Here is a 54,277-nt window from a genome sequence, read left to right as displayed (position 1 = left end):
CGAGATTGCCCAGGCCGCCGTAGTGGAGGATCGCGCCGACGGTGGTGAGCGAGATCGTGGAGACCGTGGTGATCCGCAGACCCGCCATCAGGGCCGGGAGCGCCAGGGGCAGTTCCACCCCGAAGAGCAGGCGCACCGGGCCGTAGCCCATGCCGCGGGCCGCCTCCCGCGTCTCCTCCGGGACCGCGGCGAGCCCGGCGAGGATGTTGCGCACGAGGATCGTGAGCGAATACAGCACGAGGCCCGTGATCACGACGGCCGGTGACAGCCCGAAGAACGGCACCAGGAGCGAGAACATCGCCAGCGACGGCACCGTGTACAGCACGGTGGTCAGGCCGAGGACCGGGCCGGCCACCGCGCGCCACCTGCGGGCCAGCAGCGCCAGCGGGAAGGCCACGAGCAGCCCGGCGGCGACCGAGGCGAGCGTGATCCCGATGTGCTGGAGCGTGGCGTCCGCCAACTCCTGGCCGCGCGTGCGCAGATACTCGCCGCAGATCCAGTCATTGCTGATCAGGCAGTCCTGACCGGCCATGCGCTCCCTCCTCCCCCAGGCCGTCGACCGTCGGTTTTCCGGTTACCAGCGACCCTAACCCGGGGCACTGACATTCGAGCCGGCCGCCACACAACGGCCACAATGTCCGCAGGGAGTACGGCCAGAATGGGGAACCATGATCCGCTTCGAGCACGTCACCAAGCACTACGCCGACGGCACGACCGCCGTGGACGACCTGTCCTTCGAAGTGGCGGAGGGCGAGCTGGTCACGCTCGTGGGGCCGTCCGGCTGCGGCAAGACCACCACGATGAAGATGGTCAACCGGCTCATCGAGCCCACGGCTGGGCGGATTCTCCTCGACGGCGAGGACATCGCCGGCGTCGACCCCGTCGAGCTGCGGCGCCGCATCGGCTACGTCATCCAGCAGGTCGGGCTCTTCCCCCACAAGACCGTGCTGGAGAACACCGCGACCGTCCCCCACCTGCTGGGCTGGCAGCGGAAGAAGGCCCGGGAGCGGGCCGCCGAACTGCTCGACCTCGTCGGCCTCGACCCGGCCGTCCACGGCGCCCGCTACCCCCACCAGCTCTCGGGCGGGCAGCGGCAGCGGGTCGGGGTGGCCCGGGCGCTCGCCGCGGACCCGCCCGTCCTCCTGATGGACGAACCCTTCGGGGCGGTCGACCCGGTCGTCCGCGAGCGGCTGCAGAACGAGTTCCTGCGTCTGCAGTCGCAGGTCCGCAAGACCGTCCTGTTCGTCACGCACGACATCGAGGAGGCCGTCCGCCTCGGCGACCGCATCGCCGTCTACGGCCACGGCCGCATCGAACAGTTCGACGCCCCGGCTACGGTGCTGGGCGCGCCCGCCACGCCGTACGTCGCCGACTTCGTCGGCGCCGACCGGGGCCTGAAGCGGCTCTCGGTCACCCCGATCGAAGCGGGTGACCTCGAACAGCCGCCGATCGTCCACCTGGACGACACCGTGGCCGCCGCCGGCGCCGCACTGGCCGTGGACGACGCCCGGTGGGCCGTCGTCCTCGACGATGCCGACCGGCTGCACGGCTGGATCTCGGCCGAAGCGCTCGCCGGGGGCGGGGGCACGGTGCGGGAACGGGCGCGCCGCATGGACGCCTGGCTCCCGGTGGGAGCCTCGCTCAAGCAGGCTTTCAGCACGATGCTCCAGCACGACGCAGGCTGGATCGCCGTCCTCGACGGCGCCGCGGCGGACCGCTTCGTAGGCGTCCTGACCCCTGCCAGGCTGCACGAGGCGCTGCGCCGCTCGATCGACGCGGACGCGAGGGGCGCTGCGCGCAGCGAGGTCGATCTCGAGAGCATCCCCGGGGCATAGCCCGGGGACGCTCTCGGGCGAGCCCGGGCACTCGCCTCCACCGTCGTGGCAAAACGCCGGGGCCCGCCCCACCCCTCCGCCGCAACGGCGAACAGCCACAGCGACGGAATCCGGCGGCGCCGAGCCCACCTGAGATCCGCACGGCACCGCCGGACTCCACCGTCGTGGTCTCGCGCCGTCGCGGCGGGTCCAAGGGTGCAGGCAGCACAAACAGACGAGGCCCGCCCCACCCCTCCGCCGCAACGGCGAACAGCCACAGCGACGGAATCCGGCGGTGCCGAGCCCAGCTGAGGTCCGTACGGCACCGCCGGACTCCACCGTCGTGGTCACGCGCCGTCGCGGCGGGTTCAAGGGTGCGCAGCGCTCTTGGCCTGCGGCCGTCGCGAAGCCCGTGCGGCGCCGCCGGGCTTCGCCGTCGTGGTCACGCGTCGGCGCGGCGGGTTCAAGGGTGCTGCGTACCCTTGGCCCGGGGCTAGCCCCGGGCCGTGCCCGGGCCGCCCGGGCCCTCGTCTTCGTCCTCGGGGAGTTTGCAGACGCGCTCCAGGAAGAACGCCGCGGCGATCACGGCCATGCCCGCGACGACCGACGCGCCCGCGTAGATCACCTGTTCGCGGCGGACGGCGACGTCCAGGCCGTCGAGGCCGAGGAAGACGCCGACGCCGCCGTACATGCCGGCGACGAGCGCCGCGACCAGCGCGCTGGCCTGGCCGAAGACGACCGCGCGGGCGGCGAGCAGCGGATCGACCCCCTTCGCCCCGGGGCGCCGCTCGCGCTGCGCGCGCAGCCGGGCGCGGAGGGAGAGCGCCGTGGCGGCGAGGACGACGGCGATGACCGCGAGCACGATGGGCGCGGCCACCGGCACCCGCGGCAGCGTGCCGACCGCGTCCCACAGCCGGGCACCCGCCCAGGAGAGCACCCCGGCCACGGCGAACAGCCCGGCCAGGACACCGATCCGCAGTTGCTTCACCGAGCCGTCGCTCCTCTTCTCGATCACGTCTTCTCGATCACGTCCCCGCAACCGGGGGCCCACTCAAGGCAAACGCCTACTCGGGCAGCCGGAGTTCCAGGTCGACCCGCGGCTGCACGCCGTCGAGCCCGACGGCGGCGAGGAGCTCGACCACCGCGCCGCGGCCCGGAACAACGGCCTCGGGGTCAACATCGTGCCAGGGAGCGAGGACGAAGGCGCGCTCGTGGGCGCGCGGGTGCGGCAGGGTGAGCACGGGGTCGGCGGAGACCACGTCCTGGTAGGCGACGATGTCGACGTCCAGGGTGCGCGGGCCCCAGCGCTCGTCCCGCACGCGCTCGAAGGCCTCCTCGATGGCGTGGCCGCGCTCGAGCAGGGAGTCCGGCGGGAGGGTGGTCTTCACAAGGACGACGGCGTTGAAGTAAGAGGGCTGGGTGCCGGGCTCGACGCCCCACGGCTCCGTCTCGTAGACCGGGGAGACGGCCTTGACCCGCAGGCCGGGCGTGTCCTCGAGGGCGTCGATCGCTCCCTGGAGGGTCTCCAGGCGGTTGCCGAGGTTGCTGCCCAGGGAGATCACGGCTCGTTTGGGATTGCTCAGGGTCACGTCCGCCGCGTCCACCTGCTCCACCACGGAGGCGGGCACCGGCTGCACGGTCGGGTCGCTGCTGCTCATACTCGGCTCCGCGTAATAGTGATCGTCACATCGTCAAAGGGCACGGTGATGGGGGCGTCCGGCTTGTGGACGACGACCTCCACTTCGCGTACCGCATCGTGCTTGAGGCAGTTCTGGGCGATCCGCTCGGCCAGGGTCTCGATGAGGTCGACGGGCTCACCCTGGACGATGCCGACCACTTCCTCCGCCACGACGCCGTAGTGCACGGTCTTCGCGAGGTCGTCGGAGGCGGCCGCGGGCCGGGTGTCCAGGCTCAGGACGAGGTCCACGATGAAGGTCTGCCCCTCTTCGCGCTCCCGGGGGAACACGCCGTGGTGCCCACGGGCCTTCAGGCCGCGCAGCGCGACACGATCCACACGAATCACTCCTGCTGGTCGTCGGACGGGGGCACCTCTGATGCCCGGTACCCACGTCGAATCTACCTGCGGGCGCCGACAGCGCTCGCACATGGAGGCTAGGGGTTGGTGCACATATCTGCGGATACTTCCGGACCTTTCGGGGCCTTTCGGACGGCCGACGCATCCGGCCGCGCCCGGCCGCTCCCGACTCGCGCCGCGCTTACCCGGCGACCCCGTCCCCCACCCCTACCCGCCCATCCAGCAGCCCGAACGAGTGGCGGGCATTCCACCGCGCTGACGTGGATCACATCTCGTGGGGCGGGCGTGACGCGAGATACGTCACGCTCCCGGAATGCCGTCCGCGCCGTCCGAGCTGTCCGTTTCGTCCTCCTCGTCGTCGCGCCCGGCGAGCACCGGCGAGCCGTGGTGCGACCACACCTTCCACTCCTCGCCGGCCCGCCGGAAGGCGTTCGTCGCCACGACGAGCTGCCCCACCAGGGGCCCGAGCTCGCCCTCCTCCTCGGCCGGGCCGCCGCTCAGGATGTTCTCCGTGCAGGTGACGAGGGCCGTGTCGCCGGCGACCGAGACCTCGACGTCGGTGAGGAAGAACTGGATGTAGTCCGTACTCGCCATGATCAGCGCATACGAGCGGAGCACCTCCTTCCGCCCGCGCAGCACCGGCCACCCGGGGTGGACGCACGACACCTCGGTGTCGGAGTCGTCCAGCCACAGCCGGCCCATCGCGTCCGTGTCGCCGCGCTCCACCGCCTCGTACAGCGCGGTGTTCGCCAGCTCGACCAGCTCGGCGTCCGTACGGGCGGTGCTCACACGGCCTCCCCGGCGCCTGCCGCGCCCGCCGCAGCCGCCACGTCCACCGCAGCCGCCGCGCCCGCCGCCGCTTCCTGCACCGCCTGCACCACGCGCACCGCATCCGCACTGGCCCGCACCTCGTGCACCCGCACCGCCCAGGCGCCCTCGCGCGCCGAGAGCGCCGAGACCGCGGCCGTCGCGGCGTCCCGCTCCCGGGCCGGCGGCGGCTCGCCCCCGGGGCCGGCCAGCACCCGGCCGAGGAAGCGCTTGCGGGAGGCGGCCACCAGCAACGGCAGCCCCAGCTCCCGACGCAGCCGCGCCAGGCCCGCCACCAGCGCGAGGTCGTGATCGGCGTTCTTGGCGAAGCCCAGGCCCGGGTCCACGACGAGCCGCTCGGGGTCGACGCCCGCGGCGATCACGGCGTCCAGCCGCTGCTGCAGCTCGGCGAGCACCTCGCCGACCACGTCCCCGTAGACCGCCCGGCTGTTCATGTCGGCGCTGAAGCCGCGCCAGTGCATCACGACGAAGGGCACCCGGGCCGTGGCCACCACGGGCACCATCGCCGGATCGGCGAGCCCGCCGCTCACATCGTTGACCAGGGCCGCTCCGGCCTCGACGGCCGCCTCCGCGACCGAGGCCCGCATGGTGTCCACCGACACCACGGCGCCCTCGGCCACCAGCTCGCGGACCACCGGGACCACCCGGCGCAGCTCCTCGCCCTCGTCCACCCGCGATGCGCCGGGGCGGGTGGACTCGCCGCCCACGTCGACCAGGTCCGCACCGCCGGCGATGAGGTCGAGACCGCGCTTGACCGCGAGTTCGGTGTCGAACCAGCGCCCGCCGTCGGAGAACGAGTCCGGCGTGACGTTGACGACGCCCATCACCGCACAGCGATTCCACTCCGGCAGACCGACGGGCCCGTGACGACCGCGCAAGGTACTCATGGGACCAGCCTAGGGCGTGCCGCATAGAGGAGTGCCCCCGACCGGAAGCCGGTCGGGGGCACTGCCGCACACGCTTTCCGCGGGGTCACCACGGCGCGAGCACTCACGCCGCGCGCGTGACCTCCGCGGCCGAGACCTGCGCGTCGGCGTCGTCCAGGACGTCCTTCGGCGGCGCCGGGCGGCGGCGCAGCAGGCGCGGCAGCTCCAGGAAGCCCTCCGCCTGCATCATCGCGAAGCCGATGCGGGGCAGGTCGCGGCTGTTCGGGAAGACGATGAAGCGCGGCTCCCAGCGCGGCCGGAACTTCTCGTTGAACTTGTACAGCGACTCGATCTGGAACCAGCGCGAGAGGAAGACCAGCACCGAGCGCTGGATGCGCACGACCGGGCCGGCGCCCAGCTTGCCGCCGCGCTCCAGGGCGGAGCGGAAGAACGCGAAGTTCAGCGACAGGCGCTTGATCTTGAGCTCGGGCGCGGCCTGCAGGAAGGCGACGATCAGGAGCTCGTTCATGCCCGGGTCCGCGCTGCGGTCGCGGCGCATGAGCTCCAGCGAGCTGCCGTCCGGGCCCCACGGCACGTAGTGCTGCATGGCGCGGAGGTCGCCGAACGGGCAGTCCTCGCCCTCCTCCGGGTCCTTGTGGGCGGTGGCGATGATGGCGTCCAGGTCCTTCGGGTCGCCGATGCGGCCCAGGGCCATGGAGAACCCGCGCTCGTCCTCGGTGTCGCGCCAGGCACCCGCGGCCTTCTGGACGGCCTCGAGCTCCTCGGGGCCCAGGTCGCCGACGCGGCGCACCTTGGTGCTGTAGCCGTTGCGCTCGATGCGCTTGACCATCTGGCGGACGTTGCGCATGGAACGGCCGGTCAGGGAGAAGTCGGCCACCTCGACGATGGCCTCGTCACCCATCTCCAGGGCGTCCAGGCCGGTCTCGCGGGTCCACACCTCGCCGCCGGTCTCGCTGCAGCCCGCGACGGCGGGCGTCCAGGAGTGGCGCTTGGCCAGCGCCATGAACTGCTCGATCGCGCCGGGCCAGGCCTCGACGTCACCGATGGGGTCACCGCTCGCGAGCATCACGCCGGAGACGACGCGGTAGGAGACCGCGGCCTTGCCGGAGGGCGAGAAGACCGCGCTCTTGTCACGGCGCAGCGCGAAGTGGCCCAGCGAGTCGCGGGCACCGTGCTTGGCGAGCAGCTCGCGCAGCTTGTCCTCGTCCTCCTCGGTGAGGACGGCGGCCGGGTACGCGGGCATGAAGGCCAGGTACGCGGTGGTGGCGACGGTCAGCAGACCGAGGGCGCCGAGCGAGTAGCCGACGGTGTAGTCGACGTGCTCGGTGTAGCGGATCGAGCCCTCGAAGCCGAAGAGGCCCCAGAGCACGTGCTGGATCTGCTCGCTGACCGGCGGGTCGCCGATCATCTGGTCCGGGTGCGAGCCGACGATCACCCAGCCGAGGCCGAAGCTGGCCGCGCCCATCAGGACGAAGTTGGCCGCGACCTTCCAGCGGCTGCGCGGGTCCGGCAGCGCGTAGAAGGAGCTCTTGTGCCACACGAGGTAGATGAAGAGCAGCAGGGAGAGGATCGCGCCGATGTAGGAGTGGCGGTAGACCAGCTGCGCGGCGGCGCCTATCGGCAGCAGCACGACGGCGGCGAGCCAGGCGCGCTGCTTGGCCCGCTTGAGCCCGTGGGCGAGCATCAGCAGCAGGATGCCGACGATGATCGAGCCGGCCGCGGCCAGCTGGGTCACGGAGCCGGGCAGCACCTCGGCGAGACTGTGGACCTTGCTCCAGCGGAACCGAGGAACGACACCGGCAAGGACGTCCACCAGGCCGATGAGGGCAGCGACCGTTCCCACGACGGCAGGCACGTTCTCGGGCTTGGGCCCTCTGACGATACGCGCAAGCCTCGACAGTCGCTTGGTTCCCTCGGGAACCCCATCGGACTTTTTGCCATCTACCCTGACAGACATCTCTTCCCGTCGTCCTGTCGAGTGGACCTGCGCCATCTGGCGGCAGCGCCCGGACAATGTGCGCCCTGTAGGACGACGGTTTCGGGGTTGAGGTTCCGCGGGGGGCCGAGCCCGGAAAGAAGTAACCATTCCGCGACTCGGCGCCGGGTCGCTCGGCAGAAAGCACCTCATGGGTCTCACCAGCATGGCAGTTCTGCTGCTTGCCATCGCGGCTGCGGTAGTGCTCTTCGCGTTGACCATTTGGCTCTGGCCCCGCCTGGGCAAACGGAGCGTGGGCTCCATACTCGGCAGGGTGGGCATGATGCTGGCCACACAGCTCACCCTGTTCGCCGCGATCGGTCTCTGGGCCAACCAGTCCTTCGGCTTCTACGGCTCCTGGGCCGACCTCTTCGGCCAGGTCAAGGAAGAGGGCGTGATCGTCGACCACAGCGCCGGCGGCAAGCGGGTGCAGGTCGTGAACACCCAGGCCGTGAAGGTGCCGCGGGGCAACGTCCCGCGCGTCGGCGGAAAGATCGAGAAGATCCAGGTCGCCGGCGTCGAGTCGAAGATCAACGGCCCGGCCTACGTCTATCTGCCGCCGGAGTACTTCCAGCCGGAGTACGCGAACCGCAAATTCCCCGCATCCGTCGTCCTGACCGGATATCCGGGCACCGCCGAGGCGCTCATCAAAGGGCTCGACTACCCGGTCCGCGCTCACAAGCTGAGCAAGGACAAGAAGATGCAGCCCACCGTTCTGGTGATGATGCGTCCGTCCATCGTCGGCCAGCGCGACACCGAGTGCATCAACATACCGAACGGCCCGCAGGCCGAGACGTTCTTCGCCAAGGACCTGCGCAAGGCCATCACCGAGCAGTACCGGGTCGGCGACAAGGCCGCCAACTGGGGCATCATCGGCAACTCGACCGGCGGCTACTGCGCACTGAAGATCGCCATGCGCAACCCGGACTCCTACAGCGCCGCGGCCTCCCTCTCGGGCTACTACAAGGCCCTCCAGGACCCCACGACCGGTTCCCTCTTCGGCGGCAGCAAGAAGCTGGAGAACGAGAACGACGTGATGTGGCGCCTCAAGCACGAGAAGACGCCGCCGATCTCGGTCCTGGTGACCAGCAGCAAGCAGGGCGAGCACAACTACAAGGACACGCTGAAGTTCATCGAGATGGCCAAGGGCTCGGCCCGGGTTTCCTCGATCATCCTGGACAGCGGCGGCCACAACTTCAACACGTGGCGTCGCGAGCTGAACCCGACCCTGAAGTGGATGGGCAGCCGTCTGAGCGCGTAGCGCCTCCGGCGGTTCCCGCACCCCTGCCGGTTCCGCCGTCCGCATTCCGCCGAACACCCGCCGTCGTGGCTTCGCGCCGCCGCGGCGGGCATTCTTTTGCGGCAAATCCCGGTACGGCTACCGAGCCATGATCAGGCTCATCGCCTCGGCCCGCGTGGCCGGGTCACGCAGCTGACCGCGCACCGCCGAGGTCAGCGTCTTCGCGCCCGGCTTGCGGATGCCCCGCATGGACATGCACATGTGCTCGCACTCGATGACCACGACCACGCCGCGCGGCTCCAGGATCTCCATCAGCGAGTCCGCGATCTGCGTGGTCAGCCGCTCCTGGACCTGCGGCCGGCGGGCGTAGACGTCCACCAGGCGGGCCAGCTTCGACAGCCCGGTGATCTTCCCGCTGGTCGACGGGATGTAGCCGACGTGCGCCACGCCGTGGAACGGCACCAGGTGGTGCTCACAGGTGCTGTAGACCTCGATGTCGCGCACGAGCACCATCTCGTCGTGCCCGAGGTCGAACGTCGTGGTCAGCACGTCCTCCGGCTCCTGCCAGAGACCCGCGAATATCTCCTTGTACGCGCGTGCCACCCGGGCCGGCGTCTCCCGCAGGCCCTCCCGGTCCGGATCCTCGCCCACGGCGAGGAGCAGCTCACGCACCGCGTTCTCGGCGCGCTTCTCGTCGAATGCGCCGATGTTCCGCTCGGCGTCCAGCGTCACCGGGTCGGTCATGGAGTGCCTCGTTCTCTCGTGCGTTCGTAGCAACCGGCACGGCCGGATAAACGGGATGCCGCGTCCCCAGGCTAAAACCTGGGTGACGCGGCATCCATTCCGGGCCCTGTGGTGCAGGGCCCGGCAGGGCCTGTGCGGCGGCTCAGTTCTCCGGGCGGGCCTCGTCCGGGAGGTCGAGCGACTCCATGGTCTGGCCGCCGTTGCTCGGGGCGAGCTCCTTGGGGGAGAGCACCGGCGGGCGGGTGGAGGGGGTGCGGCGCGAGGAGCCGGTCCACGCCGGGCGGGCGGGGCGCCGGACCACGTGCTTGAAGATCTCGGCGATCTCCTCCTTGTTCAGCGTCTCCTTCTCCAGGAGGGCCAGAACCAGGTTGTCGAGGATGTCGCGGTTCTCGACGAGGATCTCCCACGCCTCGTTGTGCGCGGTCTCGATGAGCTTCTTGACCTCTTCGTCGACCAGCGCGGCGACCTCTTCGGAGTAGTCACGCTGGTGCGACATCTCGCGGCCCAGGAACGGCTCGGAATTGTCGGAGCCGAACTTGATCGCGCCGAGGCGCTCGGTCATGCCGTACTGCGTGACCATCGCGCGGGCCGTGGCGGTGGCCTTCTCGATGTCGTTGGCGGCACCGGTGGTCGGGTCGTGGAAGACGAGCTCCTCCGCCGCGCGGCCGCCCAGCATGTACGCCAGCTGGTCGAGCATCTCGTTGCGGGTGGTGGAGTACTTGTCCTCGTCGGGCAGGACCATGGTGTAGCCGAGGGCACGGCCGCGGGACAGGATCGTGATCTTGTGCACCGGGTCGGAGTTGGGGGAAGCCGCCGCGACCAGGGCGTGACCGCCCTCGTGGTACGCGGTGATCTTCTTCTCCTTGTCGCTCATGATCCGGGTCCGCTTCTGCGGGCCGGCCACGACGCGGTCGATCGCCTCGTCCAGGAAGTGGTTGTCGATCAGCTTCTTGTCGCTGCGGGCCGTAAGGAGCGCGGCCTCGTTCAGCACGTTGGAGAGATCGGCACCGGTGAAGCCGGGGGTGCGGCGGGCGACGGCCGACAGGTCGACGTCCGGGGCGACCGGCTTGCCCTTCTGGTGGACCTTGAGGATCTCCAGACGGCCCTGCATGTCCGGGCGGTCGACGGCGATCTGCCGGTCGAAACGGCCGGGGCGCAGCAGCGCCGGGTCGAGGATGTCGGGACGGTTGGTGGCGGCGATCAGGATGACGCCGCCCTTGACGTCGAAGCCGTCCATCTCGACGAGGAGCTGGTTCAGGGTCTGCTCGCGCTCGTCGTGACCGCCGCCGAGGCCCGCGCCGCGGTGCCGGCCGACGGCGTCGATCTCGTCGACGAAGACGATGGCCGGGGCGTTGGCCTTGGCCTGCTCGAAGAGGTCACGGACCCGGGAGGCACCGACACCCACGAACATCTCGACGAAGTCGGAGCCGGAGATCGAGTAGAACGGCACGCCCGCCTCGCCGGCGACGGCGCGCGCGAGCAGCGTCTTGCCCGTACCGGGCGGGCCGTAGAGCAGCACACCCTTGGGGATCTTGGCGCCGACGGCCTGGAACTTCGCCGGCTCCTGCAGGAACTCCTTGATCTCGTGGAGCTCCTCGACGGCCTCGTCGGCGCCGGCGACGTCGGAGAACGTCGTCTTGGGGGTGTCCTTGGTGATCAGCTTGGCCTTGGACTTCCCGAAGTTCATCACCCGGGAGCCGCCGCCCTGCATCTGATTCATCAGGAACAGGAAGACCACGACGATGAGGACGAACGGCAGCAACGACAGCAGGACGCCGATGAACGGGTTCTGCTTGGACGTCGAGACGTTGTATCCCTCCGGGATCATGTTCTTCTCGGCGTTGGCCTGCAGGGACTTCGCGATGTCGACGCCCTGCTCGCCGATGTAGTTCGCCTGGATCTTGCTCGAGCCCTTGACCTTCTGGCCGTCCTTGAGCTCAACCTTGATCTTGTTCTCGTCGCCGGTCGTCAGCTCGGCCGATTTCACCAGGTCCTTGTTGATCGCGTTGACGACCTGGCTGGTGTCCACCGACTTGTAGCCGCCGCCGGAGCCGACGACCTGCATCAACACGACCACGGCGAGGACGGCCAGCACGATCCACATGACCGGCCCACGGAAGTAGCGCTTCACGTCCATCCATACGGGGCGCGAGCGCCCCGTCCCTCCTGCCACAGTGAGGCACGGCCAGCCCCTGGACGGGGTGCCTGTGCGTACGGTGTCCTGCTCGACCTTGAAAGCTTGACTTGAAAGCCTGAAAAAGACTGACCTTCGGACGGTACCCCAGCATTGTCTCCCGACGCCGCTGCAGACGGTCAACCAACCCGCCTTACCCTGCTCCAACGGCGGGAACCCTCATTCGGTTCCCGCGCGCCGGTGGGGGGCCGCCGACCAGGCCCGGAAGCTCAGCCGCCGTAGACGTGCGGCGCGAGCGTGCCCACGAAGGGCAGGTTGCGGTACTTCTCGGCGAAGTCGAGACCATAGCCGACGACGAACTCGTTGGGGATGTCGAAGCCGACCCACTTGACGTCGATCGCGACCTTGGCCGCCTCCGGCTTGCGCAGGAGGGTGACGACGTTGAGCGAGGCGGGCTCGCGCGAGCCCAGGTTCGACAGCAGCCACGACAGGGTCAGGCCGGAGTCGATGATGTCCTCGACGATCAGGACGTCCTTGCCCTTGATGTCGGTGTCGAGGTCCTTGAGGATGCGGACCACACCGGAGGACTGGGTGCCCGCGCCGTACGAGGACACGGCCATCCAGTCCATCGTCACGGGGTTGGAGAGCGCACGCGCCAGGTCCGCCATCACCATCACGGCGCCCTTGAGGACACCGACGATCAGCAGGTCCTTGCCCGCGTACTCCGCGTCGATCTTCGCAGCCAGCTCCGCCAGCTTCGCGTCGATCTCTTCCTTGGTGATGAGCACCGACTTGAGGTCGGTGCCCATGTCCTTGTCGTCCACCCGCGCCACTCTCGCTTGTCTACGGATCGTCCGGCATTTCCGCGGCGAGCTGAGGCCCGTTCGTGACGTTCGTGCCCGTTCGAATCAGCCCTGCCGGAGGACCAGTCTGCCACCCTGCCTGCGGACCGCGACCCGCCCGGGCAGATTGATGGCTCCCTGGCCTCGCCATCCGGTGATCAGCCGGTCGACTTCCTCGATGTGCCGGGCGAAGAGCGAACCGGCCGGGGACCCCGCCGAGATGGCCGCCCGGCGCAGCACCCGGCGGCGGACCGCGGGCGGCAGGGCGTAGAGCTTGGCGGTCTCCAGGGCGCCGCTGTCGTCCCGGACGGAGGGCTCGACGGTGGCGGCCCAGTCGTCCAGGGCGTCGGCGTCGTCCCGGGAGAGCTGGGCGGTGCGGGCGAGGGCCTCGATCACGCCCTTGCCGAGGGCCTTCTCCAGGACGGGGAGGGCTTCGTGGCGGACCCGGGAGCGGGTGTAGGCCGGGTCCGCGTTGTGCGGGTCGTCCCAGACGGGCAGGGACTGGACCATGCAGGCCTTGCGCGCGGTCTGCCGGTCGAGGCCGAGGAAGGGACGGCGGTAGCGGCCGCCGACGCCGGAGGTGACGGCCATGCCGGCGAGGGAGCGGGTGCCGGAGCCGCGGGCGAGGCCGAGCAGCACCGTCTCCGCCTGGTCGTCCCGGGTGTGGCCGAGGAGGACGGCCACGGCGCCGTGCCGCTCGGCGGCGGCGTCGAGGGCGGCGTAGCGCGCGTCACGGGCGGCGGCTTCGGGGCCGCCGTCCCTGCCGACAGTGACGGTCAGGGCCTCGACGGGATCGAGGTCGAAGGCGGCGAGGCGGCTCGCCACCTCTGCGGCGCGCAGGTCGGAGCCGTGCTGGAGGCCGTGGTCGACGGTGACTCCGCCGGCCCGGATGCCGAGCCGGGGGGCCTCGAAGGCCAGGGCGGAGGCGAGGGCCATGGAGTCCGCGCCGCCGGAGCAGGCGACGAGGACGAGCGGCTCACGGCCGCCGGGGGGGACGGATTCGGTGGGGGTGAGGACGTCGTGAAGTACGCGGCGGACCGCCAGGCGTATCGCGGCGACCGCGGGATGTGGACCCATGTCCGTGTGTCCAATCGTTCCATATGGAGATCGTTCGGAGCTGCGGGAGCTTCGAGGCCTTCAGTCACGCTGTGTGCGTCGATGGTGACAGAAGCGAGCCATTACCCGAGCATCGCACGCCCACCCCTGACCCACGGTCCCTCGGACGGGTGATTACGGAGGCGTTCTACCCGGAGGAGGAGCTTCCGGTTCACGGCTCGTTCTTGCGGTGCACCCTTGCGACCCAGTCCGCCGGTTTGGCGATCTCCGCCTTGGTGGGCAGGGTGTTCGGGGATGTCCACACCCTGTTGAAGCCGTCCATGCCGACCTCGTCGACGACGGCCCGCACGAAGCGCTCACCATCACGGTACTGGCGCAGCTTCGCGTCCAGGCCCAGCAGCCGGCGCAGCGCCGCGTCCAGCCGCCCCGCGCCCTTGGCCCGCCGCTGCTGGAACTTCTCCCGGATCTCCGCCACCGACGGCACGACCTGCGGCCCGACGCCGTCCATCACATAGTCCGCATGGCCCTCCAGCAGCGACATCACCGCCGTCAGCCGGGCCAGGATCTCCCGCTGCGCGGGCGTCTGCACCAGGTCCACGATGCTGCGCCCGCCCTCCTCCGCGCCCTCCTCCTCCGGAGGACGGCCGCCCGCCAGCGACTGGGCGGCCTCCCGGATCCGCTCCAGCAGCGTCGCGGGGTCGACCTCGGTCTCCCCCAGGAACGACTGGATCTCGCCCTCGATGTGGTCGCGCAGCCAGGGCACGGCCGTGAACTGCGTCCGGTGCGTCTCCTCGTGCAGGCACACCCACAGGCGGAAGTCGTGCGGGTCCACGTCCAGCTCGCGCTCTACGTGGACGATGTTCGGCGCCACCAGCAGCAGGCGGCCGCCGCCCGTCGCCGAGCCCGGCAGGTCCCTGCTCGCCGGGGCGAACGTCTCGTACTGGCCCAGCACCCGCGACGCCAGGAACGACAGCAGCATCCCCAGCTCCACGCCGGTCACCTTGCCGCCGACCGCGCCGAGCACCGCGCCGCCGGGCACGTTCGCCCGGCGGTCCTGCATCTTCTCCAGCAGCGGGCCCAGGATCGCGCGGAACCCGGCCACGTTCGCCTTGATCCAGCCCGCCCTGTCCACCACGAGGACCGGGGTGTCGCTCCCGGCGCCGTCCTCCCCCGGGCCGGGCACCATCCGGGTGAACGCCCTGACGTGCTCCTCCGACGTCGCCGCGTGCCGCCGCAGCTCCGCGACGACCGCCCGCGCCTCCTCCCGGCTCACCTCCGGCCCGGGCCGTACGAACCGGACCGCGGTCGCCACCGCGAGCTTCCAGTCGACCATCTCCGCACCACCGATGCTCGTCATGGCTTCACCGTACGTGGGCCGCTCCGCTCGGGGTAGCGAAGTGTCTTTGACCGAAACCCATGCCCGGGGCCGTCGGCGCATTCCGCCGGACCCTCGCCGTGGGGGTGCCTCGCCGTGGCGGCGGGAGATTTTCAAGAGGCCCGGCCTCGCGAATCCGCCGCCACGGCGGCCAGCCACCGCGCCACGGCCCGGCGGTGCCGCACAACCCGGCCACGGCCGGGAATGCCGCCGGACCCTCGCCGTGGGGGTGCCTCAGCGTTGCGGCGGGAGATCCCTGCGGGCTTGTCGGAGGGCGGATCGCGCCCCGTAAGGGGCGCGGGGAACTGCGCGACCGGCCGCGGACGGCCCGCAGCCGACGGCCCGTGCCTGCAGCGCAGCGCTCAGCGGCACCCGCAGCCCGCGACCGCCGTCGCCAGGCGGTCCAGCGCCCCCTGGGCGCCCTCGCCGGACGCCGCGCCCGTCGTCATGAAGGCGAACGACAGCAACCGCCCGTCCGCGTCCACGACCGTGCCGGACAGCGTGTTCACGCCCGTGAGCGTGCCGGTCTTGGCCCGGACGACGCCGCGCCCCGCCGCGTCCGCCCCGTACCGCCCGCTCAGCGTCCCGCTGAAGCCCGCCACGGGCAGCCCCGTCAGGACCGGCCGCAGCTCCGGGCGGGCCGGATCGGCCGCCCGGGCGAGGAGGGAGGCCAGGAAGGCCGCCGAGACGTGGTCCGCGCGGTCGAGCCCGCTGCCGTCGGCGATGCGCGCCCCGGACAGCGGCAGGCCGAGCTTCTCCAGACGGCCGGTCACCGCCCTGGCCGCACCCTCGAAGTCGGCCGGCTGCCCGGACGCCAGCGCCGTCTGCCGGGCCAGCGCCTCGGCGATGTCGTTGTCGCTGTTGGTGAGGGTGCGCTCGACGAGCGCGGACAGCGGCGGCGAGGAGACCGAGGCGAGACGTTCCGCCTTCTCGCCCGCGCGCCCCGCCGCCGGGTCGCCGTCGACGTCGACGCCCGCCTCGCGCAGCATCCCGGCGAACTTCCGCCCCGCGTCACCGGCCGGGTCCGCGGTGCGCTCGGCGGGGCCGTGGTCGGAGTCGTCCAGCCGGCCCTCGTCGACCGTCAGGGCGCTGACGGGCGCGATGTTCTCGTTGGGCCCTATGGGGTGGACGGCGGGACCGGAGTAGCGGGAGGCGTCGTAGGCGACCTTCACCCGGCCCTTGCCGCGCGCCTTGAGGCCGCGCGCGGTGGCGTCCGCCAGCTCCTTCAGGCTCGCGGCGGGCGGCGCCCCCTCCTTGGCGGGGCGGGCCGTGAGCGTGGGGTCTCCCCCGCCGACGAGCACGACGGTGTCGCCGTCGGCCACGGCCGTGGTCTCGATGCGGTGCGCGGGCCCCAGCGCGGCCAGCGCCGCCGCGGCCGTGGCCGTCTTGATCGTGGAGGCCGGGGTGTACGGCGTGTCCTGGTCGGACCCGAACAGCTGCTGCCCGGTGGCGACGTCCACGACCGCCGCCGAGGTCTGCGCGCCCAGCGCGGAGTCCTTCAGCAGGCCGTCGAGGGCCCCGCCGAGCCCGTCCCGGGTCGGCTGCGGGGCCGTCGCCCGGCCTCCGAGGGCCGCGAGCACGGGCGGCGCGTCCGGGCGTACGGGCTGCGCGGGGCGGCCGCCGCCGGCCGCCGTGTCCGCGGCCGCCCGCGCGCGCTCGGCCTTGCGCTGGCCGCCCTCCCAGGGCCCGGCCGCGCCCACCGCCGTGCCCGCCACGACGAGCCCCGCCACGGCGGACACCGCGGCGAACCGTGCGGTCCGCGCCCGGGGCGAGCCCCGCCACGGCGGCAGCGGCGGCCGCAGCCGCAGCCGCCACGACCTGGTCTCCGACATCCCGGACCAGCCCCTTTCGCCAGCACACTCCCACGTGAGAGACACTTAACCACCAGACGTATGTGTTGATCATGGAGGAGCCACCCGTGGAGTTCGACGTCACCATCGAGATCCCGAAGGGTTCGCGGAACAAGTACGAGGTGGACCACGAGACCGGTCGCATCCGCCTGGACCGCCGCCTCTTCACCTCGACCAGCTACCCGGCGGACTACGGCTTCGTCGAGAACACCCTCGGTGAGGACGGCGACCCGCTGGACGCCCTCGTCATCCTCGACGAGCCGACCTTCCCGGGCTGCCTCATCAAGTGCCGCGCCATCGGCATGTTCCGCATGACGGACGAGGCCGGCGGCGACGACAAGCTGCTGTGCGTCCCGGCGAACGACCCGCGCATGGAGCACCTGCGCGACATCCACCACGTGTCGGAGTTCGACCGCCTGGAGATCCAGCACTTCTTCGAGGTCTACAAGGACCTCGAGCCGGGCAAGTCGGTCGAGGGCGCGGACTGGGTCGGCCGCGCCGAGGCCGAGGCCGAGATCGAGGCCTCGTACAAGCGCCTCGAGGCGGCGGGCGGCGCCCACCACTGAGCCTGCGGCTCGCTTTGCGCGGGGCCGGGGTTGCCGTACGTGTCGTACGGCAACCCCGGCCCCGCGCCGTTTCTGCGCCGCGAAGCGGCATTCCCTCCGCCGCAGCGGCGCGCAACCACGACGCCGGAACCCGGCGGTGCCGTACGAGCTCGGGTGAGCTCGGCACCGCCGAAAACGTCCACTGTGGCGGAGCACCGTCGCGGCGGATGAAAAGCGCCCGGCACTCACCGACCGCGAAGCAGCATTCCCTCGGCACCGCCGGAAACGGCCGTCGCGGCGGATCGCCGTCGCGGCGGGCAAAGCGTGCGCGCTCCGCGCAGAAGCTTCCCGGGCACCCGGGACCGTGCACGCACCCCCCGCGTAAGGCTTGCTAGAAGCCTCGCGTGCGCTTCGCCGCACGGCGTCCCGCCGCCTCGCCCGGGACCTTCAGGAACATGCGCGCCATCTCCGAGCCCAGGTTCACGCCGATGGCGATCGCCAGGGCCAGGGCGGCCGCCTTGGTGAGGCTGGCGATGCCGGTGTTCAGCTCGTTCTTGGCGAAGTTGAGCAGCGCGAAGTAGACGGCGCTACCGGGCAGCAGCGGCCCGATCGCCGCCGTCACGTACGGCAGCGCGGACGCGTACCGGTAGCGCGAGAGCAGCTGGCCGAAGAGGCCGACGAGTCCGGCGGCGATGGCCGTGGCGGGTACGGGGTCCAGTCCGGCGGTGTCGGCGAGCGCGCCGTAGACCACCCAGGCGACCCCGCCGTTGAGCGTGGCCACCCACACAGAGTGACGTTCCTGCTGGAGCAGCACCGCGAAGGCGAAGGACAGCAGCATCGCGGCGATGATCTGGATCAACGGCCGCTCGACGCGTTCCAGCGCCGCCTCCGGATTGAGCGTGGCCCCGCCGATGTGCACGCCCCCGTAGAGGACCATCAGCACGCCGCAGACGATGCCCGCGATCAGGTAGCCGACTTCGAGGAGCCGGGCCGCGGCGGTGATGTAGTAGCCGGTCAGGCCGTCCTGGACGCCCGCCACGAGCGCCCGCCCGGGGATCAGGGCGAACAGCCCACCGGTGATCACCGCGGACGCCTGGACGTCCACGTAGTCGTGCAGGGCGCTCAGCGCGACGCCCATCGCCGCGGGCGGCAGCCCGGCCACGACGAACTGGTAGAACTCCGGCAGCCCGCGCCCGGACGCGAGCCACGCCAGCCGGTCGCCCAGCATCGCGCCGACCGCGGCGGCGAGGAAGACGACGAGCCCGCCGCCCACGAGCATGCTCGCCGCGCCGGCGAGCAGCCCGGAGGCGGCGGTCAGGCCCCAGCCGGGGTACGGGTGGCGGTTGCGGCGGATCTCGGCGAGGCCGCGGTAGGCCTCCTCCAGCGTCAGCCCCTGCGACGTGATGGCGTGGACGAGCCGGAAGACGGCGTCCAGGCGGGTGTAGTCGGTGCCGCGCCGCCGCACCGTGCGGTTGGCGGTGACGGGGTCGTCGACGAGGGACGGCTGGTAGCTGACGGTCAGCAGCGTGAAGGTGACCGTCGGCTCGCAGCGGTGGAGCCCGTACGCGTGCGCGACGCCGAACATCGCCGCTTCCACGTCCTCGGCGCCCTCGCCGCCCGCGAGCAGCAGCTCGCCGATGCGGAGGGTCAGGTCGAGGACGCGCGGGACGGGCGGGCCGGGCTCGTCCTGCTTGGCGGCCCGCTCGGGGGCGGGCCGCTCGCCGACGGGCATACGCAGCATGGTGCGCATGCGGTCCTGCCAGGGCGTGTCCTTGGTCAGGCTGATCTTGGGCGAGCCGTAGGGCGGCGTGTAGCCGGGCAGGAGCGTGCTCTGGGTGGTGCCGGCGTCGGGTGCGACGGTGCCCGCGGGGAGGGTGAAGGCCGAGCCTTCGGGTTCGCTGGGCGGCTCGGGGGCGATCCCCTCCGGAATGGCGAACTCCGAGGTCGGGTGCTCGTCCTCGGGCGGTGGCGGCAGCGGGACGCCGAGCGGCGGGGTGAAGGCGCTGCGCGCCTCGTCGGACTGGGGCTTGCGGTCCTCCGGAGCCTCACCGGCCCCGTTGCCACCCCGCTGCCGCTCGGCCACCTCGCGCTCCTCGTACCGGGGCCCTCCCGGACAGGACCCATGGGCAACAATGCCTGATCAGGAACTCGTGTGCCCAGTGGGGCGGCCCTTATGACTGAGAGGCCGAAGCGAGGCGCGGAGCGGGGCGCGCAGCGAGAGGCCGAGCCCCTCGCTTCGCCCGGAGTGCCGCGGTGCCGCGGTGTCGCGGTGTCGCAGACCGTCAGCGGCGCGCGTGGCGGCCGCGCTGCTGCTGCGCCGGCGGGCGGGGGCCGCCCACGGGGCCCTGACCCGCGCCCGGGTACGGGCTCTGGCTCTGACCCTCGCCCGCGTAAGAGCCCTGATCCCCACCCGCGTACGGACCCTGGCCCGCGCCGGGGTACGCGCTCTGACCCACGCCGGAGTACGGGCCCTGACCCGCGCCGGGGTACGGGCTCTGACCCTCACCCGCGCCCGGGTACCCGCCGCCGTACGGCGGCTGCGGCTGCGGCTGCGGCGCCCGCGCCGCCTGCGCCGCGGCCTTCTTGCTCTTCGAGCGGGCCCGCAGGAACTCGAAGACGATCGGCAGCACCGAGATCAGCACGATGGCGATCAGCATCATCTCGATGTTCTTGTGAACGAACTCGATCTTGCCGAGCGCCGCGCCGAGCAGCGTCACGCCGACGCCCCACAGGATGCCGCCGACGATGTTGAAGATGAGGAACGAGCGGTAGTTCATCCGGCTCACGCCGGCGATGATCGGCGTGAAGGTGCGGATCACGGGCACGAAACGCGCCAGGACCAGCGATTTCGGGCCGTACTTCTCGAAGAACTCGTGCGCCTTCTCCACGTTCTCCTGCTTGAAGAGCTTGGAGTCGGGGCGCTTGAAGAGCGAGGGACCGACCTTGCGGCCGAAGAGGTAGCCCGCCTGGTCGCCCACGATCGCCGCGACCGCCACCAGCGTGCAGACGACCCACAGCGGCTTGCTGATCTGGCCGGTGGTCACCAGCAGACCCGTCGTGAACAGCAGGGAGTCGCCGGGGAGGAAGAAGCCGATCAGGAGGCCGGACTCCGCGAAGACGATGGCCAGGACGCCGATCAGACCGAATTGCTCGATCAGATAGTTCGCATCCAGCCACTGTGGGCCGAGCGCGAGAGTGGTCGTGGGGGTCACGGGTGACAGGCTCCTGGGTCGAGGGCGCAGGCTCGTGCGAGGCCCGGGCACAGGCGGGGCGGGGCGGTGTGCGGCCCCAAGTTACCAACGCGGCGGGGTTCCGCCGCGTTCCAGTGTGACTACCAGTGTGCGGCAACGGCCTTCCCCGTGTCCTCCCCATGGCGTACACCCGGTCGGCGCAACCCCGCATCCCCCGCATGCGTCCTGATCAGGCACCGGCAAGACTGCACACACTGCACACACGGAGGTGGATGCGATGGGCATCGAGGAGTTCGGCGGCGGGCAGACCCAGTCCGACGTCCTGGTCGTGACCACGAACGACGTCCCCGGCTACAAGGTCGACCAGGTCATTGGCGAGGTCTTCGGCCTCACCGTGCGCTCCCGCCACATCGGCAGCCAGATCGGCGCGGGCCTGAAGTCCCTGGTCGGCGGCGAGCTCAAGGGCCTGACGAAGACCCTGGTGGAGACCCGCAACCAGGCCATGGACCGCCTGATCGAGCAGGCCCGGGCCCGGGGCGCGAACGCGGTGCTGATGTTCCGCTTCGATGTGACGGAGGCGGCGGACGTGGGCACCGAGGTGTGTGCGTACGGCACGGCTGTGGTGATCTCGCCCCGTCCGTGACGGGACCGGGACGGACGGAGGGGCGGCCCGGGCATCGCCCGGACCGCCCCTCCGTCTTTCACGAGCTGTCTTTCACGCGCTGCGCACCGCATTGGCCAGGATGGCGTCCCGGAGATAGCCGGCCATGCCGGGCCGGATGGCCTCATAGGTGGCGGTGAACCGCTCGTCTGTGACGTACATCTCGGCGAGGCAGGTGTGAATCTCGTACGTGCAGTCGTAGAAGAAGCGCACGATCTGCTGCCGGTGCTCCTCGGCGAGGTCCATGGCCTCCGGGGAGTCCGCGGCCGCACCGGAGGCCAGGAGGGCGGCGATGCGCTCGTTGAGCCCGTTCGCCTCGGCCTGGATCCGCAGCCAGTCCTCCTTCGTGTACGAGGCGGTCCGGCGCTGCGACTCGCGGTAGGCGTCCGTGCCGCCCCACCGCTGCTCGACCTCCTCCGCGTGCACGTCGGGGTCGTAGTCCCCGAACACCTCGAACTTCTCCTCCGGCGTGAGCCTGATCCCCATCTTCTTCGCCTCCATGGCGTGCTCCACGGCGGTGGCCATGCGCTGGAGCTGCTCGATCCGCTCGACGAGCAGACCGTGCTGGCGGCGCAGGTGCTCGACCGGATCCGCATCCGGCTCGTCCAGCAGCAGCGCCACCTCCTCCAGCGGAAAGCCGAGCTCCCGGTAGAACAGGATCTGCTGCAACCGGTCGAGATCGGCGTCGTCGTAGCGCCGGTGCCCGGCGTGACTGCGCTCACCGGGCGTGAGCAGCCCGATCTCGTCGTAGTGGTGCAGCGTCCGCACGGTCACCCCGGCGAAGGCGGCGACCTGTCCCACGGAGTAGCTCATCTCCGCTCCTTTCCCGTCACGGGCTTACGAAGCCCACGGTGCGCCCTCCCGTTACGTGAGGTGCAAGCCCATTCGCCGTCCACACGCAAGACGGATGCCCCTCACTTCCCCCAGGTGCTACGGGCATTGACCTCCCGCACGCGCGCACGGAGCGCTTCGGAATCGGCGGCGTGCGGCGACTTGGTGGAGCAGGTGCAGGTGAGGAGCGGGGTAGTGGGGCGCAGGTCGATCCCGTGGGCGGTGGCCCAGACGTAGACACCGCAGTGGGACCGGAGGGGCTGGGGAGTAGCGGGAGGCGCCTCCGGCGGAGCGGGCGAGGGCGGAGGCGGCGTGACGGGCGTTTCGGGCGCCGTGCGGCGGCTGAAGAGAGCCCTCGTCCGGGCGAGGAGGCGGGAGATAGAGTCCTTCACGTCATCAGCTCCAGAGGCTGGTGGCCATGCCCCCGGACCGTTGCTGCGGTCGCGGGGGTCTCGAGTGCGCCCACCCTAGAGTCCCCTGGAGAGCCCTGTCTGCACCTAGCCGTCTAGAGTAGGCTCTATGTTCGGTTGCATACCGCTGTTTACAGTCACCGACGTGATGGAGTACGACCCGACGCGGCCGAAGTGGATGCAGATCGCCGACGTAATCCGGCAGCGCATCGCCAGCGGTGAATACCCGCTCAACCACCTCATCTCCGAGGTGCGCATGGAACAGGAATTCGACGTCGCGCGAACGACGGTCCGCAAGGTCACAGCCGCCCTCCGCGCCGAAGGCCTGATCGTCACAACGCCCGGCATGGGCTCCTTCGTAACCGCCCGACCCCCCAAGGCGAACGGCTAGGCGCAGGTGACCGCCGGGCGGCTGCTCAAGCCACTTCCGCGCGAACGAGCAAGGTACCCAGAGCCTGACCCCCCGGCGGGGGCACGATGCGAGCGTCCACGCGTGTGAAGCCGCTCCGCTTGAGAAGGTCCGCCCAGACCGTGGGCGCGTATTGCCAGCGCAGCACGGTCAGCTCGCGCTCGCGGCCTTCGAGCCACTTCCCCCGCATCCGCTGAGCCCCATGCGTGCCCGGGCCGGGCTCTGCGTGGCTGAAGACGACGACCCCGCCGGGGGCGAGGCGCTTGGCCAGCAGCGGGAGGAGCTGCTCTGGGTCGGTGAACCAGACTGCTCCCCAGACGGAGTAGATCGCGTCGTACTCGGCCGCCTCGGACACGAGAAAGCTGCACACGTCCGCGTGCACGAAGGTGACGCCCGGGACGTGCGACCACCAGCGGCAGGCGCGGGCGATCTGGACGGCGGAGAAGTCGACAGCGGTCACCTGGACGCCGCCGCGCGCGAGGTGGACGGCGTCGGCGCCTTCACCGGGGCCGAGCTCCAGCGCAGTGACCGGGTTACCGAGGAGCTCCGGTCCGGGGCCATGGCCGGGGAACTGCGTCCACTCGAACCGATCGGTCGGCGGGGTCGGTTGTTCGCCCTCCCCCCGGTAAGGCTTGTACAGATCCCAGTATTCGGCCGGAGTGAGAGGCGGGCGGGGCATGAGGCTCCTCGGAGGAACGGTAGGCCGCATGAGTCCGTCACCGTACCGCCGCCCGAGGCCGCGCCGGGCGGCGTTGACAGAGCCCCGCCCGATCGGAGCCATACGTGGGCCCGGGGCCGCTCACGGCGCCCCCGGGCCTGACCGCTTCGGTTCGTTCAGTGACAGTTCGTTCCTGGTGCGCACGGGCCGCACTTGGCGTAATCGGCCTCCCAGAGCTTCCAGTCGACCTTGAACCCGTTGTCCGCAATGATCTTTGCGGTGCGCTCGACCGAACCGTCGTACTTGAAGGCGATCTCCGGGATGTGCTCCAGGAACCGCCCCTCAAAGTGCTGGGCGCAGAACTCGCGGTAGTTCTTCGTGTCCAGGATGAAGGTGTGGACGGCGACGTCGACCGTGCGGCCGCAGCACATCTCCAGCTGCTGCCCCCACTTCTCCATGGCCGTGACCAGATAGGACACGGCCGCGCCGAACAGGCGGTTGGCGTACACCTCGTCGAACGGGTGGTCGCGCATGAGCAGCTGGATCTCGCGCTCCCACACGCTCGGCTTGACGAAGTCCCGGGGTTCACGAACCGCCGGTCCGGCCTCAACTGCGGTGGCCATGCTGTCCTCCTCGTTGTTCGATGCCCTCGCGCCTCCCGGAACGGGGCGCCCCTCCAGTGCAGCGCACCCCGGGTCCGTGGGGTGATCCGTTGCCGCAGGTCGAATGCGGTGTGCAGATGCTGCACACGGCCTTGGCGCGCCGCGGGGCCACGCCTACCGTGGGCGGGCAGGCCTCGCGCCCGTGAAGGTGGTGTGATGAGCGCCGATCCTCTGTGGAAGACGCCCGAGGCAGCTGTACTGATCAGACGTCACCAGGCCGGTGGCCTCGTCCGTCTGGGCCGCACTCACCTCGGCTGGCGCCAGGCCGACCTCGGCCGACGCGTCGGCTGCTCAGCCTCCACCATCTCCCGCCTCGAACGACACGGCACGACCGACTTGGGACTGTTGCGGCGCGCCGCGCAGGAGGTGGGATTACCGACGGATGTTCTGGCCGTGGCCATCGGCCTCGGCAGGATCGCGGCCACTACAGTGGCGGCGTCCGGGCCACGTCATGCCGAGGAGGACCCGTTGCGCCGCCGCACACTGCTCGCCGCCGCCGGGGCGGCAGGCCCCCTTCAGCTCCTCCTCGCCGGCCTGGATGACGCACTCGCGGCCATCCCCGCCCCGCACGGCACGGCCTCGACAGTGCGACTGCGCCTGCCCGCTGCCCAGGCCCTGTTCGACAGCGGCCGACACTCCCGGTTGCTCGAAGCGCTCCCGGCGCTGCTGGCTGATGCCCATGCCGCAGCCCGGACCCGGTCACAAACCGCGTACGCGACGCTGTCCTCCTGCTACTCCCTGACCTCCCGGGTCCTGACGAAGATCGGGCGCTACGAGCGCTCCAGGCTGACCGCCGACCGGGCTCTCACCTACGCGGACCTGTCCGGCGACCCCATCGCCACAGCCGCCGCATCGCGGGAGCTGAGCATCGTGCTCCGCCACCAGGACCAGCCTCAAGCCGCCCAGCGCTTGGTCGAACGCGCCCTGGTCACCGTCGAACGCTCGGGGCTGGCCACCCCGCCGCAAGCAATGGCGTATGCGCAGTTGCTGTGCACCACTGCCTACACAGCCGCCCGCACCGGCGACCGCGACCAGGCTCGTACCCTCATGCGCGAAGCCGGACGCGCTGTCTCGCGCCTGCCGGAGCGGCCACCTCCCGGCGCCGCCATCTCGATCGGTCCAGCTGCCGTCACCCTCTACGAGGTGGGCGTGCATTGGGCTCTCGGTGACGCCGGAAGCGCTCTCCAAGCCGGGCGCACGCTGCACCCCGGACAGTTCCCCACCGCCGAACGCCGCGCCCGCATGCACACCGATCTCGCCCGGGCCTGGTGGCAATGGGGCAAACCTCAGCAGACCGCGGACGCACTCCTCGAAGCACTCCGCGTCTCCCCCGCCGAAGTACGTGACCGGCCCACCATCAAGCGCGTCGCCACCGACCTGATCATCCGGCACCCACACACCGCCGGCGCGCGTGAGCTCGCTTCCGCCGTCGGGCTGCGCGCCCGGTAGTGGCTGAGATCGGTTGTACCGGCCTCTGTGCCTCTTGCGGGGCAAGGCGCAGCCGGCTGCGGCGCTCCGGGCACCGGAGGCTGCCCCACGCGAGCGCCCACCCGGGCGCCCGGAAGTCACCCCCCGTGAGCACCTCCCGGCTCCGGGGCCGTCCCGCCCCGCCACCGCTCGCCCTCGCCCGCCATCTCGTACGCGCCCGCCTCCAGGCGCTCGATGAGGCCGCGGGTCCACTCCCCGCCCGTCTCCGCCGTGTGCACCCACAGGCCCATGATCTCGGCGATGTGGCCCCAGTCCTCGCCCTCGGCCGGGGTCCAGTTCCGGCGGATCTCCTCGCGCCACTCCTCCAGGGCCGCCACCCGCTGCTTCAGCAGGGCGACGGCCTCGGCGCGCGGCAGGTCGACGAGGAAGCCCACGCCGGCGGTGAGGACGTCGGTCTTCTCGTCGTGGGCGGACAGCGCGTGCCGCAGGAGCCGGAAGTACTCCTCCTGGCCGGCGGGCGTCAGCTCGTACTCCGTGCGGGGCGGGCCGCCGGCCTCGCTCGGCGCCGTGTCGTGGGCGACCATCAGCCCTTGCTTCGCCATCGCCTTGAGCGCGTGGTAGATCGACCCGGGCTTGGCGTTGGACCACTGGTGCGCGCCCCAGAACTCCAGGTCGTTGCGGACCTGGTAGCCGTGGGCCCGTCCGTGCTGCCGGACCGCGCCCAGGACCAGTAGCCGGATCGCCGACATCGCGCCCTCAGCCTCCTCGTTCCACTGCCGTCCGGACCATGTCCAGACTAGGTGGAACGAGGGGCCGGGCCACATCAGGCCCCGTTCGTCAAGACCCGTCCGTCAAGACCCGTCCCTCAGGCCCCGTCCTCCCCGGAGGCCAGCGCCACCAGTTCGAAGGCGGTCTTCCCGTCGAGCGACTCGCGGATGACGTCCGCGTGCCCCGCGTGCCGCCCGATCTCCTCGATCAGGTGGAGCAGCAGCCAGCGCATGGACACCCGCGAGTCCGCGGGGAACCACGGCGCCGGGGGCAGCGGGAAGGTGTCCTCCAGGCTGGGCACGGAGCGGATGAACTTCTCCGTCTCCGCCGCCACCTGCTCCCACCGGGCGAGCACCCCGGCGACGGTCTCGCCCTCCAGGAGCCGGAAGCCGTCGGCCCACTCCGACTCGTCGTGCCCGGCCTCCTCCGCCCGGTCCTGTGCCAGCAGCAGCCAGTTCCGCTCGGCCTGCGTCACGTGCTTGAGCAGTCCACCCAGGGACAGCTCGCTCGCGCTCGGCTTCAGCGCCGCCTGCTCGTCGGTCAGCCCGAGCACCGCCCGCCGCAGGCCGCCCCGCTGGGCCTCCACGAACGCCAGCAGTGTGCCGCGCTCGTCGGAGGGGTTGTTCTCGATGACGTGGGTGGGCATGGAGGCCGCCTTTCGTTTGCTCATCGCTGTCGTGCCGTCCGACGGGTCAAACGTAGGGGCCTATGCGGTCAGGTTCTGTCCTCGAACCCGACAGATCCCCGCGTCCGCTCAGAACGGGAAACGGCTCTTCCCGTGCTGGATCGAGATCCACTTCGTCGTCGTGAACACATCGACCATCGCGTCGCCGTTCAGCCGCCCCACGCCCGACGCCTTCTCGCCCCCGAAGGGCACGATCGGCTCGTCGTGCACGGTCCCGTCGTTCACGTGGATCATCCCGGCGTCGATGCGCTTCGCCACGCGCACGCCGCGCTCGGTGTCCCCCGTGTGGACCGCGCCGCTCAGCCCGTACGGTGTGGCGTTGGCCAGCCGGACGGCCTCCTCCTCGCCGTCGAAGGGGATGATCAGCGCGACCGGCCCGAAGATCTCCTGGCCGAGGATCGCGGCGTCGGCCTTCAGCCCGGTCAGGACGGACGGCTCGACGAGCGTGCCCTCCGTCCGGCCGCGCACCAGCGCGGTCGCGCCGTCGGTGACGGCCTGCTCGACCAGGGAACCGATGGCCTCGGCCTGCCCGGCGTTGATCAGCGGCCCGATGTGGGTGGCCGGGTCGCCCGGGTCGCCGACCTTGAGGCTCTTGACCTTGGCGACGAACTTCTCGGTGAACTCCTGCTCCACCGAGCGGTCGACGAGCACCCGGTTGGCGGCCATGCAGACCTGCCCCTGGTGGATGAAACGGCTGAATACCGCCGCCTCGACGGCGTAGTCGAGGTCGGCGTCGTCGAGGACGATCAGCGCGCTGTTGCCGCCGAGCTCCAGGACGGTCTTCTTGAAGTGGGAGGCGGCGACCGTGGCCACGTGCCGGCCGACCTTGTCGGAGCCCGTGAACGAGATGACCTTCGGCACGGGGTGTTCGATGAGCGCGTCGCCGATCTCCGCGATGTCGGTGACGACGACGTTGAGCACGCCCGCCGGCAGCCCGGCCTCCTCGAGGACCTTGGCCACCAGGCCGCCGCCGCATATGGGCGTGTTCTGGTGCGGTTTGAGGACGACGGTGTTGCCGAGGGCGAGCGCCGGCGCGACGGACTTCAGCGACAGCAGGAACGGGAAGTTGAACGGGCTGATCACCCCGACGACGCCGACCGGCACCCGGTAGAGGCGGTTTTCCTTGGTGTCGTCCGGCGAGGGCAGGATCCGCCCCTCGGCCCGCAGCGAGAGGTGGACGGCCTCCCGCAGGAACTCCCGCGCCAGGTGCAGCTCGAACGCCGCCTTCAGGGCCGTGCCGCCGCACTCCGCGGTGATCGCGGCGGCCAGCTCGGCCTCCCGGTCGTCGATGACGCGCAGCGCCCGCTCGAAGACCAGCCGGCGGGTGTACGGATTGGTGGCGCCCCACGCGGGCTGGGCGCGCTCGGCGGCGCGGTAGGCCTGGTCGATCTCCCCCACGCCGGCGACGGTGATGGAGGCGAGCTTCTCCCCGTTGTACGGGTTGAAGTCGACGATGTCCCAGGAGCCGGTGCCGGACCGCCACTCGCCGTCGATGTACTGGAAGGCCAACTCTTCGAAGTAGGACATGTGCCATCCCTGCCTGGAGATACGGGGGCGCTCGGCGGCGCCCGAACCGGAATGCGCTCCTGATGGGACGTCATCGTACTGATGTGTCACATGAGTTGAAGCAGCCGCCTCAGCAGGTCCCGGGTGGCCGACGGCGAGAGACTGTCCTCGTGCAGCCGCTCCATCACCCTTCCGTACTGGGCGACTTCGTCGGGCTTGTCGAGGTAGAGCGCGCTCGTGAGCTGCTCCAGGTAGACCACGTCCGACAGGTCCGACTCGGGGAAGCGGAGCATCGTGAAGGCGCCGCTCTCGCCCGCGTGCCCGCCGTGCGCGAAGGGCATCACCTGGAGGGTCACGTTGGCCTGCTCGGAGATGTCCATGAGGTGCTGGAGCTGGCCGCGCATGACGGCCTCGCCGCCGTACGGCCGGTGCAGCGCCGCTTCGTCCAGGACCGCGTGGAAGTGCGGGGCGCGCTCGGAGAAGAGCAGCTTCTGGCGCTCCATGCGCAGCGAGACGCGGCGCTCCACCTCCGCCCCGTCGGCCGCGGGCTGGCCGCGGACCACGACGGCCTGGGCGTACCCCTCCGTCTGCAGCAGCCCGTGCACGAACTGGACCTCGTAGATCCCGATGTGCGAGGCGGCCCCCTCCAGTCCGACGTAGGTCTGGAACCAGCCGGGCAGCACGTCGCCGTAGCTGTGCCACCACCCGGCGACGTTGGCTTCGCGGGCCAGGCCGAGCAGCGCCTCGCGCTCCAGCTCGTCCGTGACACCGTAGAGGGTCAGCAGGTCTTCCACATCGCGTGCCTTGAAGCTCACCCGGCCCAGCTCCATACGGCTGATCTTCGACTCGGACGCACGGATCGAGTAGCCGGCCGCCTCGCGGGTTATCCCACGTGACTCACGCAGTCGCCTGAGCTGGGAGCCCAGGAGTATGCGGCGCACCACTGAACCGCTCGACTCGCTCGTGGCCATCGTTGCGACTCCTCCTCTTCCGGTTCCGTTTCCGGCCTTGCCGCGCTCGCCCTCTCCGGGGGCGACCCCCGCAGCCCCCGGCGGTGAAGTCTGCCATCTCCGGGCTCGGTTGAGTGTGCATTGAGTGTGCATCCGGCTACCCGGAGGGGAGTAGGCCGGAGGTCGTACGGAAGAGGGCGTAGGAAGAATTGCGGCCGAACGCCGACGTGCGCCCCCAAATCCCCCACGTGCACGTGCATCTGCCCTTGCATCCGCCATCCGCATTGGGAACGATGGGGAGCGCACACGTGCGTGTCACGTCCACGATTGCCAGGAGTGCCTCGGATGGGTACCGAAGGATCGACTGTGCTCTCTCCTCTGTGGCGAGGGCTGCCACCGATCGCCCCATCGGCCGTCCCCCACTCGGCGTCCTGCGCGCTCCCACCCCGCTTCGAGGCGGTCCGGACCGCCCGTACGTTCACCAGAACGACTCTCCAGGGGTGGGGCCTGGCGGGGCTCTTCGACGACGTGGCGCTCGTGGTCTCGGAGCTCGTCACCAACTCCTTGCGCTACGCCCTGCCCGCCGAGCCGATATCCGGCGGTGAATTCGACCCTCCGGTGCGGCTGCACCTGATGCGGTGGACGTCGCGTCTCGTGTGCGCCGTGCGCGACCCCAGCGAGGAGAGCCCGACGGCCGGCGAGGCGGATGCGTCGGCGGAGTGCGGGCGCGGGCTTTTCCTCGTCGAGTCCTTCAGCGACACCTGGGGGTGGCACCCGCTCGCGGGGGCGCTGCACGGCAAGGTCGTATGGGCCCTCTTCCGGCTGCCGCACGAGCAGCGCGCTTAGCAGTACGAGCAGCAGTACGAGCAGCAGTACGAGCAGCTGCACGCTTAGCAGTACGAGCAGCGCGCTCGGCAGGAACCGACTACCGGATCGACCGGATCAGTCGGTCACCAGATAGTCGAATTCCCCGTCCTTGATCCCGCGCAGCATGGCGTCGATCTCCGCAGGGGTGTAGACGAGCGCCGGACCCTCCGGATGACGGGAATTGCGCACGGCGACCCCGCCACCCGGCAGCTTGGCGAACTCCACGCAGGATCCCTGGGAGTTGGAGTGCCGGCTCTTGCGCCAGACGACGCCGTCGAGGTCCGCGGCAGCCATGCCGTTGTACGCGTGAGGCACTGGACTCTCCCGGAGAATTGCAGGGCACCCCGGCACGCCCGGCGGCGAATGGTGGGGTTGACAACTACTCCGGATCATAGCTGCGTTCACATGCTTCTGCATGAGCGAATGCACGTGCACTTACGGTGTTCCCACCATTACTTCAAGGTGACTACACCATCGCGACCAGGCGACCGCCGACTACTTGCCCGCACTCGAATACGGCAGGAGTGCCATCTCACGTGCATTCTTGATCGCCCGGGCCAGCCGGCGCTGCTGCTGGACGGTGACCCGGGTCACCCGGCGGCTGCGGATCTTCCCCCGGTCCGAAATGAACTTCCGCAGCAGATCGGTGTCCTTGTAGTCGATGTACGTGATGCCCGCCGCATCCAGGGGATTGGGGCGGGGCTTGAGGTTCTTGCGGTGGTCGGGGCGGCGCGGCATGAAAGGTCCTTGGAGATCTGAAACCGGGAAGGGGTCAGGAAACGGGGTCGAGGAGTTCGTCGAACGCGGCCGGGAGCAGCCGCCAGGCGTCGGGACCGCCCGCGTATTCGGCGTCGGTCAGCAGGCACGACTCCAGCAGCGTGCGCAGCCCGTCGGCGTCGAGCCCCGGCGAGGTGAACGTGAGGTGCTGGACGCGGTCGCCGTGCTCGGGATCCCAGTCGAGGGAGGCGGCCACGCGCCGGTCCGGCGGCACCATGTCCCAGGCGGCGTCCGGCAGCGCCGCGAGCCAAGGCCCCGCGCTCTCCACGCACAGCGCGCCGCCTGCGGCGTCCCACGCCAGCAGCGTGTCCGGCCGGTCGGCGAGCCAGAACCGGCCCCGGCTGCGTGCGGCGGCGCAGCACAGGTCCTCCAGTGCGGCGTACAGCCGCCCCGGGTGGAAGGGGCGGCGCCCGCGCCACACGAGGGTGGCGACGCCGTCCGCGTCGGCCTCCTGCGGCAGCAGTGCGCAGGCGGGGTGCTGCCGCGCCGCGGCCGCCTCCACGTCGAATCCGGCGACCGCGGCGGCCGCCAGGTCGACGGAGTCGACGGCGATATGGCGTGCGGTGGGGGCGAGTTGGGTGAGGAGGGCGTAGTCGGCGGCGTCGGCCGGGGCCACGGGTTCGCCGAAGGCGGTCCGGTCGCCGTCGGCGTCCTCCCCGGCCGTCCCTTCGGCCGTCCCTTCGGCTGTCTCCTCCGCCAGCGCGAGCACCGTCGGGTACTCCAGCTGCCGGGCGAAGGTGTCGGCCACGGTGCGCTGGTCGGCGGCCGCGGCGGCCAGTCCGGCCTCCGCGAGGTCGTCGCCGCAGCCGAGGGCGGGCAGGACGAGGGCCGGGTCCACGGCTGTGATCACGCCGGTGAGCCGCAGGTCCTCGCCCGCGTGGGCCGCCACGACCTCGGCCATGGCCTTGGGCTCGACGGAGTCCCACAGCTCGACGACGGCGAGCCGGCACGTGCCCGAGGCGGCGAGCCGCTCCAGCTCGGGCATGAGGTCCTCGCGCAGGGCGCAGCAGGCGCAGTCGTTGACGAGCGGCGTCTCGCCCTCGTCGAGCGCGCCGGTGCGGTCCCGCACCGTCCGGCGAACCGTTCCGGCGGAGGCGGTGGCCAGGTCGTGGTGGAGGGCGACGCTGCCGGGGACGGTCTGCAGGAGGCGCTCGACCGTAGCCCGGCGGGCGTCCGCGTGCAGACCGCCCACCAGGGCCACGGGCAGGGGGTGCGGCGCGGTCACCGCCCGCCCCCGCGGCTGCCGTAGCGGCGCTCGAAGCGCTCGACGCGGCCGGCGGTGTCCAGGACGCGGGCCGTGCCGGTGTAGAAGGGGTGGCTCGCCGAGGAGATCTCGACGTCGATGACGGGGTACGTCCTGCCGTCCTCCCACTCGACCGTCTTGTCGCTGGTGGCGGTCGAGCGCGTGAGGAAGGCGAAGCCGGCCGCGCGGTCACGGAAGACGACGGGGCCGTAGGGCGGGTGGATTCCGGGCTTCACGGCGGATCAGCGCTCCTCTCGGAAGGTGACGTGGCGGCCGACGACGGGGTCGTACTTGCGCAGTTGCATGCGGTCGGGGTCGTTACGGCGGTTCTTGCGGGTGACGTAGGTGTAGCCGGTTCCGGCGGTGGACCGGAGCTTGATGACGGGGCGTAGCTCGTTGCGGGCCATGGGGGCTACTATACAGAAATGGTTCCCATTTTCATTAAGGCTCTTCCGGAGCCCCCGATCGCCCCTTCGATCGCCCCTTCCCAGGAGGTCTGACCCTTGTCGGCGCACTGCCAGCTGACCGGCCGCAAGCCCGGATTCGGCAACTCCATCTCCCACTCCCACCGCCGCACGTCGCGGCGGTTCGACCCCAACATCCAGACCAAGCGCTACTGGCTGCCCTCCGAAGGCCGGAACGTACGGCTGCGGCTGAGCGCGAAGGGGATCAAGACCGTCGACGCGATCGGCGTCGAGGCGGCCGTGGCCCGCATCCGGGCCCGTGGGGAGAAGGTCTGATGGCCAAGAAGAGCAAGATCGCGAAGAACGAGCAGCGACGGCTGACGGTCGCCCGCTACGCGGCGCGCCGGGCCCTCCTCAAGGCCGTCATCCGCAACCCGCGCACGCCGGAGGAGGAGCGGCTGGCGGCCGAGCGCGAACTGCGGCGCCAGCCGCGGGACGCGAGCGCGACGCGCCTGCGCAACCGCGACTCCGCCGACGGCCGGCCGCGCGGCTACTTCCGTACGTTCGGCCTGTCGCGCGTGAACCTGCGCAAGGAGGCCCACGCCGGGCACCTGCCGGGGGTGCGGAAGTCCAGCTGGTAGACGGCCGGGCCGGCGGTTACCGGGCCGGCAGTCGCCGGGGCGAGCCGGGGCGAGCCGGGGCGAGCCGGTGGGGGCCGGCGGGCTCACGGGGCGCGGTCGCGGGACCGGCGGGCTTGAGCGGGCCGGGCGACCTTGAGGGGGCCGCCCGGCCCTGCGGCACCGGCCGGAGCGCAGCACGCTTTCGCTCAGTGCGTCACCCGTCGGCCACCACCAGGCGGGCCGTGGAGAGGGAGTCGATGAGGGCCGCCACGTCAGTGGCGGCCCGCTGTGCGGAGACGGCCGGATACCGCTCGGTGAGCGACTGCGCCGCCCGCTCCGGGGTGCCGTCGAGCAGGGTGCGCAGGATGAGCGCGGCGGTGCTGTTGAGCTGCCAGTAGCTCCCGGACTGCTCGTCGAGCAGCACCATGCCGTCCTCGGTGTCCGTGGCGGACACGTCCCGGCGCAGGGTGAGGGTCACAGCGGTCTCCCGTGGTCGTGTGAGGCGGTCGTGCGAAGGGCGGCGCGGTTACGGGGCGACTACCGCGGCTACGGCATCAGGGCGGCGCGGTCGGGGAGGGAACGGAGCCAGAGTTCGCAGCCCAAGGTGGTGTCGAGCGGGCGCAGGGGCTCCGGTACGGGATGCAGGCCCAGCAGGCTCGCGCGGAGGGCCGCCCCGTCCACCAGGCCCGCGCGGGCCAGCAGGGAATCCTCGAACAACGCGACCAGACGGGCCCGGTTGTGCCGCAGCCCCGCGTACAGGTCCGCGTACAAGTCCGTGTGCAGGTCCGCGCCGAACTCGCCCTTGGTGGGCCGCCCCCGGACCGGATCCGGCACGATGCCGCGCAGCGCGGCGGCGAGAACCGGCTTGTGCCGGCCGGGCGCGCTGCGTTCGTCGACGCGTACGGACAGCGCCGCCTCGATGACGCCGTCGTCGAGATAGGGCGCGGCGTACTCCAGCCCCCTCGCGGACGTCACCTGGTCGAGCTGGCGGACGCCGCGCCCGACTGCCCGTACGGACGCGAGCGCCTCGTGCTGGCCGCGCTGCGCGTGGAGCGGCTCCGGGGCGGCGGCCGCGGCCTCGCGCAGCAGGCCCCGCACCGCGAGGACCGCGTCCGCGGTCGCCCAGGAGGGCATGCGCAGGTCCGGCCCCCAGGCCATGGAGGGGACGTTCCCCGCCGGGAAGGCGGCGGGGCGGACGAGACTGTCCGCCCAAGCGGTCAGCCACTGGGGGAAGTTGCTGCGGTCCGCCAGGCCGCCCAGGGCCGGGAGAAGCGGCACGCGCCGGCTGCCGGCGTGCTTCCTGCGGACGGCGGCGAGGGCCGCGAAGGCGGCGAGCGGGCGGCTGCGCAGGAGGTCGTGCAAGTGCGGGGCAGGGGCGGTGAAGAGCTCGTCCCCGCCGCCGCCGAACATGTGCAGCCGGGAGCCCCGGACGGTCATCAGGGCGGACAGCTTGGCGAAGCGGGCGGCGTCCCGCACCCAGGCGCCGGGCTCGTCGGCCGGGCGGTTCATGACGTGGGGCGGGTCGCCGAGGCCGTGGACCGGGTGGCCGAGGCCGTGGACCGGGCGGTTGATGCCGTGGACCGGGCGGTTGATGCCGTGAGCCGGGTGACCGAAGCCGTGGGCCGGGCCGCCGATGCCGTCGGCCGGGTGACTCATGTCGTATCCGGCGCCCGGCTGCAGGACATCTGACGCCTCGGCCGGATCGCTGAACCAGAGGGGCGTTCCGGAGCGGCCGGGCCGGACGTGCCGGGCGTCGGGGAGTGCGGCGGCAGCCTGTGCGGCCCGGCGGCCGTCGTCGTTGCCCGGGTCGGCCCCTTCCCAGCGCAGGGTGACCAGCTTCGCCGCGCCGATCCGGGCTGCAAGGAAGCACAAGCCGGTGGAGTCCATCCCGCCGGAGAGGTCCGCACTCACCGTGCCGCCGCCGGCCGTGCAGGACTCGACGGCGGCGACGAGCGCCCGGCGCACCCCGCGCGCGCCTTCGGCCGCGGACAGGACCGGCTCCGGCGGGGTCCACCAGCGCCGCGTACGGGCCCGGCCGTCGGCCTCGATCAGCAGACAGTCCCCGGACGGTACGCGGTGCACGCCGCGCCACGGGCTCCGGTCGTCCAGCGGGTGGGGAGGGGGTGAGGAGAGCAGGTGGAGTGCGAGCATCCGCTCGTCCGGGCTCGCTCCGACGGCCTCCGCGAGCCGGTCGGCGCGGTCGGCCGCCACGGTCACGCCGTCGAAGCGGGCGTGGAAGACCCCGCGCGTGCCGGACGCGGAGCCTCGTACCCGGACCTGTCCGCCGGCCGAGGTCACCACGTGGAAGCTGCCCGCCAGGCCCGCCACGGCGCGCTCGGTGTCCGCGACGTCACGGAGCTGCCGCAGCCGTGCAGCCAGCTCCGCCGCGGTGACGGGGCAGCGGCCGATCACCGCCAGCCGTGCTGCGCCTGCCGCCGCCCCCATTCCCGTCCCCGCCCCGGCGATCGTCACCCTTTCGTCCGGCCAACTGCCCAGCAGCCAGGGCCGTCCCGAGGCGTGGTCGATCGCCCGGCACGCCCGGGGGCGCAGCACGCGGGCCGCAGCCAGGCCCGCCTCACTGTCCGGCAGAACCGCGAACCACACTGCCCGGCCCCTTCCCGGCGACTGCTGTCCAGCGGTGCGGCAAATGCAACGCAGCCGCACCGTGAGCCCCGGGATACCCACGCCTTCGCCTGTTACGCCGAACAGGCGAACATTTCACACGACAAGGAGGCAAGTGTGACGATATGCCTGCCGCCCTACTGGCCGTCGTCCTGCTGAACGGCGCCGGAAGGCGTGACCCACTCGACGAGCTGGACCACGATGCCGTTCGGGTCCGTGACCTGGAACAGCCGCTCACCCCAGGGCTCTTCGCGCAGCGGCATGGTGATGTCGGCGCCTTCGGCGCGCAGTCGCTTCTCCTCGGCTTCAAGGCCGGTGACGGTGAACACCACGGCCAGGCCGGCGGCGCACTCGTCACGCCGTTCGGGCGGCAGCACCTCGATGCCGCGGCGCAGCAGGACGATGGCGACGGCGTCGTCGTCGCGCGTCAGCGAGACGAACCCGTCGGCCTCCATGGCCACTTGGTAGCCGAAGTGCGCGGTGAAGAAGTCACGCGAGGCCTGCACGTTCTCGACGGTCAGGGAGATGGTGGAAACGGAGACGCGCAAGAAGGGTCCTCTCTCAGGCAGGAACTTGCTACCGACGTAACTTTGCATCGAGGGCATGCCATTCGTCAAGAGTATTTTTACGTCGAGAGTAAGATTGCTTCATGAGCGCCGAGACGATGGGACTCCGTGAGTCCAAGAAGCAGGAGACCAGGCAGCTGATCTCCGACCACGCCACCCGGCTCTTCCTCGCGCAGGGCTTCGAGGAGACGACGATCGCCGAGATCGCCGCAGCGGCCCGGGTCGCGAAGAAGACGGTCACCAACTACTTCCCGCGCAAGGAGGACATGGCCCTCGACCACCACGAGGAGTTCGCCGCGAGCCTGGCCCGCGCCGTCGCGGACCGGGCCGAGGGCGAATCGGCCCTCGCCGCACTGCGGCGGTACTTCCTGGCCGCGGTGGAGGACCGCAGCCCCGTCGCGGGCTTCGCCGGGTACGAGTTCGCGCACATGATCGCCGAGAGCCCCACGCTCACGGCCCGCCTGCGCGAACTGCACGACCAGCGCGAGGAAGCCCTCGCCGAGACCCTCGCCGGATACGAGGGCGAGGGCGGCGGCAGGCGCGGGAGCGGGGGCGGCGGGGGCATCGCACCCCGGGCCGCCGCCGTCCTCCTCGCGGCAGCGCAGCGGCTGCTCTTCGAGCGCATCCAGGAGCTCACACTGGCGGGCCGGTCCACCGACCGGATCGCCGGCATCGTGGCCGAGGAGGCCGCGCACGTCTTCGACCTGCTCGCCCCTTCCCTGGGCGACTACCCGAGCACCCCGAGGGCGTAAGGGCGCGAACAGAAGCCGAAGCCCGGCTTGAACGTGTTCAAAAACAGGTCTACAGTCACGACCATCAGAGCTTTTGAACACGTTCAAGAAGGGCTGGGGACGTGGATCTCACAGTCGTCGCATACGTCATCTACCTGCTGCTCAGCCTGGGCCTCACGGTCTGGGTGGCGCGCACGCTCAGCCGCAACGGGCGGGTCTTCCTCGCCGACGTCCTGCACGGCAACGAGAAGCTCGCGGAGGCCGTGAACCGCCTGCTGGTGGTCGGCTTCTACCTGGTGAACCTCGGGTTCATCGCCCTGTACCTGCAGGACGACAGCACCATCACCGACGCCCGCGGGGCGTTCGAGGCGCTGTCGCAGAAGCTCGGCGTCGTCCTGCTCGTGCTCGGCGTCATGCACCTCGGCAACGTCTACGCCCTCAACAAGTTCCGCCGCCGCGGCATCATGGACCGGGAGCAGGTCCCGCCCGTCGCGCCGCAGGGGTGGACCGGTCAGCAGGGCCCGTGGACCGCGCCGGCCGGCGGGCGCTGACCCCGATGGCGACCGCCACGGCAACCATCACCACCACCGCCGCCGCCGCTGCCGCTGCCGCTGCCGCTGCCGCCGACCGGGACGCCCGGAGCGTCCCGGTCCGCCGGCTCACCGTGCTCTACGACGCGCAGTGCTCGCTCTGCACCTTCGTGCGCAACTGGCTCGTGAAGCAGCGTCAGCTCGTACCGCTCGACCTGGTGCCCCTCGGGTCGGACGAGGCCCGGCGGCGCTTCCCGGAGCTCGACCATGCCGCCACGTCCGAGGAGATCACCGTCGTCGGAGACGCCGGGCAGGTCTACCGCGGCGCCGCCGCGTGGGTCGTGTGCCTGTGGGCCCTGGCCGAATACCGTCCGCTCTCCCACCGCATGAGCACCCCGTCCGGCCTCCGCTTCGCCCGCAACGCGCTCCTGGCCGCGTCCAGGTACCGCGGGGCGTACTGGCAGCCCGCGGCCACGCCCGTGCCCGCGCCCGGCACGAACGGGTGGGCCTACGCCGCCGCGCCCCCGGCCTGCGGCAGCGCCTGTGAGCCCGGCAGTGCACCCGCGTAGCGCCCGCCCCCGCACCGGCCCCCGCACCGGCCGCCCCGCGCGGATCGTCGGCCTCGTCGCCTTCGGCACCGTGGCCGCACTGGCCGCCCTGGTCGTCCTCCTGAGCCCGCCCGCGGGCTCGGCGGAGCCCGGCGAGCTCGTCGGCTCCTGGCGTGCCCGCCAAGGGGCGCGGCTGATCCTCCGCGAGGACGGCACGCTCACCGCCGTGGGCGTGCCCACCGCCTTCTCCGAGGACGACGACGAGCAGCCCACCAGGCGCTTCACCGGCGACGGAACCTGGCACCTGGGGAAGAAGCCCAAGCTCGGCCACCAGCGGATCCGGCTCACCCTCGGCGAGACGTTCGAACTCTCGATCGCCGGCGAGGGCGCCCGCGACGGCCTCTTCATCAGACCCTCCCGGGACACCACCACCCAGTTCCGCTTCAAGCGGACCCCTTAGGCTCTGAACCGTGCCAGCAGAGAACGAGCCCCGGCAGCAGCCTGCGAAGAGCGAGCAGACCCGCACCCTGATCCTGGAGACCGCGATGCGGCTCTTCCAGGAGCGCGGCTACGACAAGACCACCATGCGGGCCATCGCCAAGGAGGCCGGGGTCTCCGTCGGCAACGCGTACTACTACTTCGCCGGCAAGGAACACCTGATCCAGGGCTTCTACGACCGGATCGCCGCCGAGCACCAGGCGGCGGTCCGCGAGGTGCTGGACCGGGAGACCGACCTGGAGGCGCGGCTCTCCGGCGTCCTGCAGGCCTGGCTGGACATCGCCACGCCGTACCACGAGTTCGCGGCCCAGTTCTTCAAGAACGCCGCCGACCCCGACTCCCCACTGAGCCCCTTCTCCGCCGAGTCCGAGCACGCGCGGGAAGCCGCCATCGATGTCCACCGCGAGGTGCTCGCCGGCGCCAAGGCCAAGGTCCCCGCCGAGCTCGCCGACGTCCTCCCCGAGCTGATGTGGCTCTCCCAGATGGGCCTCGTCCTCTACTGGGTCTTCGACCGCTCCCCCGACCGCGAACGCACCCGCCGCCTCGCCGACCGCGGCGCCCGCCTGACGACGCGCGGCATCTCCCTGGCCCGCTTCCGCGTACTCCGCCCGCTCGTCCTCGAAATCCACGAGCTGTTCACGGACTTCCTCCCCGGCATGGCCCAGACGGCGGTCACCCGCAAGTCCTGAGTACGTGCGGGTGCGGCCGCTCGCCTCTGCAGGGAGCCGATCCGGCACCCGGGTGGGTACCGGACCACCCTCAGTCGTCTCCGCCGCCGCCTTCGGGGCAGATGAGCAGGCTCACCAAGCTCCCGTCGCTGGCTCCGAATTCCGGACCCAGCTCCGTGGTACTGGCAGACTCCATCGCTTGCAGATCGAGAAGAACCATCTCTCGCCTCCCGTCCCATCCCGTCCATTGATGCCCGCTCAAGCCGCCCATAGCGGCACTGCCGCCCGTGCGGTTGGAGCAACGGGTGCACACGCCTACGGCAGGCGCACGCCCGCGGCGATGCGCACGGGTCGATGCGCACGGGGCTGAGAAGCCACGGCTTGATTACCGCGGCCGAGTCGCCATGGGGCGCGCGGTGCCGTTTACGGGAGCCACTGCACGGGGGACGCCTCGCGGATGTGGATGAGAACGTCGAAGGCGTCGGCCAGGGACGCCACCGCGAGATGCTGGGTGGCGTCGCGGGACGGGTCGTAGACGCCGCTGATGACGCGGGCCTTCGCCGGGCCGTCCCAGCGGCCGCGTACGGCCTCGTCGCGCAGGTCCAGCCAGTGGGCGGGCGTGGCGAACTCGCCGAGCTTCGCGTCGATGAAGCCCTCGGCCGGTTCCGGGACGGCGACCACGCCGAGGTCTCCGTGGTGGAAGCCGATCGCCACGGACACGTACCGGGCCCCGTAACCCTCACGCAGCACGCTGCCGACGGTGGGCTGCGGACCGCGCTCCGGCGCCACCATGCCCGGGGACACTTCCGCCGCCGACGTGTGCCCGATGCCGTCCCACACCACCACGCGCAGGCCCGTACGGCGCTGGAAGTCGCCGATGACGCCCGCCCACACCGCGTCGTCGCCCACGAAGTGGCCGCGCCCGGCGACGCTTTGCTCGTGGAAGTCCACGATCAGGTCCATCCGCTCCAGGATGTCGTCGTTACGGCCTTCTGCGGCGGGCAGTGCGCGGATCAGCGCCCGCGCGTCGCGGGCGTGCTCGGCGAACGGTCGTCCCGGGTGCGTTCCCTGGGCGCGCTGCACGTGCTCGTCCATGCGGTGAGCGGTCCGGATCGTGTCCAGGTGGGACGCCACCTCCGCCAGCCGCTCCGGGGCCGAGTCACGGACGTACTCCATGACCGCGTCGTAGTCGGCGGGCTGCGCCTGCGGGGGCTTCATGCCGAGGATCCGTACGGGGTCGTGCGGGTGGTCCCGGTTGAACTCCCGGATCCACTCCAGCGCCGCGGCCATCTCGGCCGTACGCCAGGGCCGCCAGGCGTCGTCAAGCGCGGTTTCCGCCGACCCCTCGCCCCCGCGTACGTACGCGTCCAGGGCGGCGGCGACGTCCGCGCTGTCCTGTACGGCCAGCACCCGGAACCCGTGCCGCCGGACCAGGCGGCGGAAGAGCTGGTCCCGCGTCCCGAACGTCTCCCGGGAGAAGCGGGTGGATTCCCCTATGCCGACGATCGTCGCGTCAGCGGCGAGCTTCCCGGCCAGTTCGTCGAGCGTCGCGTCGGAGAGCGGGAGGGGAGCGGTGGCGGTGGCGGTATTGATCTTCATGCCCCCAGGCTCCTACCTCAAGGATGCTTGAGGTCAAGGGGAAGATCAGGAAGATCGGGTCTTGGGCGGTCGGGCGGCGACGAAGGAGCCCATGCCGGAGGTGGTGACGATCAGGCCGAGGACTGTACACACAGCGCCCTGGTCAGCGGGCCGAGTTCAGGAATCAGGCGTCGTCGAGATCGGCGTCGTCCGCCGAGAGCTGCTCCGGCACGAACGTGCCCTTGGCGGGCAGGGTGACCAGGAGTCCGCGGTCCCGCAGTTCTTGAATGGCTCGGCGGACCGTGCCGATGGCTACGCCGTACTGCTCGGCCAGATCCCTCTCGCCCGCCAGACGGGCACCCGGGCGCAGGGCCCCGACCTCGATCTGGGCGGCGACGTGGTCCGCGACCTGCATGTAGACGTAGGCGACCCGCGTCGGGTCGACGGGCGGGGCGCCCTGCTCCTCTGCCATGGGCGTCAACCTAGCGCAGCACCCCACAACACGTAAGGGTGGATAGCGCTGCACTGCTCCACTCCGCTCTATACCGCGGCCTACGTTCAGAGGCGTTCAAAACCCCGGCGGCCGCGCGAACGGCCCCGGGGCGTGGCCAACGCTTAAAGGGAGCGTCGACATGCGTGACTTTATCGCCGGGTGGTTCGGGCGCGTCAGGGCTTCTTGCGTTAGGTCAACTCCCGCAGCACTTGGGGGAAATAAGCCGCGTCCGGGTCATCGGCCACCGGCCGGCAGCAGCAGGATCTGGTCCGCGTAGCACCACGCCCACTCCTCGCCCGGTTCGAAGGACCGGGCGAGATCGTGGCCCGGCTCGGTACGCGCGTGCGCGCTCGCGTGGCGGTGCGGGGAGCTGTCGCAGCAGGCGACGTGGCCGCAGACGAGGCACTCGCGCAAGTGCACCCACGTGCCGCCGGTGCGCAGGCAGTCCTCGCAGCCTTCCGTGGTGCTCGGGGTGACCTCCGCGGCCGCCTCGTCCAGGTGGGAGCAGTTCCGCTGTGTCGGGCGGCCTTCGACGTCCGCCACTGCCTTCCAGGTTCCACTCATGTCTCCAACGTAGCCCGCGACACGTGACCCTGCAGGTCAGGGCGATTGTCAGACCCTCCTGGCAGGATCTTGTGCGTGAGGTTGGCGGTGGCGGAGACGGGCGACGGGGGTGTCCGTCTCCGCGCCGTCGACCTCGCGGGGGCGCCGGTCGGCCCGGTCGCGTCCGCGGGCAGCCTGGCCGAGGCCGTGCGCTCGCATCCGCACGTGGAGCGGTGGGTGTGGCGGTCCACCGCCCACCATTACCCGCAGCTGCTCGCGGCCGGGCTGCGCGTGGAGCGGTGTTACGACGTCGAGGCCGCCGAGAGCCTGCTCGTCGGGCACGAGGAAGGGCAGTACGGGCAGCCGCGGTCGCTCGCTGCGGCGTGGGCGCGGCTGCGCGGGCTGCCCGTGCCCGCCGATCCGCCGCCGCGGGCCGCCGGCGGGCAGCCGTCGCTGTTCGAGCCGGGGCCCGTACCGCTGCCGCCCGGCACGGATCCGCTGGACGCGCTGGTCGAGGTCCATGCCGCGCAGATCGCCCGGGCGCAGGCCACCGCCCACCCGGGCCGGCTGCTGCTCCTGCTCGCCCTGGAGTCGGCGGGCACGCTCGTCGCCGCCGAGATGAACCGGGCCGGGCTGCCCTGGCGGGCGGATGTGCACCGCGCCCTGCTGGACGAGCTGCTCGGGGAGCACTTCCCGGGCGGGCTGGAGCCCCGGCGGCTGGCCGAGCTGGCGGAGGCCGTCTCCACGGCCTTCGGCGAAGAGGGCGGGCGCGTGCGGCCCGATCTGGCCGCCGACATCATCCGTGCCTTTGCCCGCCAGGGCATCTCCCTGTCCTCCACGCGCGCGTGGGAGCTCCAGACGCTCGACCACCCTGCTGTTGCGCCCCTGCTGGAGTACAAGAAGCTCTACCGGCTGCACACCGCCCACGGCCGGTCCTGGCTGCAGACGTGGGTGCGGGAGGGCCGTTTCCGTGCCGAGTACGTGCCGAGCGGTTCCGTCTCCGGCCGCTGGACGACCAACGGCGGGGGCGCGCTGCAGATCCCGCGCGTCGTGCGCCGGGCCGTCGTCGCCGACCCCGGGTGGCGGCTGGTGGTGGCCGACGCCGATCAGATGGAGCCGCGCATCCTCGCCGCCGTCTCCCGCGACCCGGGGCTGATGGAGGCGGCGAGCGGCGAGCGCGACCTGTACGCGGCCCTGTCCGACCGGGCCTTCGCCGGGGACCGCGAGCGGGCCAAGCTGGCGCTGCTCGGCGCGGTCTACGGGCAGACGTCGGGGGACGGCCTGAAGCACCTCGCGGATCTGCGCCGCCGCTTCCCCGCGGCCGTCGCCCTCGTGGACGACGCGGCGCGCGCAGGCGAGGAGGGCCGCCTCGTACGGACGTGGCTCGGGCGCACGTGCCCGCCGGCCTCCACGGCCCTGCCCGAGGAGGCGGGGCTCCCCCAGACCACCGAGCAGGACGGCTACGGCAGCACCCCCGCCGGCCGGGCCCGCGGTCGTTTCACGCGGAACTTCGTCGTGCAGGGCGGCGCCGCCGACTGGGCGCTGGCCATGCTCGCGGCCCTGCGCCAGGAGCTCGCCGGGCTCCGTGCCGAGCTGGTCTTCTTCCAGCACGACGAGGTGATCGTGCACTGCCCGGACGCCGAGGCGGCCACCGTCGCCGAGGCCATCCGCACGGCCTCGGCCCGGGCCGCGCGCGTCGTCTTCGGGGAGGTCCCGGTGCTGTTCCCGTTCACGACGGCGGTCGTGGAGTGCTACGCCGACGCGAAACCGGTGCCCACCGCGGCGGCGGCGCGCTGACAGCGCGTCATCCCGGGCTCCCCCATGCGGCCCACTCCAGCGCGCGCTGCGGCCTCCGGCCGCGCACGCTGACCCCAGGGGCGCCCGGCGGCGGCGGCCCCACCGGATCCCGACCGCCGCTCAGGGGAGGCCCTGTCATGATGTCCTTCAGCCTTGAGCAGCTGCGCCGCTGCACCATCGCCGTGGACCTCGGGGCGGCCCGCACGCGCGTCTACCTCCGCGACAACGGGCTGATCGTGGACGAGCCGAGCGCCGCCGCGGTCAACACCAGGACCGGCTCGCTGATCGCGGTCGGCTCGATCGCCGAGGGCATGTCGGGCCGCACGCCCCACCACATCACCGTGGTCCGGCCGATCTCCGGCGGCACCGTCGTCGACATCGACATGGCCCAGCGCATGCTCCGTCACCTCGTCAGCGAGAAGGTGCGCCGGGTCTGGCGGCGCAAGCCGATGCTGCGCGCCGCCGTGTGCCTCCCGCACGACGCGGATCCGCTCGCGCGCCGCGCCGCCGTCGAGACCCTGACGGGGCTGGGGACGCGCCGCGTGGAGCTGGTCGACACGCTCATCGCCGCCGCCGTGGGCTGCGGGCTGCCCGTCGAGCTGCCCGAGGGGACGATGATCGTGGTGTGCGGGGCGGCCTCCACCCAGGTGGCCGTGTTGTCGCTGGGCTCGATCGTGGCGGCGGAGAAGGTGCTGGTCGGCGGTGACGCCATGGACTACGCGGTCGTCGAGCACCTGCGCCGCCGCCACGAGCTGATGCTGCCGACGCAGGGGCTGCAGCCGCTGCACCTCGCGCTGAGCGCGGATCCGATGGAGGAGAGCGCGGAGGTGCGCGGCCGGGACGTGGCGACGGGGCTGTCCCGGACGGTCATGGTGAACACCGCCGAGGTGCGCGAGGTCATGCACATGCCCCTGACGGCGGTGCTGGACGCGATCGGCCGGGTGCTGCGCGCCTGCCCGCCCGACCTCGTCGCGGACCTGACCGAGCGGGGCGTGATGCTCGCGGGCGGCAGCGCGGTGCTGCCGGGCCTGGACCGGATGATCGCCGATGCGACGGGGATGACCGTGCGCATCGCCGACCAGCCGGACGTCTGCTCGGTGCTGGGGCTCGGCGCGATGATGGAGGGCAAGGTGCGGCCGCTGCACCTGGATCCGCTCGCGTCGGCGTGACGCCGCACCCTTGCACCGTTCTGTCGCATTAGGACGGTCTGGGAACTTCCGTACCCCTCTCCCCCGTTCTCCCCGTACACCCCCGCTTATGTATGAGGAGAAACGGCAAATGGCGCTCTGGGACCGGCTCAAGGACTCCGCGACGACGATGCAGGGTCAGCTGGTGGCGAAGAAGAACGAGCTGAAGAGCGGCGCGTTCCGTGACGCGAGCATGGCCATGTGTGCTCTGGTGGCGGCCGCCGACGGCTCGATCGACGCCTCGGAGCGGCAGCGCGTCGCCTCGCTGATCGCCACCAACGAGGTGCTGCAGAACTTCCCCGCCGACGACCTGCAGGCCCGCTTCAACGACTACTGCCAGAAGCTCACGGCCGACTTCGACTTCGGCAAGGTCAGCGTGATGCAGACCATCGGCAAGGTGCAGAAGAAGCCGACCGAGGCCCGTGCGGTCATCCAGATCGGCATCGTCATCGGCGGCGCCGACGGCGACTTCGACAAGACCGAGCAGGCCGTCGTCCGCGAGGCGTGCTTCGCGCTGGGCATCAACCCGGCCGAATTCGACCTCTGACGGGCGAGCGGGGCGGGCGGACCGGAGGGGGGCGGCCGGACCGAGCGGACCGACCGGAGGCCGGTTACGCGGGCTGCGGCATCGAGCGGCCCGGCGCCTGCCCCTCCCTCTCGCCGCCGCCCGCCCCGCTGCTCCACGTGCCCAGCGAGATCTCGGCGGTGATGCCGGGGCCGAAGCCGGCGATGATGCCCCGGGCGTCGTGCGCCACGCCGCCGTCGGCCCACAGGCGCTCCAGGGCGTCGAAGATGACGGCGCTGGCGATGTTGCCCCGCTCGGTGAGCGTGGCCCTGCTGTAGCGGAACCACTCGGGCGCGAGGTCGAGGTACTTGCACAGGTCGTCGAGGATCCTCGGCCCGCCCGCGTGGACGATGTAGAAATCGAGCTCGGAGACGTTCCAGTCGTGGGGCTCGGCCATGTCGCGCATGGCGGGGGCGAGCATGGCCATCGTGCCCGGGACCCGCTTGTCGAGCAGGAAGTGGAAGCCGGTGTCGCGGACCGCGTAGGAGATCCAGTCCTCGGTGTCCGGCACCAGGTGGGAGCCGTTGCGCTCCAGGCGCACGCCTTCACCCCCCTCCCCGCGCACCACGGCCGCGGCGAGGGCGTCGCCGAAGAGGCCGTTGGACAGGAGGTTGCCGACACCCAGGTCGGTGGGCTGGTAGAGCAGCGAGCAGAACTCGCAGGCCACGATGAGGGCGTTGGCGCCGGGGTAGGCGGTGCAGAAGTCGTGCGCGCGGTTGATGGCGGCGCCGCCCGCCGCACAGCCGAGCTGGGCGATCGGCAGCTGTCTGGTGGTGACCGGGAAGTCCATGGTGTTGATGAGCCAGGCGGTCATGGACGGCATCATGAAGCCGGTGCACGAGACGTAGACGATCAAGTCGATGTCGCGCGAGGTCAGTTCGGCGTGCTCCAGGGCCTGCCGGACGACTGCGGGGACCCGGGCCTTGGCCTCGGTCTCGTAGAGGTTGTTGCGCCAGGTGAGGCCGGGGTGCTTGAGGGTGTCCTCGATGGGCTGGAGGATGTGCCGGGTCCGGACTCCGGTGTTGCCGATCAGCCGCAGGGCCAGCGGGAGCTGAGGGTGGTCGGCGTGCAGCGTCCGAGCCAGCTGCAGGGTCTCCTCCATGGTGATGACGTGCTCGGGTACGGCGATGGCCGGTCGGCAGAGCGTAGCCATGACTGCCTCCTTACCAGGGACTTACCGGTCCAGGGGACTGACCGGTGGACTTACCGGGCTCCGGTCCGCCGCCCTGCGCGGGCGGTGGGCCGGGCGCCCCGTCGGTGCGCCGCGCCGGCCGCTCTACCAGGCGACGGGCAAGGCGAGGGGGAAGCGCCAGATCGAACCGGTGTTCCACCGCACCTCCTCCGCCGGAACGGCCAGGCGCAGTTCGGGAAAACGGTCGAGCAGCGTGCCGATGGCGACTTGGAGCTCCATGCGCGCCAGCGGGGCTCCGAGGCAGTGGTGCGTGCCATGGCCGAAGGTGAGGTGGGCGGGTGCGTCCTGCCGCTCGAGGTCGAGCTCGTCGGGGCGGTCGTAGACGAGCTCGTCGCGGTTGGCTGCGAGGTACGAGACGTGGACGGTCTCGCCCGCGCGGATGGTGACGCCGTCCAGCTCCACGTCCTCCGTGGCCTGGCGGGGAATGCCCACCCCCTGCCGGTACGGGATGAAGCGCAGGAGCTCCTCGATGGCGGCCGGCAGCAGCTCGGGACGGGCCCGCAGGCGGGCCAGCTGCTCCGGGTGGGTGAGCAGGGTGTAGACGATGTTGCTGATCTGGTGGGCGCTGGTGTTGTGGCCGGTGACGAGCAGGAGCATGCCCATCACCGCGACCTCGCGGGCGTCCAGGAACTCGCCGTCCTCGCGCACCGCGGCCAGGGCGCTGAGCAGGTCGGTGCCGGGGTGACGGCGGCGCGCGGCGGTCAACTCGGCGAAATACGCCCGGAGTCCGGCCTTCCCCTCGGCGGCGGCCGCGCAGTCGGGGGTGCCGGGGGACATCATCGCCGTGGCCCAGCGGCGCAGCGGCGCACGGTCCGGCCCGGGGACGTCGAGCAGCTCGAAGACCGTGTTCAGCGGGAGTGGGGCGGCCAGCCAGTCGGAGACGTCCGCCGGGGAGCCGTGGTCGGCCATGGCGTCGAGCAGGCCCTCCACCGTGCGCCGGGTGCGCGGGCGCAGCTCCTCGACCTGGCGGTCGCCGAAGGCGGTGGCCATGAGGCCGCGCAGGCGGCTGTGGGCCGGGGGGTCCATGAGGTTGATCGACTCGGCGTGGTCGACGAGGTCGGGCGTGACGGGCGGCAGGCCGCGGCCGATCAGGGCGGCACGGCTGAAGCGGCGGTCGGCGGTGACCGCGCGGACGTGGCGGTGGCCCGTCACGAGCCAGGCGGTGGCGGGCGCCGGGCCGCCGGCTCCGGGCGCCGCAGGACCCCCCGGGCCGCCGGCTCCGGGCGCTGCGGAACCCCCCGGCCCGTCCTCCGCGGCATCGCCCGCGCCGTCCCCGCGGGGCATCGGGATGCGGGTGATCGGCGGCTCGCTGCGCAGCCGGGCCAGGAAGGGATCGAACTCCAGCGCCTCATCGTGGCGGAACGGACAGGTCCACACCGACTCGGAGGTGGTCATCGAAGACTCCCATCCCAAGGGCCCCGCCCCAGCGGCGTGCCAGCTTATTTTCAGACCATGCCGCACCAGTCACCCCGCCACACCCCAGCCTTCGCAGTTCACCCGAATGGTGGAAATTTCGGAGAATCACCCGTCGCATCCCCCACTTTTCCCTTCTTTCTCACCACTCTCCCAGGCTTCGCCCCGGCTTCCCTGCGCGCGCCCTCGGCGTCACCCTGGCGCCCTTGATCTCTTCTTGGCGCCCCTCGTTTCTCCTTGGCGCCCCCGATTCCCCCTTGAGTGGCCTTCGCGTCCGCCATGCGCCCCAACGGGCGGCTCGCTGCGGGCCCCGGCGTGTCCCGAGCTGCGGAACCCAAAAGTCGTGCTTAGCCTAATTTTCAGACATCACTGATTAAGTGATGACAATCCCGCCCGCATCTCCTCAAGGAGGCGCACATGCTCGCCCAAGAAACCCTCCGACCCCTTGCGAATCCGGCCGGAACGGCCGCGATCGGCTCCCTGATGGTGGAGCCGGAAGCCGCCGTGAGCGGGGCTCCGCTGCCCGCGCCGGAGGCCGCAGGCTTCCTGCTCGCCCTCCTCCTGCTGTCGCCGAAGGAGCCGAAGGAGCCGAAGGGCAAGTGAGTTCCCGTGCGGCCTACGCCGCGGCGGCCGACGAACTCGCGTCCCGCGTCCTCCATGCCCTGCGGGGCACGGGGGGCGCGGCGCTCGTCGCCCCGCACCTCGACACCGACAGCTCGCCCGACGCACTCGCGGCCCTGGCCGCCGTCCGGGTGATCGGAGCCGACACCTTCACCCCCCACGTCCTGACGGGCGCCCCCTTCCACGCCGCCGACGCGGCCGCCGTCGCCCGCTCCTTCGAGACCTTCCCGGTGCCGGGCAGCGGCCCCTCCGCCCGCCCCGACGAGCGCACGGCCGCCTGGCGCGACTGGGCGACCGCACAACTCCTGGCCCGTACGCGCGGCTACGCCGGCAACCCCGTGGCCACCGTCCCGCCCGAGGCCGGCGACGACCTCACCGACACCACCGACTGGCAGCGCTGGTCCGTCCGCATGGCCCAGCTCGCGCCCCTCGCCACCCCCTGCCTGGACGGGCCCGTACGGGACGCCGCCCGCGGCGCCGCCCTCCCGCTGAGCCGCGGGCTGACCCGGTCCGTGCTGCGCCGCGACTTCCCGACGGCCGTCCGCCTGCTGCGCTGGCTCGCCCTGCTGCGGCACGACGGCATCGCCCTGCCCGTGGAGCCCGAACCCGTCCTCGCCCACGTGCGTCTGCTCGGCGGCGCGAGCCCGCGCACGGCGCTCGACCTGGCGGTCGCCGCGCACCTGCTGGGCGACGACCCCCGCACCGGGAGCCGCGCCGGCTCCGGCACCGCCCCCCAACCGCCCACGGAGGCGCCGGCATGACGATTTCCGCCCCCGTGGCGACGGCCGCCCGCGCCCTGGCCGACCGCGCGCTGTCCTGGCTGCACGCCCACCGCGCGCTCGGCGCCCTGCCGCCCGGCACCACCGAGGAGCTCACCGACCCCGACGGCGTCTACAAACCCCTGGGCGAGAGCACGCTCGCCGCCTCCATCATCCTGCGCGACGGCATGGCCGGGCCGGGCCAACTGGCCGCCGCACAGAGCCTGATGGACTTCACCTGGCTGCAGCTGCGCAAGGGCGACATGCTCTACGAACGCCAGCTGCGCCACACCCTGATGACCGACCCGCTGGAGATGTACGCCCACTTCGTGCGCTGCGGCTACCGGCACGCGGAGCTGGACCGGCTCCTGGCCCACCGCGCCCGGCTGCGCTCGGTGCACAGCGTCGAGCTGCTGCCCAACCGCCGCCTGGCCGTGGCCAACGCCGCCCGCATCGCCGGCCTCGACCACGGCGAGGACTTCGCCGCACTCGCCCGCACCACCTGGCTGGGCGCCACCCCCGAACCCTGGGCGATCAACTGGATCACCGCCTACGCGATGACCCACACGGTCTTCCACCTCACCGACTGGGGCGGCCGGCCCGAGGGGCTGCCGGCCCCCCTCACCTCGTACGTCCGCACCTGGCTGCCGGTGTGGATCGACATCTGGCGCGAGGTCCGCCAGTGGGACCTCGTGGCGGAACTCCTCATCGTGGGCGCCTCCTTGCCCGAGCCCTACTGCAGCCCGGACGACTGGGAGACGATGGCCGCCCTGCAGCACGAGGACGGCCTGGTGCCCTGCGACGGCGACCCCGTCGCCGAGGACCCCGCCCGCAGGTTCAAGGAACACCAGCACACCACCGTCGTGGCCGCCGTGGCGGGCTCCATCGCCCTCGCCAGGGCGGCGCGAGAGCAGTGACGGGGCCCCGGCAGCCGCCCCCGGCCGCGCTCCCGCTGAACGCCCTGCTCCTGCCCCTGGCCGACGCGGCCCGGGGCGCGAGCGCCGTCGCCGTCGCCGCCGTGCGCGGCGACGAGCGCATCGTGGTGTGCCGCGGGCCGGCCGGGGAGGACACCCGCTTCGAGACCGGCTCGCTCACCAAGACGTTCACCGCGCTGCTGCTCGCCGAGCTCGCCGCCCGCGGCGAGGTCCGCTACGACGACCCCCTCGACCGCTATCTGCCGGCCGGCGCCCGGCGCATCCCGGGCCCGGCCGTCACGCTCCTCCACCTCGCCACGCACACCGCGGGCCTGCCGCGCCTGCCGCCCGGGCTGCTCGCCCGCTCGGTGCGCACGGGCTGGTTCCGCAACCCGTACGCCGCCTTCACCACGGACGACCTGCTGGCCGCGCTCCCCCGCACCCGGCTGCACCACCGCCCCGGCACCCGCGTGCGCTACTCCAACTACGGCGTGGGCCTGCTCGGGCTCGCCCTCGCGCGCGCAGCCGGCGGCGCGCCCGGGGACTATCCGGCGCTGCTCGGCGAGCGCGTCCTGGAACCGCTGGCCCTGGCCGACACCGACTGCGACCCCACCCGCCCCCAGGTCCTCGGGCACTGGCACGGCAGGCCGCGCCCGCCCTGGCTCGTCCCCGGCCTGCCCGCCGCGGGCGCCCTGCGCTCCAGCGCGCGCGACCTGCTGCGCTGCATGACGGCGCTGCTCGCGCCGGAGGCCGCCGCCCCGCCGAGCCTGCGGGTGGCGCTCACGGAAGTGCAGCGGCCCCGGCTGGCGCTGCCGCGCACGGGCCGCCGCATCTGCCTCGTGTGGAACCTGCGGGTGCGGCCCGGAGGCCCGCTCCTGCACCACTGCGGGGGCACGCGCGGCTGCACCGCCTTCGCCGGCTTCCTGCCCGGCCCGGGCGCCGCCCTGGTGGCCCTGGCCGATGCCGCACCGACCCCGGCCGCGCCCTTCGTCCAGGCGTCGTACGAGGCGCTGTGCGGCCTGGACCGCACGGACCGGCGGTCAGCCGCCCGCGACGTGCCGGGTGACGGTGGCCGCGAACTCCTGGGCGGCGGGCGCGAGGGCCGACCACTGCCGGGCGGCCCAGCCCACATCGAGTGACGGGATGCCCGTGACGGGTATCAGCCGGGCCGCGCCGGACGGGCTGACCAGCCCCGGCATGGCCGGTATCAGGGCGTGCCCCAGGCCCAGCTCGGCCAGCAGCAGTGCGGTGTCCCAGTCCGTGGCGCGGGTGGTGGAGCGCGGGGAGAGGCCGCCGGGGCCGAGCACGTCCTCCACCCGCCGGCCGGAGCTCGTACCGGCGGGCGGCCTGATGAGACGCGTACGAGCGAGGTCCGCCGCGCCGAGCGCGCTCTCGGCCGCGAGGGGGTCGTCGGGGTGGACGGCCAGCACCCACTCCAGGCTGATCACCGGCCGCAGTTCGACGCCTTGGGCGTCCTCGGAGACCGTCACCCAGGCCAGGTCCACCGCTCCCGACCGCAGGGCGTCGATGCAGCGGTGGCTGGAGCGCTCGGTGTGGAACTCCAGCCCAACGTCCGGATACCGCCTGCTGTACTCCTCGATGGCCGCGCCCATGAGGTGGCGGATGGTGGTGGCGCCGGTGGCGATGACGACGCCGCCGCCGTGGCCGGTGCGCAGCTCCTCCAGCGTCCGCAGGCCCTCGCCGAGGGCGGTGAGCCCGTCCGAGGCGGCCCGCTGGAGGATCCGGCCGGCCGCCGTGGGCACCACCCCGCGCGGCTGACGCTCCATCAGCGTCAGCCCGACCTCCTTCTCCAGGCGCCGCACGTGCTGGCTGACGGCCGACTGACTGCAGTTCATCTCGCGGGCCACGGCACTGAGGTTGCGGGCCTCGCACACCATGACGAACACCTTCAGGTCATCTAGCGTCACGCCGCCACGATACAAGCTCAGGCTTGGGTGGATCGAGTCAACTCATAGGATTGACTTGGCCTGTGGGCGACCGTCATGATCTACCTGAAAAACGGCGGCAACCTGTCCGCGGCTTCACACAGCAGCACACAGTGCTCCGTTGCTGCGCATGCACGGCAACGGGCCGAGGCGTCGCTGCGGACAGGTGTCGACCAGATCCGCCTACGCCGGACCGCGCCCTGCGTGCCTCGCGCCTCGTCAGTGCAGCACCGGTACGGCCTCCAGCAGCTGCCGCGTGTACGGGTGTTCCGGCGCCTCCCACACGCGCTCGACCGGCCCCCTCTCCACGACGCGCCCTTCCTTCATCACCACCACCTCGTCGCACAAATAACGCACCACGCCGAGGTCGTGGGTCACGATGCACAGGGCCATGTCCCGCTCGGCGGTGACCTTGCTCAGGACGTCCAGGACCTGCGCCCGGACGGAGACGTCCAGAGCGCTGACCGGCTCGTCGGCGAGGAGGACGGAAGGGCGGGGCGCCAGGGCCCGGGCGATGGCGATGCGCTGCCGCTGCCCGCCCGAGAACTGGTGCGGATAGCGGGAGGCGGCCTCCGCGGGCAGGCCCACGTCGGCGAGGAGCTCGGCCACGCGCGCCGTGGCCGCGGGCGAGCGCCGGTCCGGGAGCGGCTCGGCGATGATGTCCCGGACGCGCATACGGGGGTCGAGCGAGCCCATGGGGTCCTGGAAGACCACTTGGAGGCCATGGCTACGGCCGTGGGTGTGATCCTCGCTCCGGCCCGCCACATCTCGGCCCGCCACGTCCCGGCCCGCCACGTCGTCGACCGTCCCCGACGTCGGGCGGTCCAGGCCCGACAGCAGCCGCAGCAGCGTGGTCTTCCCCGATCCGGACTCACCCACCACCCCGGTCCGCCCGCCCGCACGGAGGTCCAGGTCCAGGCCCTCCAGCGCCGTGAAGTACGTACGCGGCGCGAAGAGGCCACGGCGGGGGCGGGCGTAGCGCCGGGTCAGGCCACGCGCCTTGAGCAGCGTCCGCGGCTCGGCGGGGGCCGGGGGGCGCGGGGCCGGGACGGTCAGGTCGGAGGCCTTCAGCAGGGCCCGGGTGTACGGGTGCTGCGGGCGGCGCAGCACCTGCTCCACGGGCCCGCTCTCGACGATCTCCCCGTCGTACATCACCAGCACGCGGTGGCACACGGAGGCGACGAGCGCGAGGTCGTGGCTGATGTAGAGCACCGCCGTGCCGCGCTCGTCGGACACGCCCGTGACGAGGTCGACGATCTCCTTCTGGACCGTGACGTCCAGGGCGGTCGTCGGCTCGTCGCAGATCAGCAGGGCGGGGTCGGTCGCGAGGGCCCCGCCGAGGACGGCGCGCTGGCGCTGGCCGCCGGAGAGCTGGTGGGGGTAGGAGCGGGCGGCCCGGGCGGGGTCGGGCAGGCGCAGCCGGTCCAGGAGCCCGACGGCGGCGGCGCGGGCTTCCGCGCGGCCGGGGCGTTCGCTCCGGGGGCCGTGCAGCCGCAGCGCCTCGGCGACCTGGGGGCCCACCTTCATCACGGGGTTGAGGGCCGTCATCGGCTCCTGGAACACCATGCCGGCGAGCCGCCCGCGCACGGTCGACAGCTCGCGGTCCGTGGCGCCCAGCAGGTCGAACGGGACGCCGTCCAGGCGCGCGCTTCCCTCGGCCCGCAGCCCCTCGCCCAGGAGTCCCAGCAGGGCCAGGGCCGTGAGGGTCTTGC

At 72.0% G+C, this 54,277-nt stretch carries 58 protein-coding genes and 1 pseudogene (2 of these 59 only partly in view); 21 read left to right on the top strand and 38 right to left on the bottom strand.

Features of this window, described 5'->3' with window-relative positions:
- On the bottom strand, nt 1-532 hold the 5' portion of the coding sequence (locus FGW37_RS18195) for an ABC transporter permease (protein WP_179082007.1). It extends 203 nt beyond the left edge of the window; the window shows 532 of its 735 coding nt (coding positions 1-532); its start codon is at nt 530-532; the stop codon falls past the left edge of the window.
- 136 nt (nt 533-668) lie between these two features.
- Between FGW37_RS18195 and FGW37_RS18190 the strand changes: the two genes are divergently transcribed.
- Nucleotides 669-1,835 carry an ABC transporter ATP-binding protein gene (locus FGW37_RS18190; RefSeq protein WP_179082006.1) on the top strand — a complete coding sequence of 389 codons (1,167 nt, stop codon included), beginning with the start codon at nt 669-671 and terminating at the stop codon, nt 1,833-1,835.
- Between the two features lie 472 nt (nt 1,836-2,307).
- Here the strand turns inward: FGW37_RS18190 and FGW37_RS18185 are convergent, their stop codons facing one another.
- From FGW37_RS18185 to FGW37_RS18160, 6 genes are all read right to left on the bottom strand, one after another.
- Nucleotides 2,308-2,802 carry a DUF3180 domain-containing protein gene (locus FGW37_RS18185; protein ID WP_179084766.1) on the bottom strand — a complete coding sequence of 165 codons (495 nt, stop codon included), beginning with the start codon at nt 2,800-2,802 and terminating at the stop codon, nt 2,308-2,310.
- Nucleotides 2,803-2,878: 76 nt separating this feature from the next.
- Complete coding sequence (folK, locus tag FGW37_RS18180) at nt 2,879-3,472, bottom strand: 2-amino-4-hydroxy-6-hydroxymethyldihydropteridine diphosphokinase (RefSeq protein WP_058045619.1); 594 nt, start codon at nt 3,470-3,472, stop codon at nt 2,879-2,881.
- On the bottom strand, nt 3,469-3,828 hold the full coding sequence (gene folB, locus FGW37_RS18175; protein ID WP_058045618.1) for a dihydroneopterin aldolase: 360 nt from the start codon (nt 3,826-3,828) through the stop codon (nt 3,469-3,471). Before folB ends, folK begins: the two co-directional genes overlap by 4 nt.
- Before the next feature lie 321 nt (nt 3,829-4,149).
- On the bottom strand, nt 4,150-4,638 hold the full coding sequence (locus FGW37_RS18170) for a nuclear transport factor 2 family protein (protein WP_179082005.1): 489 nt from the start codon (nt 4,636-4,638) through the stop codon (nt 4,150-4,152).
- The gene (folP, locus tag FGW37_RS18165) at nt 4,635-5,564 is read right to left on the bottom strand and encodes a dihydropteroate synthase (RefSeq protein ID WP_179082004.1); all 930 of its coding nucleotides are present in this window, start codon (nt 5,562-5,564) and stop codon (nt 4,635-4,637) included. The genes FGW37_RS18170 and folP overlap by 4 nt, the downstream gene beginning before the upstream one ends.
- A gap of 103 nt (nt 5,565-5,667) precedes the next feature.
- Nucleotides 5,668-7,521 (bottom strand): phosphatidylglycerol lysyltransferase domain-containing protein, encoded by a 1,854-nt coding sequence (locus FGW37_RS18160; RefSeq protein WP_179082003.1) that lies wholly within the window; start codon nt 7,519-7,521, stop codon nt 5,668-5,670.
- 169 nt (nt 7,522-7,690) lie between these two features.
- Between FGW37_RS18160 and FGW37_RS18155 the strand changes: the two genes are divergently transcribed.
- Nucleotides 7,691-8,800 (top strand): alpha/beta hydrolase, encoded by a 1,110-nt coding sequence (locus FGW37_RS18155; protein ID WP_179082002.1) that lies wholly within the window; start codon nt 7,691-7,693, stop codon nt 8,798-8,800.
- 117 nt (nt 8,801-8,917) lie between these two features.
- On the opposite strand, the gene folE is transcribed toward FGW37_RS18155, so the two are convergent.
- The 6 genes from folE to dacB form a co-directional block, all read right to left on the bottom strand.
- Complete coding sequence (gene folE / locus FGW37_RS18150) at nt 8,918-9,523, bottom strand: GTP cyclohydrolase I FolE (RefSeq protein WP_179082001.1); 606 nt, start codon at nt 9,521-9,523, stop codon at nt 8,918-8,920.
- A 142-nt stretch (nt 9,524-9,665) separates the two neighbouring features.
- Nucleotides 9,666-11,660, bottom strand: coding sequence for an ATP-dependent zinc metalloprotease FtsH (gene ftsH, locus FGW37_RS18145; protein WP_179082000.1), 1,995 nt, complete (start codon nt 11,658-11,660; stop codon nt 9,666-9,668).
- A 266-nt stretch (nt 11,661-11,926) separates the two neighbouring features.
- Entirely contained in the window at nt 11,927-12,466 is a 540-nt protein-coding gene (hpt, locus tag FGW37_RS18140) for a hypoxanthine phosphoribosyltransferase (protein WP_058047052.1), read from the bottom strand.
- Nucleotides 12,467-12,565: 99 nt separating this feature from the next.
- Entirely contained in the window at nt 12,566-13,576 is a 1,011-nt protein-coding gene (gene tilS / locus FGW37_RS18135; protein WP_179081999.1) for a tRNA lysidine(34) synthetase TilS, read from the bottom strand.
- A gap of 190 nt (nt 13,577-13,766) precedes the next feature.
- On the bottom strand, nt 13,767-14,912 hold the full coding sequence (locus tag FGW37_RS18130; RefSeq protein WP_179081998.1) for a zinc-dependent metalloprotease: 1,146 nt from the start codon (nt 14,910-14,912) through the stop codon (nt 13,767-13,769).
- A 380-nt stretch (nt 14,913-15,292) separates the two neighbouring features.
- On the bottom strand, nt 15,293-16,762 hold the full coding sequence (dacB, locus tag FGW37_RS18125; RefSeq protein WP_179081997.1) for a D-alanyl-D-alanine carboxypeptidase/D-alanyl-D-alanine endopeptidase: 1,470 nt from the start codon (nt 16,760-16,762) through the stop codon (nt 15,293-15,295).
- Nucleotides 16,763-16,848: 86 nt separating this feature from the next.
- Between dacB and FGW37_RS18120 the strand changes: the two genes are divergently transcribed.
- Complete coding sequence (locus FGW37_RS18120) at nt 16,849-17,346, top strand: inorganic diphosphatase (protein ID WP_030367366.1); 498 nt, start codon at nt 16,849-16,851, stop codon at nt 17,344-17,346.
- 370 nt (nt 17,347-17,716) lie between these two features.
- Here the strand turns inward: FGW37_RS18120 and FGW37_RS18115 are convergent, their stop codons facing one another.
- Nucleotides 17,717-19,408: a threonine/serine exporter family protein gene (locus tag FGW37_RS18115; protein WP_179081996.1), complete on the bottom strand. Its 1,692-nt coding sequence runs from the start codon at nt 19,406-19,408 to the stop codon at nt 17,717-17,719.
- A 421-nt stretch (nt 19,409-19,829) separates the two neighbouring features.
- Nucleotides 19,830-20,537, bottom strand: a pseudogene (locus FGW37_RS18110) (DedA family protein); the annotation flags it as partial.
- Nucleotides 20,538-20,793: 256 nt separating this feature from the next.
- Between FGW37_RS18110 and FGW37_RS18105 the strand changes: the two are divergent.
- A complete protein-coding gene (locus tag FGW37_RS18105; RefSeq protein WP_179081995.1) occupies nt 20,794-21,159 on the top strand; it encodes a YbjQ family protein in 366 nt (121 codons plus the stop codon).
- A 72-nt stretch (nt 21,160-21,231) separates the two neighbouring features.
- On the opposite strand, the gene FGW37_RS18100 is transcribed toward FGW37_RS18105, so the two are convergent.
- Nucleotides 21,232-21,990 (bottom strand): MerR family transcriptional regulator, encoded by a 759-nt coding sequence (locus tag FGW37_RS18100; protein WP_179081994.1) that lies wholly within the window; start codon nt 21,988-21,990, stop codon nt 21,232-21,234.
- Between the two features lie 576 nt (nt 21,991-22,566).
- On the opposite strand from FGW37_RS18100, the gene FGW37_RS18095 reads away from it, so the two are divergent.
- Entirely contained in the window at nt 22,567-22,809 is a 243-nt protein-coding gene (locus tag FGW37_RS18095) for a GntR family transcriptional regulator (RefSeq protein WP_425506649.1), read from the top strand.
- A 25-nt stretch (nt 22,810-22,834) separates the two neighbouring features.
- Here FGW37_RS18095 and FGW37_RS18090 read toward each other — a convergent pair whose 3' ends face one another.
- On the bottom strand, nt 22,835-23,506 hold the full coding sequence (locus FGW37_RS18090; protein WP_179081992.1) for a class I SAM-dependent methyltransferase: 672 nt from the start codon (nt 23,504-23,506) through the stop codon (nt 22,835-22,837).
- A 155-nt stretch (nt 23,507-23,661) separates the two neighbouring features.
- On the bottom strand, nt 23,662-24,108 hold the full coding sequence (locus FGW37_RS18085) for a glycine-rich domain-containing protein (protein WP_179081991.1): 447 nt from the start codon (nt 24,106-24,108) through the stop codon (nt 23,662-23,664).
- A 195-nt stretch (nt 24,109-24,303) separates the two neighbouring features.
- Between FGW37_RS18085 and FGW37_RS18080 the strand changes: the two genes are divergently transcribed.
- Entirely contained in the window at nt 24,304-25,596 is a 1,293-nt protein-coding gene (locus FGW37_RS18080) for a helix-turn-helix domain-containing protein (RefSeq protein WP_179081990.1), read from the top strand.
- A 116-nt stretch (nt 25,597-25,712) separates the two neighbouring features.
- On the opposite strand, the gene FGW37_RS18075 is transcribed toward FGW37_RS18080, so the two are convergent.
- From FGW37_RS18075 to FGW37_RS18060, 4 genes are all read right to left on the bottom strand, one after another.
- Nucleotides 25,713-26,324 carry a PadR family transcriptional regulator gene (locus FGW37_RS18075; protein ID WP_179081989.1) on the bottom strand — a complete coding sequence of 204 codons (612 nt, stop codon included), beginning with the start codon at nt 26,322-26,324 and terminating at the stop codon, nt 25,713-25,715.
- 116 nt (nt 26,325-26,440) lie between these two features.
- On the bottom strand, nt 26,441-26,989 hold the full coding sequence (locus FGW37_RS18070; protein ID WP_179081988.1) for a DinB family protein: 549 nt from the start codon (nt 26,987-26,989) through the stop codon (nt 26,441-26,443).
- Between the two features lie 108 nt (nt 26,990-27,097).
- Nucleotides 27,098-28,555: an aldehyde dehydrogenase family protein gene (locus tag FGW37_RS18065; RefSeq protein ID WP_179081987.1), complete on the bottom strand. Its 1,458-nt coding sequence runs from the start codon at nt 28,553-28,555 to the stop codon at nt 27,098-27,100.
- An 86-nt stretch (nt 28,556-28,641) separates the two neighbouring features.
- Nucleotides 28,642-29,505, bottom strand: a complete 864-nt coding sequence (locus FGW37_RS18060) for a helix-turn-helix domain-containing protein (protein WP_058045601.1) — start codon at nt 29,503-29,505, stop codon at nt 28,642-28,644.
- Nucleotides 29,506-29,829: 324 nt separating this feature from the next.
- Here FGW37_RS18060 and FGW37_RS18055 point away from each other — a divergent pair, with 324 nt between their 5' ends.
- The gene (locus FGW37_RS18055; protein WP_179081986.1) at nt 29,830-30,330 is read left to right on the top strand and encodes an ATP-binding protein; all 501 of its coding nucleotides are present in this window, start codon (nt 29,830-29,832) and stop codon (nt 30,328-30,330) included.
- 96 nt (nt 30,331-30,426) lie between these two features.
- On the opposite strand, the gene FGW37_RS18050 is transcribed toward FGW37_RS18055, so the two are convergent.
- The 5 genes from FGW37_RS18050 to rpmG all read right to left on the bottom strand — a co-directional run bounded on the left by FGW37_RS18050 (nt 30,427) and on the right by rpmG (nt 32,778).
- Nucleotides 30,427-30,666 (bottom strand): DUF397 domain-containing protein, encoded by a 240-nt coding sequence (locus tag FGW37_RS18050; protein ID WP_179081985.1) that lies wholly within the window; start codon nt 30,664-30,666, stop codon nt 30,427-30,429.
- Between the two features lie 180 nt (nt 30,667-30,846).
- Entirely contained in the window at nt 30,847-31,089 is a 243-nt protein-coding gene (rpsR, locus tag FGW37_RS18045; protein WP_179081984.1) for a 30S ribosomal protein S18, read from the bottom strand.
- Nucleotides 31,090-31,123: 34 nt separating this feature from the next.
- The gene (locus FGW37_RS18040; RefSeq protein WP_246430433.1) at nt 31,124-32,353 is read right to left on the bottom strand and encodes a CobW family GTP-binding protein; all 1,230 of its coding nucleotides are present in this window, start codon (nt 32,351-32,353) and stop codon (nt 31,124-31,126) included.
- Nucleotides 32,350-32,607, bottom strand: a complete 258-nt coding sequence (locus FGW37_RS18035) for a type B 50S ribosomal protein L31 (RefSeq protein ID WP_179081983.1) — start codon at nt 32,605-32,607, stop codon at nt 32,350-32,352. Before FGW37_RS18035 ends, FGW37_RS18040 begins: the two co-directional genes overlap by 4 nt.
- A 6-nt stretch (nt 32,608-32,613) precedes the next feature.
- A complete protein-coding gene (gene rpmG, locus FGW37_RS18030; RefSeq protein WP_058045596.1) occupies nt 32,614-32,778 on the bottom strand; it encodes a 50S ribosomal protein L33 in 165 nt (54 codons plus the stop codon).
- A gap of 96 nt (nt 32,779-32,874) precedes the next feature.
- Between rpmG and rpmB the strand changes: the two genes are divergently transcribed.
- Both rpmB and rpsN read left to right on the top strand, forming a co-directional pair.
- Nucleotides 32,875-33,111: a 50S ribosomal protein L28 gene (gene rpmB / locus FGW37_RS18025; RefSeq protein ID WP_179081982.1), complete on the top strand. Its 237-nt coding sequence runs from the start codon at nt 32,875-32,877 to the stop codon at nt 33,109-33,111.
- Entirely contained in the window at nt 33,111-33,416 is a 306-nt protein-coding gene (rpsN, locus tag FGW37_RS18020) for a 30S ribosomal protein S14 (protein WP_179081981.1), read from the top strand. Before rpmB ends, rpsN begins: the two co-directional genes overlap by 1 nt.
- Before the next feature lie 193 nt (nt 33,417-33,609).
- On the opposite strand, the gene FGW37_RS18015 is transcribed toward rpsN, so the two are convergent.
- The 3 genes from FGW37_RS18015 to FGW37_RS18005 all read right to left on the bottom strand — a co-directional run bounded on the left by FGW37_RS18015 (nt 33,610) and on the right by FGW37_RS18005 (nt 36,565).
- On the bottom strand, nt 33,610-33,873 hold the full coding sequence (locus FGW37_RS18015) for a lasso peptide biosynthesis PqqD family chaperone (protein WP_179081980.1): 264 nt from the start codon (nt 33,871-33,873) through the stop codon (nt 33,610-33,612).
- Nucleotides 33,874-33,941: 68 nt separating this feature from the next.
- Complete coding sequence (locus tag FGW37_RS18010; protein WP_179081979.1) at nt 33,942-35,999, bottom strand: asparagine synthase-related protein; 2,058 nt, start codon at nt 35,997-35,999, stop codon at nt 33,942-33,944.
- A 155-nt stretch (nt 36,000-36,154) separates the two neighbouring features.
- A complete protein-coding gene (locus FGW37_RS18005; protein ID WP_179081978.1) occupies nt 36,155-36,565 on the bottom strand; it encodes a VOC family protein in 411 nt (136 codons plus the stop codon).
- Between the two features lie 101 nt (nt 36,566-36,666).
- On the opposite strand from FGW37_RS18005, the gene FGW37_RS18000 reads away from it, so the two are divergent.
- From FGW37_RS18000 to FGW37_RS17980, 5 genes are all read left to right on the top strand, one after another.
- Complete coding sequence (locus FGW37_RS18000; RefSeq protein ID WP_246430432.1) at nt 36,667-37,335, top strand: TetR/AcrR family transcriptional regulator; 669 nt, start codon at nt 36,667-36,669, stop codon at nt 37,333-37,335.
- 101 nt (nt 37,336-37,436) lie between these two features.
- Entirely contained in the window at nt 37,437-37,865 is a 429-nt protein-coding gene (locus tag FGW37_RS17995; RefSeq protein WP_179081977.1) for a hypothetical protein, read from the top strand.
- A gap of 5 nt (nt 37,866-37,870) precedes the next feature.
- On the top strand, nt 37,871-38,413 hold the full coding sequence (locus tag FGW37_RS17990) for a thiol-disulfide oxidoreductase DCC family protein (RefSeq protein ID WP_179084763.1): 543 nt from the start codon (nt 37,871-37,873) through the stop codon (nt 38,411-38,413).
- Complete coding sequence (locus FGW37_RS17985) at nt 38,400-38,852, top strand: hypothetical protein (RefSeq protein WP_179081976.1); 453 nt, start codon at nt 38,400-38,402, stop codon at nt 38,850-38,852. Before FGW37_RS17990 ends, FGW37_RS17985 begins: the two co-directional genes overlap by 14 nt.
- 10 nt (nt 38,853-38,862) lie before the next feature.
- A complete protein-coding gene (locus FGW37_RS17980) occupies nt 38,863-39,579 on the top strand; it encodes a TetR/AcrR family transcriptional regulator (RefSeq protein WP_179081975.1) in 717 nt (238 codons plus the stop codon).
- A 70-nt stretch (nt 39,580-39,649) separates the two neighbouring features.
- Here FGW37_RS17980 and FGW37_RS34170 read toward each other — a convergent pair whose 3' ends face one another.
- From FGW37_RS34170 to FGW37_RS17960, 4 genes are all read right to left on the bottom strand, one after another.
- Entirely contained in the window at nt 39,650-39,778 is a 129-nt protein-coding gene (locus tag FGW37_RS34170) for a SapB/AmfS family lanthipeptide (protein WP_179081974.1), read from the bottom strand.
- 203 nt (nt 39,779-39,981) lie between these two features.
- Entirely contained in the window at nt 39,982-41,157 is a 1,176-nt protein-coding gene (locus FGW37_RS17970; protein WP_179081973.1) for an erythromycin esterase family protein, read from the bottom strand.
- A gap of 163 nt (nt 41,158-41,320) precedes the next feature.
- Nucleotides 41,321-41,608, bottom strand: coding sequence for a winged helix-turn-helix domain-containing protein (locus tag FGW37_RS17965; protein ID WP_179081972.1), 288 nt, complete (start codon nt 41,606-41,608; stop codon nt 41,321-41,323).
- Between the two features lie 255 nt (nt 41,609-41,863).
- Nucleotides 41,864-42,193, bottom strand: a complete 330-nt coding sequence (locus FGW37_RS17960) for a UBP-type zinc finger domain-containing protein (protein WP_179081971.1) — start codon at nt 42,191-42,193, stop codon at nt 41,864-41,866.
- Between the two features lie 69 nt (nt 42,194-42,262).
- Between FGW37_RS17960 and FGW37_RS17955 the strand changes: the two genes are divergently transcribed.
- From FGW37_RS17955 to FGW37_RS17945, 3 genes are all read left to right on the top strand, one after another.
- Nucleotides 42,263-43,969, top strand: a complete 1,707-nt coding sequence (locus FGW37_RS17955) for a bifunctional 3'-5' exonuclease/DNA polymerase (protein WP_218650591.1) — start codon at nt 42,263-42,265, stop codon at nt 43,967-43,969.
- A gap of 140 nt (nt 43,970-44,109) precedes the next feature.
- The gene (locus FGW37_RS17950) at nt 44,110-45,138 is read left to right on the top strand and encodes a rod shape-determining protein (RefSeq protein WP_179084762.1); all 1,029 of its coding nucleotides are present in this window, start codon (nt 44,110-44,112) and stop codon (nt 45,136-45,138) included.
- 109 nt (nt 45,139-45,247) lie between these two features.
- Complete coding sequence (locus FGW37_RS17945; RefSeq protein WP_179081969.1) at nt 45,248-45,703, top strand: tellurite resistance TerB family protein; 456 nt, start codon at nt 45,248-45,250, stop codon at nt 45,701-45,703.
- Between the two features lie 64 nt (nt 45,704-45,767).
- On the opposite strand, the gene FGW37_RS17940 is transcribed toward FGW37_RS17945, so the two are convergent.
- A complete protein-coding gene (locus FGW37_RS17940) occupies nt 45,768-46,874 on the bottom strand; it encodes a type III polyketide synthase (RefSeq protein ID WP_179081968.1) in 1,107 nt (368 codons plus the stop codon).
- A gap of 123 nt (nt 46,875-46,997) precedes the next feature.
- The gene (locus FGW37_RS17935) at nt 46,998-48,308 is read right to left on the bottom strand and encodes a cytochrome P450 (RefSeq protein WP_246430431.1); all 1,311 of its coding nucleotides are present in this window, start codon (nt 48,306-48,308) and stop codon (nt 46,998-47,000) included.
- Between the two features lie 435 nt (nt 48,309-48,743).
- On the opposite strand from FGW37_RS17935, the gene FGW37_RS17930 reads away from it, so the two are divergent.
- From FGW37_RS17930 to FGW37_RS17915, 4 genes are read left to right on the top strand one after another with little or no spacing between them, the layout of a single operon-like run.
- Nucleotides 48,744-48,929 carry a hypothetical protein gene (locus FGW37_RS17930; protein ID WP_058045576.1) on the top strand — a complete coding sequence of 62 codons (186 nt, stop codon included), beginning with the start codon at nt 48,744-48,746 and terminating at the stop codon, nt 48,927-48,929.
- Complete coding sequence (locus FGW37_RS17925; protein WP_179081967.1) at nt 48,926-49,708, top strand: hypothetical protein; 783 nt, start codon at nt 48,926-48,928, stop codon at nt 49,706-49,708. Before FGW37_RS17930 ends, FGW37_RS17925 begins: the two co-directional genes overlap by 4 nt.
- A complete protein-coding gene (locus FGW37_RS17920) occupies nt 49,705-50,622 on the top strand; it encodes a DUF6895 family protein (protein ID WP_179081966.1) in 918 nt (305 codons plus the stop codon). The genes FGW37_RS17925 and FGW37_RS17920 overlap by 4 nt, the downstream gene beginning before the upstream one ends.
- Nucleotides 50,619-51,758, top strand: a complete 1,140-nt coding sequence (locus FGW37_RS17915; protein WP_246430430.1) for a serine hydrolase domain-containing protein — start codon at nt 50,619-50,621, stop codon at nt 51,756-51,758. The genes FGW37_RS17920 and FGW37_RS17915 overlap by 4 nt, the downstream gene beginning before the upstream one ends.
- Here FGW37_RS17915 and FGW37_RS17910 read toward each other — a convergent pair.
- Together FGW37_RS17910 and FGW37_RS17905 are read right to left on the bottom strand one after the other, a co-directional pair.
- Nucleotides 51,660-52,547, bottom strand: coding sequence for a LysR family transcriptional regulator (locus FGW37_RS17910; protein WP_179081965.1), 888 nt, complete (start codon nt 52,545-52,547; stop codon nt 51,660-51,662). The two genes, FGW37_RS17915 and FGW37_RS17910, sit on opposite strands and share 99 nt — an antisense overlap.
- Nucleotides 52,548-52,784: 237 nt before the next feature.
- A protein-coding gene (locus tag FGW37_RS17905) for a dipeptide ABC transporter ATP-binding protein (RefSeq protein WP_179081964.1) crosses the window boundary here: on the bottom strand, nt 52,785-54,277 show its 3' portion. It continues 130 nt past the right edge of the window; only the last 1,493 of its 1,623 coding nucleotides appear in the window; the start codon falls outside the window, past its right edge — the gene reads right to left on this strand; it ends in the stop codon at nt 52,785-52,787.

The organism is Streptomyces rectiverticillatus (genome assembly GCF_013394065.1).
In the GTDB taxonomy this organism is placed as follows: domain Bacteria; phylum Actinomycetota; class Actinomycetes; order Streptomycetales; family Streptomycetaceae; genus Streptomyces; species Streptomyces rectiverticillatus.
This window is presented reverse-complemented; position numbering and strand designations above follow the sequence as displayed.

Bases quoted from the DNA above. Each gene is read 5' to 3' on its own strand.
- folP (WP_179082004.1), bottom strand. From the start codon at position 5,564: ATGAGTACCTTGCGCGGTCGTCACGGGCCCGTCGGTCTGCCGGAGTGG.
- FGW37_RS18065 (WP_179081987.1), bottom strand. From the start codon at position 28,555: ATGTCCTACTTCGAAGAGTTGGCCTTCCAGTACATCGACGGCGAGTGG.
- FGW37_RS18130 (WP_179081998.1), bottom strand. From the start codon at position 14,912: ATGACGAGCATCGGTGGTGCGGAGATGGTCGACTGGAAGCTCGCGGTG.
- FGW37_RS18090 (WP_179081992.1), bottom strand. From the start codon at position 23,506: ATGCCCCGCCCGCCTCTCACTCCGGCCGAATACTGGGATCTGTACAAG.
- FGW37_RS18160 (WP_179082003.1), bottom strand. From the start codon at position 7,521: ATGTCTGTCAGGGTAGATGGCAAAAAGTCCGATGGGGTTCCCGAGGGA.
- FGW37_RS18190 (WP_179082006.1), top strand. From the start codon at position 669: ATGATCCGCTTCGAGCACGTCACCAAGCACTACGCCGACGGCACGACC.
- FGW37_RS17950 (WP_179084762.1), top strand. From the start codon at position 44,110: ATGTCCTTCAGCCTTGAGCAGCTGCGCCGCTGCACCATCGCCGTGGAC.
- FGW37_RS18070 (WP_179081988.1), bottom strand. From the start codon at position 26,989: ATGCCCACCCACGTCATCGAGAACAACCCCTCCGACGAGCGCGGCACA.
- rpsR (WP_179081984.1), bottom strand. From the start codon at position 31,089: ATGCCGCGCCGCCCCGACCACCGCAAGAACCTCAAGCCCCGCCCCAAT.
- FGW37_RS17920 (WP_179081966.1), top strand. From the start codon at position 49,705: ATGACGATTTCCGCCCCCGTGGCGACGGCCGCCCGCGCCCTGGCCGAC.
- FGW37_RS17965 (WP_179081972.1), bottom strand. From the start codon at position 41,608: ATGGCAGAGGAGCAGGGCGCCCCGCCCGTCGACCCGACGCGGGTCGCC.
- FGW37_RS34170 (WP_179081974.1), bottom strand. From the start codon at position 39,778: ATGGTTCTTCTCGATCTGCAAGCGATGGAGTCTGCCAGTACCACGGAG.
- FGW37_RS18060 (WP_058045601.1), bottom strand. From the start codon at position 29,505: ATGGCCACGAGCGAGTCGAGCGGTTCAGTGGTGCGCCGCATACTCCTG.
- FGW37_RS18095 (WP_425506649.1), top strand. From the start codon at position 22,567: ATGGAGTACGACCCGACGCGGCCGAAGTGGATGCAGATCGCCGACGTA.
- rpsN (WP_179081981.1), top strand. From the start codon at position 33,111: ATGGCCAAGAAGAGCAAGATCGCGAAGAACGAGCAGCGACGGCTGACG.
- FGW37_RS18100 (WP_179081994.1), bottom strand. From the start codon at position 21,990: ATGAGCTACTCCGTGGGACAGGTCGCCGCCTTCGCCGGGGTGACCGTG.
- FGW37_RS18085 (WP_179081991.1), bottom strand. From the start codon at position 24,108: ATGGCCACCGCAGTTGAGGCCGGACCGGCGGTTCGTGAACCCCGGGAC.
- FGW37_RS18000 (WP_246430432.1), top strand. From the start codon at position 36,667: ATGAGCGCCGAGACGATGGGACTCCGTGAGTCCAAGAAGCAGGAGACC.
- FGW37_RS18155 (WP_179082002.1), top strand. From the start codon at position 7,691: ATGGGTCTCACCAGCATGGCAGTTCTGCTGCTTGCCATCGCGGCTGCG.
- FGW37_RS17945 (WP_179081969.1), top strand. From the start codon at position 45,248: ATGGCGCTCTGGGACCGGCTCAAGGACTCCGCGACGACGATGCAGGGT.
- FGW37_RS17960 (WP_179081971.1), bottom strand. From the start codon at position 42,193: ATGAGTGGAACCTGGAAGGCAGTGGCGGACGTCGAAGGCCGCCCGACA.
- dacB (WP_179081997.1), bottom strand. From the start codon at position 16,762: ATGTCGGAGACCAGGTCGTGGCGGCTGCGGCTGCGGCCGCCGCTGCCG.
- FGW37_RS17970 (WP_179081973.1), bottom strand. From the start codon at position 41,157: ATGAAGATCAATACCGCCACCGCCACCGCTCCCCTCCCGCTCTCCGAC.
- hpt (WP_058047052.1), bottom strand. From the start codon at position 12,466: ATGGGCACCGACCTCAAGTCGGTGCTCATCACCAAGGAAGAGATCGAC.
- FGW37_RS17935 (WP_246430431.1), bottom strand. From the start codon at position 48,308: ATGACCACCTCCGAGTCGGTGTGGACCTGTCCGTTCCGCCACGATGAG.
- FGW37_RS17990 (WP_179084763.1), top strand. From the start codon at position 37,871: ATGGCGACCGCCACGGCAACCATCACCACCACCGCCGCCGCCGCTGCC.
- FGW37_RS18105 (WP_179081995.1), top strand. From the start codon at position 20,794: ATGGGCATCGAGGAGTTCGGCGGCGGGCAGACCCAGTCCGACGTCCTG.
- tilS (WP_179081999.1), bottom strand. From the start codon at position 13,576: ATGGGTCCACATCCCGCGGTCGCCGCGATACGCCTGGCGGTCCGCCGC.
- folK (WP_058045619.1), bottom strand. From the start codon at position 3,472: ATGAGCAGCAGCGACCCGACCGTGCAGCCGGTGCCCGCCTCCGTGGTG.
- FGW37_RS18075 (WP_179081989.1), bottom strand. From the start codon at position 26,324: ATGTCGGCGATCCGGCTACTGGTCCTGGGCGCGGTCCGGCAGCACGGA.
- ftsH (WP_179082000.1), bottom strand. From the start codon at position 11,660: ATGGACGTGAAGCGCTACTTCCGTGGGCCGGTCATGTGGATCGTGCTG.
- FGW37_RS18055 (WP_179081986.1), top strand. From the start codon at position 29,830: ATGGGTACCGAAGGATCGACTGTGCTCTCTCCTCTGTGGCGAGGGCTG.
- folE (WP_179082001.1), bottom strand. From the start codon at position 9,523: ATGACCGACCCGGTGACGCTGGACGCCGAGCGGAACATCGGCGCATTC.
- FGW37_RS17940 (WP_179081968.1), bottom strand. From the start codon at position 46,874: ATGGCTACGCTCTGCCGACCGGCCATCGCCGTACCCGAGCACGTCATC.
- rpmG (WP_058045596.1), bottom strand. From the start codon at position 32,778: ATGGCCCGCAACGAGCTACGCCCCGTCATCAAGCTCCGGTCCACCGCC.
- FGW37_RS17930 (WP_058045576.1), top strand. From the start codon at position 48,744: ATGCTCGCCCAAGAAACCCTCCGACCCCTTGCGAATCCGGCCGGAACG.
- FGW37_RS18080 (WP_179081990.1), top strand. From the start codon at position 24,304: ATGAGCGCCGATCCTCTGTGGAAGACGCCCGAGGCAGCTGTACTGATC.